Annotated in this window: 58 protein-coding genes and 1 tRNA gene (1 of these 59 only partly in view); 27 read left to right on the top strand and 32 right to left on the bottom strand. The window is 68.5% G+C overall.

The features are described from left to right. The 3 genes from IP78_RS12445 to IP78_RS12435 all read left to right on the top strand — a co-directional run. Nucleotides 1-610 carry the 3' portion of an NAD(P)-dependent alcohol dehydrogenase gene (locus IP78_RS12445; RefSeq protein WP_054111994.1) on the top strand. Its footprint begins 449 nt before the window's first position, so the window shows 610 of its 1059 coding nt (coding positions 450-1059); the start codon falls outside the window, past its left edge; its stop codon occupies nucleotides 608-610. Between the two features lie 98 nt (nucleotides 611-708). Beyond that, the gene (gene phbB / locus IP78_RS12440) at nucleotides 709-1434 is read left to right on the top strand and encodes an acetoacetyl-CoA reductase (RefSeq protein ID WP_054111993.1); all 726 of its coding nucleotides are present in this window, start codon (nucleotides 709-711) and stop codon (nucleotides 1432-1434) included. Nucleotides 1435-1535: 101 nt separating this feature from the next. Next, on the top strand, nucleotides 1536-2282 hold the full coding sequence (locus IP78_RS12435) for a DUF4908 domain-containing protein (protein ID WP_054111992.1): 747 nt from the start codon (nucleotides 1536-1538) through the stop codon (nucleotides 2280-2282). On the opposite strand, the gene IP78_RS12430 is transcribed toward IP78_RS12435, so the two are convergent. Next, a complete protein-coding gene (locus tag IP78_RS12430; RefSeq protein ID WP_054111991.1) occupies nucleotides 2283-3959 on the bottom strand; it encodes a thiamine pyrophosphate-binding protein in 1677 nt (558 codons plus the stop codon). A 105-nt stretch (nucleotides 3960-4064) separates the two neighbouring features. Between IP78_RS12430 and IP78_RS12425 the strand changes: the two genes are divergently transcribed. Then, complete coding sequence (locus IP78_RS12425) at nucleotides 4065-4202, top strand: entericidin A/B family lipoprotein (protein WP_054111990.1); 138 nt, start codon at nucleotides 4065-4067, stop codon at nucleotides 4200-4202. Between the two features lie 129 nt (nucleotides 4203-4331). Then, nucleotides 4332-4706: a YidB family protein gene (locus IP78_RS12420; protein ID WP_054111989.1), complete on the top strand. Its 375-nt coding sequence runs from the start codon at nucleotides 4332-4334 to the stop codon at nucleotides 4704-4706. Here IP78_RS12420 and IP78_RS12415 read toward each other — a convergent pair. Continuing rightward, nucleotides 4703-5503, bottom strand: coding sequence for a potassium channel family protein (locus IP78_RS12415; RefSeq protein WP_054111988.1), 801 nt, complete (start codon nucleotides 5501-5503; stop codon nucleotides 4703-4705). The genes IP78_RS12420 and IP78_RS12415 overlap by 4 nt on opposite strands. 57 nt (nucleotides 5504-5560) lie before the next feature. On the opposite strand from IP78_RS12415, the gene dapF reads away from it, so the two are divergent. Then, nucleotides 5561-6394 (top strand): diaminopimelate epimerase, encoded by an 834-nt coding sequence (dapF, locus tag IP78_RS12410; RefSeq protein ID WP_369814694.1) that lies wholly within the window; start codon nucleotides 5561-5563, stop codon nucleotides 6392-6394. A gap of 4 nt (nucleotides 6395-6398) precedes the next feature. On the opposite strand, the gene purH is transcribed toward dapF, so the two are convergent. After that, on the bottom strand, nucleotides 6399-8003 hold the full coding sequence (gene purH / locus IP78_RS12405) for a bifunctional phosphoribosylaminoimidazolecarboxamide formyltransferase/IMP cyclohydrolase (RefSeq protein ID WP_054111986.1): 1605 nt from the start codon (nucleotides 8001-8003) through the stop codon (nucleotides 6399-6401). Between the two features lie 365 nt (nucleotides 8004-8368). Here purH and IP78_RS12400 point away from each other — a divergent pair, with 365 nt between their 5' ends. Next, nucleotides 8369-8704, top strand: a complete 336-nt coding sequence (locus IP78_RS12400; protein WP_054111985.1) for a DUF2794 domain-containing protein — start codon at nucleotides 8369-8371, stop codon at nucleotides 8702-8704. A 58-nt stretch (nucleotides 8705-8762) separates the two neighbouring features. Here IP78_RS12400 and IP78_RS12395 read toward each other — a convergent pair whose 3' ends face one another. Beyond that, on the bottom strand, nucleotides 8763-9509 hold the full coding sequence (locus IP78_RS12395) for a Bax inhibitor-1/YccA family protein (RefSeq protein WP_054111984.1): 747 nt from the start codon (nucleotides 9507-9509) through the stop codon (nucleotides 8763-8765). A 146-nt stretch (nucleotides 9510-9655) separates the two neighbouring features. On the opposite strand from IP78_RS12395, the gene thpR reads away from it, so the two are divergent. From thpR to IP78_RS12370, 5 genes are all read left to right on the top strand, one after another. Continuing rightward, the gene (gene thpR / locus IP78_RS12390) at nucleotides 9656-10192 is read left to right on the top strand and encodes an RNA 2',3'-cyclic phosphodiesterase (protein ID WP_054111983.1); all 537 of its coding nucleotides are present in this window, start codon (nucleotides 9656-9658) and stop codon (nucleotides 10190-10192) included. Then, nucleotides 10189-10731 (top strand): GNAT family N-acetyltransferase, encoded by a 543-nt coding sequence (locus IP78_RS12385; protein ID WP_054111982.1) that lies wholly within the window; start codon nucleotides 10189-10191, stop codon nucleotides 10729-10731. Before thpR ends, IP78_RS12385 begins: the two co-directional genes overlap by 4 nt. 53 nt (nucleotides 10732-10784) lie before the next feature. Continuing rightward, nucleotides 10785-11309, top strand: a complete 525-nt coding sequence (locus tag IP78_RS12380; protein WP_054111981.1) for a lipocalin family protein — start codon at nucleotides 10785-10787, stop codon at nucleotides 11307-11309. Nucleotides 11310-11477: 168 nt separating this feature from the next. Then, the gene (gene mmcB / locus IP78_RS12375) at nucleotides 11478-11921 is read left to right on the top strand and encodes a DNA repair putative endonuclease MmcB (RefSeq protein WP_054111980.1); all 444 of its coding nucleotides are present in this window, start codon (nucleotides 11478-11480) and stop codon (nucleotides 11919-11921) included. A 73-nt stretch (nucleotides 11922-11994) separates the two neighbouring features. Continuing rightward, nucleotides 11995-14364, top strand: coding sequence for an NADP-dependent malic enzyme (locus IP78_RS12370; protein ID WP_054111979.1), 2370 nt, complete (start codon nucleotides 11995-11997; stop codon nucleotides 14362-14364). Nucleotides 14365-14371: 7 nt separating this feature from the next. On the opposite strand, the gene IP78_RS12365 is transcribed toward IP78_RS12370, so the two are convergent. From IP78_RS12365 to rdgB, 9 genes are all read right to left on the bottom strand, one after another. Next, nucleotides 14372-16087, bottom strand: coding sequence for an MFS transporter (locus tag IP78_RS12365; RefSeq protein ID WP_054111978.1), 1716 nt, complete (start codon nucleotides 16085-16087; stop codon nucleotides 14372-14374). A 32-nt stretch (nucleotides 16088-16119) separates the two neighbouring features. After that, nucleotides 16120-17676, bottom strand: coding sequence for a response regulator (locus IP78_RS12360; protein WP_082385043.1), 1557 nt, complete (start codon nucleotides 17674-17676; stop codon nucleotides 16120-16122). 102 nt (nucleotides 17677-17778) lie between these two features. After that, the gene (locus IP78_RS12355) at nucleotides 17779-19356 is read right to left on the bottom strand and encodes a YifB family Mg chelatase-like AAA ATPase (protein WP_054111977.1); all 1578 of its coding nucleotides are present in this window, start codon (nucleotides 19354-19356) and stop codon (nucleotides 17779-17781) included. A 60-nt stretch (nucleotides 19357-19416) separates the two neighbouring features. Beyond that, complete coding sequence (gene gshB, locus IP78_RS12350; RefSeq protein ID WP_054111976.1) at nucleotides 19417-20367, bottom strand: glutathione synthase; 951 nt, start codon at nucleotides 20365-20367, stop codon at nucleotides 19417-19419. Nucleotides 20368-20462: 95 nt separating this feature from the next. Further along, nucleotides 20463-21278, bottom strand: a complete 816-nt coding sequence (locus tag IP78_RS12345; RefSeq protein ID WP_054111975.1) for a SirB1 family protein — start codon at nucleotides 21276-21278, stop codon at nucleotides 20463-20465. A gap of 42 nt (nucleotides 21279-21320) precedes the next feature. Further along, entirely contained in the window at nucleotides 21321-21728 is a 408-nt protein-coding gene (locus IP78_RS12340) for a YraN family protein (RefSeq protein ID WP_054111974.1), read from the bottom strand. Further along, nucleotides 21725-22600, bottom strand: coding sequence for a 16S rRNA (cytidine(1402)-2'-O)-methyltransferase (gene rsmI / locus IP78_RS12335; protein WP_054111973.1), 876 nt, complete (start codon nucleotides 22598-22600; stop codon nucleotides 21725-21727). Before rsmI ends, IP78_RS12340 begins: the two co-directional genes overlap by 4 nt. Before the next feature lie 43 nt (nucleotides 22601-22643). After that, nucleotides 22644-23798 (bottom strand): radical SAM family heme chaperone HemW, encoded by a 1155-nt coding sequence (gene hemW / locus IP78_RS12330; protein ID WP_054111972.1) that lies wholly within the window; start codon nucleotides 23796-23798, stop codon nucleotides 22644-22646. Next, nucleotides 23788-24393 (bottom strand): RdgB/HAM1 family non-canonical purine NTP pyrophosphatase, encoded by a 606-nt coding sequence (gene rdgB, locus IP78_RS12325; RefSeq protein ID WP_054111971.1) that lies wholly within the window; start codon nucleotides 24391-24393, stop codon nucleotides 23788-23790. Before rdgB ends, hemW begins: the two co-directional genes overlap by 11 nt. Nucleotides 24394-25063: 670 nt before the next feature. Here rdgB and IP78_RS12320 point away from each other — a divergent pair. Genes IP78_RS12320 through IP78_RS12310 form a run of 3 tightly spaced genes read left to right on the top strand, consistent with a single transcriptional unit; the run spans nucleotide 25064 to nucleotide 26433 of the window. Next, nucleotides 25064-25588 (top strand): DUF2975 domain-containing protein, encoded by a 525-nt coding sequence (locus tag IP78_RS12320; protein ID WP_369814693.1) that lies wholly within the window; start codon nucleotides 25064-25066, stop codon nucleotides 25586-25588. A gap of 38 nt (nucleotides 25589-25626) precedes the next feature. Further along, nucleotides 25627-25866, top strand: coding sequence for a helix-turn-helix transcriptional regulator (locus IP78_RS12315; protein ID WP_054111970.1), 240 nt, complete (start codon nucleotides 25627-25629; stop codon nucleotides 25864-25866). 3 nt (nucleotides 25867-25869) lie between these two features. Then, nucleotides 25870-26433 (top strand): Smr/MutS family protein, encoded by a 564-nt coding sequence (locus tag IP78_RS12310; protein WP_054111969.1) that lies wholly within the window; start codon nucleotides 25870-25872, stop codon nucleotides 26431-26433. Here the strand turns inward: IP78_RS12310 and IP78_RS12305 are convergent. Next, on the bottom strand, nucleotides 26414-27424 hold the full coding sequence (locus tag IP78_RS12305) for an adenosine kinase (RefSeq protein ID WP_054111968.1): 1011 nt from the start codon (nucleotides 27422-27424) through the stop codon (nucleotides 26414-26416). The genes IP78_RS12310 and IP78_RS12305 overlap by 20 nt on opposite strands. Nucleotides 27425-27452: 28 nt before the next feature. Here IP78_RS12305 and IP78_RS12300 point away from each other — a divergent pair, with 28 nt between their 5' ends. After that, entirely contained in the window at nucleotides 27453-28376 is a 924-nt protein-coding gene (locus IP78_RS12300; protein WP_231681007.1) for a RimK family alpha-L-glutamate ligase, read from the top strand. Here IP78_RS12300 and nth read toward each other — a convergent pair. Both nth and IP78_RS12290 read right to left on the bottom strand, forming a co-directional pair. Continuing rightward, complete coding sequence (nth, locus tag IP78_RS12295) at nucleotides 28307-29155, bottom strand: endonuclease III (protein ID WP_082385038.1); 849 nt, start codon at nucleotides 29153-29155, stop codon at nucleotides 28307-28309. The genes IP78_RS12300 and nth overlap by 70 nt on opposite strands. Continuing rightward, the gene (locus IP78_RS12290; protein WP_231681006.1) at nucleotides 29152-30399 is read right to left on the bottom strand and encodes an FAD-dependent oxidoreductase; all 1248 of its coding nucleotides are present in this window, start codon (nucleotides 30397-30399) and stop codon (nucleotides 29152-29154) included. The genes nth and IP78_RS12290 overlap by 4 nt, the downstream gene beginning before the upstream one ends. A 136-nt stretch (nucleotides 30400-30535) precedes the next feature. Between IP78_RS12290 and IP78_RS12285 the strand changes: the two genes are divergently transcribed. Further along, nucleotides 30536-31288, top strand: coding sequence for a creatininase family protein (locus tag IP78_RS12285; protein WP_054111966.1), 753 nt, complete (start codon nucleotides 30536-30538; stop codon nucleotides 31286-31288). Between the two features lie 23 nt (nucleotides 31289-31311). After that, entirely contained in the window at nucleotides 31312-31815 is a 504-nt protein-coding gene (locus IP78_RS12280) for a phasin family protein (protein WP_082385035.1), read from the top strand. A gap of 1 nt (nucleotide 31816) precedes the next feature. Here IP78_RS12280 and IP78_RS12275 read toward each other — a convergent pair whose 3' ends face one another. Genes IP78_RS12275 through tsaD form a run of 3 tightly spaced genes read right to left on the bottom strand, consistent with a single transcriptional unit; the run spans nucleotide 31817 to nucleotide 34283 of the window. Next, nucleotides 31817-32194 carry a Rieske (2Fe-2S) protein gene (locus IP78_RS12275; protein ID WP_054111965.1) on the bottom strand — a complete coding sequence of 126 codons (378 nt, stop codon included), beginning with the start codon at nucleotides 32192-32194 and terminating at the stop codon, nucleotides 31817-31819. Further along, a complete protein-coding gene (locus IP78_RS12270; protein WP_054111964.1) occupies nucleotides 32191-33189 on the bottom strand; it encodes an NAD(P)H-dependent glycerol-3-phosphate dehydrogenase in 999 nt (332 codons plus the stop codon). The genes IP78_RS12275 and IP78_RS12270 overlap by 4 nt, the downstream gene beginning before the upstream one ends. Nucleotides 33190-33209: 20 nt before the next feature. Then, nucleotides 33210-34283 carry a tRNA (adenosine(37)-N6)-threonylcarbamoyltransferase complex transferase subunit TsaD gene (gene tsaD / locus IP78_RS12265; RefSeq protein ID WP_054112016.1) on the bottom strand — a complete coding sequence of 358 codons (1074 nt, stop codon included), beginning with the start codon at nucleotides 34281-34283 and terminating at the stop codon, nucleotides 33210-33212. Between the two features lie 107 nt (nucleotides 34284-34390). Here tsaD and hemC point away from each other — a divergent pair, with 107 nt between their 5' ends. The 5 genes from hemC (at nucleotide 34391) to trmB (ending at nucleotide 38243) form a co-directional block, all read left to right on the top strand. Continuing rightward, on the top strand, nucleotides 34391-35323 hold the full coding sequence (hemC, locus tag IP78_RS12260) for a hydroxymethylbilane synthase (protein WP_054111963.1): 933 nt from the start codon (nucleotides 34391-34393) through the stop codon (nucleotides 35321-35323). 10 nt (nucleotides 35324-35333) lie between these two features. Next, a complete protein-coding gene (locus IP78_RS12255) occupies nucleotides 35334-35999 on the top strand; it encodes a uroporphyrinogen-III synthase (protein ID WP_054111962.1) in 666 nt (221 codons plus the stop codon). 42 nt (nucleotides 36000-36041) lie between these two features. Beyond that, nucleotides 36042-36117, top strand: a tRNA-Thr gene (locus IP78_RS12250). A 142-nt stretch (nucleotides 36118-36259) separates the two neighbouring features. After that, complete coding sequence (gene metK / locus IP78_RS12245; RefSeq protein ID WP_054112015.1) at nucleotides 36260-37459, top strand: methionine adenosyltransferase; 1200 nt, start codon at nucleotides 36260-36262, stop codon at nucleotides 37457-37459. Nucleotides 37460-37565: 106 nt separating this feature from the next. Further along, entirely contained in the window at nucleotides 37566-38243 is a 678-nt protein-coding gene (gene trmB / locus IP78_RS12240) for a tRNA (guanosine(46)-N7)-methyltransferase TrmB (protein ID WP_054111961.1), read from the top strand. 77 nt (nucleotides 38244-38320) lie between these two features. On the opposite strand, the gene dapB is transcribed toward trmB, so the two are convergent. The 3 genes from dapB to dnaK form a co-directional block, all read right to left on the bottom strand. Continuing rightward, nucleotides 38321-39070 carry a 4-hydroxy-tetrahydrodipicolinate reductase gene (gene dapB / locus IP78_RS12235; RefSeq protein ID WP_054111960.1) on the bottom strand — a complete coding sequence of 250 codons (750 nt, stop codon included), beginning with the start codon at nucleotides 39068-39070 and terminating at the stop codon, nucleotides 38321-38323. A gap of 28 nt (nucleotides 39071-39098) precedes the next feature. Then, nucleotides 39099-40283, bottom strand: coding sequence for a molecular chaperone DnaJ (gene dnaJ, locus IP78_RS12230; protein ID WP_054111959.1), 1185 nt, complete (start codon nucleotides 40281-40283; stop codon nucleotides 39099-39101). Nucleotides 40284-40535: 252 nt separating this feature from the next. Then, nucleotides 40536-42431 carry a molecular chaperone DnaK gene (gene dnaK, locus IP78_RS12225; RefSeq protein WP_054111958.1) on the bottom strand — a complete coding sequence of 632 codons (1896 nt, stop codon included), beginning with the start codon at nucleotides 42429-42431 and terminating at the stop codon, nucleotides 40536-40538. 308 nt (nucleotides 42432-42739) lie between these two features. Between dnaK and IP78_RS12220 the strand changes: the two genes are divergently transcribed. Both IP78_RS12220 and IP78_RS12215 read left to right on the top strand, forming a co-directional pair. Then, entirely contained in the window at nucleotides 42740-43144 is a 405-nt protein-coding gene (locus IP78_RS12220) for a hypothetical protein (RefSeq protein ID WP_054111957.1), read from the top strand. Between the two features lie 103 nt (nucleotides 43145-43247). Next, complete coding sequence (locus tag IP78_RS12215; protein WP_054111956.1) at nucleotides 43248-43850, top strand: alpha-ketoglutarate-dependent dioxygenase AlkB; 603 nt, start codon at nucleotides 43248-43250, stop codon at nucleotides 43848-43850. Nucleotides 43851-43859: 9 nt separating this feature from the next. On the opposite strand, the gene grpE is transcribed toward IP78_RS12215, so the two are convergent. Genes grpE through IP78_RS12200 form a run of 3 tightly spaced genes read right to left on the bottom strand, consistent with a single transcriptional unit; the run spans nucleotide 43860 to nucleotide 46137 of the window. Then, on the bottom strand, nucleotides 43860-44447 hold the full coding sequence (gene grpE, locus IP78_RS12210; protein ID WP_255350752.1) for a nucleotide exchange factor GrpE: 588 nt from the start codon (nucleotides 44445-44447) through the stop codon (nucleotides 43860-43862). 50 nt (nucleotides 44448-44497) lie between these two features. Beyond that, nucleotides 44498-45568, bottom strand: a complete 1071-nt coding sequence (hrcA, locus tag IP78_RS12205; RefSeq protein WP_054111954.1) for a heat-inducible transcriptional repressor HrcA — start codon at nucleotides 45566-45568, stop codon at nucleotides 44498-44500. After that, nucleotides 45565-46137 carry a GNAT family N-acetyltransferase gene (locus tag IP78_RS12200; protein ID WP_054111953.1) on the bottom strand — a complete coding sequence of 191 codons (573 nt, stop codon included), beginning with the start codon at nucleotides 46135-46137 and terminating at the stop codon, nucleotides 45565-45567. The genes hrcA and IP78_RS12200 overlap by 4 nt, the downstream gene beginning before the upstream one ends. 53 nt (nucleotides 46138-46190) lie before the next feature. On the opposite strand from IP78_RS12200, the gene rph reads away from it, so the two are divergent. Together rph and IP78_RS12190 are read left to right on the top strand one after the other, a co-directional pair. Then, entirely contained in the window at nucleotides 46191-46925 is a 735-nt protein-coding gene (rph, locus tag IP78_RS12195) for a ribonuclease PH (RefSeq protein ID WP_054111952.1), read from the top strand. Nucleotides 46926-46988: 63 nt separating this feature from the next. Then, nucleotides 46989-47372, top strand: coding sequence for a hypothetical protein (locus tag IP78_RS12190; protein ID WP_054111951.1), 384 nt, complete (start codon nucleotides 46989-46991; stop codon nucleotides 47370-47372). A 99-nt stretch (nucleotides 47373-47471) separates the two neighbouring features. Here IP78_RS12190 and pnp read toward each other — a convergent pair whose 3' ends face one another. The 7 genes from pnp to infB all read right to left on the bottom strand — a co-directional run. Beyond that, a complete protein-coding gene (gene pnp, locus IP78_RS12185; protein WP_054111950.1) occupies nucleotides 47472-49715 on the bottom strand; it encodes a polyribonucleotide nucleotidyltransferase in 2244 nt (747 codons plus the stop codon). 251 nt (nucleotides 49716-49966) lie between these two features. Further along, nucleotides 49967-50236: a 30S ribosomal protein S15 gene (gene rpsO, locus IP78_RS12180; RefSeq protein WP_029417594.1), complete on the bottom strand. Its 270-nt coding sequence runs from the start codon at nucleotides 50234-50236 to the stop codon at nucleotides 49967-49969. A 95-nt stretch (nucleotides 50237-50331) separates the two neighbouring features. After that, nucleotides 50332-51264 carry a tRNA pseudouridine(55) synthase TruB gene (truB, locus tag IP78_RS12175; protein ID WP_054111949.1) on the bottom strand — a complete coding sequence of 311 codons (933 nt, stop codon included), beginning with the start codon at nucleotides 51262-51264 and terminating at the stop codon, nucleotides 50332-50334. Then, entirely contained in the window at nucleotides 51264-51713 is a 450-nt protein-coding gene (gene rbfA / locus IP78_RS12170; RefSeq protein ID WP_054111948.1) for a 30S ribosome-binding factor RbfA, read from the bottom strand. The genes truB and rbfA overlap by 1 nt, the downstream gene beginning before the upstream one ends. A 64-nt stretch (nucleotides 51714-51777) precedes the next feature. Next, nucleotides 51778-52446, bottom strand: a complete 669-nt coding sequence (locus IP78_RS12165; protein WP_054111947.1) for a DUF2459 domain-containing protein — start codon at nucleotides 52444-52446, stop codon at nucleotides 51778-51780. 13 nt (nucleotides 52447-52459) lie between these two features. Continuing rightward, entirely contained in the window at nucleotides 52460-52954 is a 495-nt protein-coding gene (locus tag IP78_RS12160) for a hypothetical protein (RefSeq protein ID WP_054111946.1), read from the bottom strand. Between the two features lie 165 nt (nucleotides 52955-53119). Next, nucleotides 53120-55218, bottom strand: a 2099-nt coding sequence (gene infB, locus IP78_RS12155; protein ID WP_054111945.1) for a translation initiation factor IF-2, incomplete at its 5' end; no start/stop codon positions are given.

The following is a 55218-nucleotide window of genomic DNA, read 5'->3' as shown; positions in this document are numbered from 1 at the left end:
CCCGGATTCGATCCCGCTGGAGGCCGCCGCCCCCCTGCTGTGCGCCGGAATCACGACCTATTCGCCGCTGAAGGAATGGAAGATCGGGCCAGGCTCGAAGGTCGCCGTTGTCGGCCTGGGCGGTCTCGGCCATATGGCGGTCAAACAGGCTGCGGCCCTTGGCGCCGAGGTCACGGTGCTGTCGACCTCCGACCGCAAGAAGGCCGACGCCGAGCGGATGGGGGCCAAGCACTTCCTCATCAACTCCGACAAGGCCGCCATGCAGGCGGCGGCGGAAAAGTTCGACCTCATCATCAACACCGTCTCGGCGACCCACGAGATCGCCAGCCACATCCAGCTGCTGGCGCGCGACGGCACCATGGTCATGCTGGGCCTGACCACCGAGGGCCTGCCGGTCTACGCCCTGCCCCTGCTGTGGCGTCGCCGCCGCATCGCGGGCAGCCTGATCGGCGGCATCCGCGAGACCCAGGAGATGCTCGACTTCTGCGCCCAGCACGGCATCGCCTCCGACGTCGAGGTCATCGCCCCGTCGGAGATCAACACGGCCTATGAGCGAATGGGTCGCTCGGACGTCCGCTACCGCTTCGTCCTGGACATGGCGCGGCTCTAAACGCGGAGGGGGAGGGAGACAGCCGCGCCGTCCCCCGCTACACCTTGCCTCGAACAGGCCCCGCGAAAGACGGGACCGTCAGGGACAGGAAACGACACATGGCGCGCGTGGCATTCGTGACCGGGGGCACCCGGGGCATCGGCAAGGCGATCGTTCAGCGTTTGAAGGAAGACGGCATGGCCGTCGCCGCCGGCTATTCGGGCAACACCGAGGCGGCCGAAGCCACGGCCCGCGAGCTCGGCGTCATGGTGGTCAAGGGCAACGTCGGCTCGTTCGAGGACTGCGCCCGCGCCGTGGCCGAGGTCGAGGCCGCGCTCGGCCCCATCGACACCCTGGTCAACAACGCCGGGATCACCCGCGACGGCTTCTTTCACAAGATGAGCCATGACCAGTGGTCCGACGTCATCCGCGTCAACATGGACAGCGTGTTCAACATGACACGGCAGGTGATCAACGGCATGCGGGACCGGGGCTTCGGCCGCATCGTCAACATCTCCTCGATCAACGGCCAGAAGGGCCAGATCGGTCAGGCCAACTATTCCGCCGCCAAGGCCGGCATGATCGGCTTCACCAAGGCCCTGGCCCTTGAAAACGCGCGCAAGGGCGTCACCGTCAACTGCATAGCGCCCGGCTATATCGACACCGAGATGGTGGGGGCCATGGACCAGAAGGTGCTGGATTCGATCATCGCCCAGATCCCCGTCGGTCGCCTCGGCAAGGGCGAGGAGATCGCCGACATGGTGTCGTGGCTGGCCGGCGAGCGTGCTGGATATGTCACAGGGTGCACCCTGTCGCTGAACGGTGGTCAGTATCTGGTCGGCTAGGGAGCCGTCTGCCCAAAATCCGCCCCGCCTCGTGATCATCGCTTCCAGCCATGATTTCAGGGCAGAAGGTCGTGGGGGCGAAAGCGCCACTCCCGACGGCGATGATGTTCGCCGTCGCGGCTTTCGTCTCATTGACTGGCATTGTCGTTCCGACCGCTTCGGAAGCGCAGATACGCAGCAACGCCCAAGCCGAGCAAAGCCTAAACCTTGCGGTTCGCCCGTCGCGGCCGGGCCACCCTCCGTCCGGCCGCTATCAGTCAGAGGGCGGAGAGGCCTTCATCTTCGACGGCACGGGGGCCCTGCCCCTGTTCCGCTTCGAGACCCGTACCGAGACCTGGGTGCTCCGGCCCACTCCAGCCCCTCGCGGTGACGTCATCTATCGCAATGACGCCGGCACCCAAGTGCTACGCTTCGCCCACGGCGGCGGGATGACACTCTACACTGTCCGCAGTCCGAACGGCTCACCGGCCTCCCTCAGTGGCGGCGCGGAGCCTCTTACATTGCCCACGCTCGGCCCCATCCGCCTGTTCAGCCTGATGAACCAGCGGGGTAGCCTGGTCAGTCAGGCGCTGGGCCGCCTCATCGTCATCAACCTGACCGGAGAGGAATCCGAGGCTCTGATGGTCGACGCGCTGGTCGTCACCACCGATGCGGTCATTCGCATGGCACGGTCCCCGACCTTTCGGACCCAGCTGGCCGAGCTTCGCAGCATCACCCTCGTTGAGGGATCACGCGCATCCGTCAGCTTTCAGCGCGGCGATCTCCGGGTCGTCGTCAATCCGAGCCAGAGCCTGGCCGGCCGACCCTCGTCCTCCAGCATCATCCGCGCCGTCGCCGACGCGGAGTGATCAGCCCTTCCGCAGGGCGGTGATGGTCCGGTTCGGCGCGATATCCTCGGCCGAGGTGATCAGATGCACCAGGGCCGGAACCCCGCCCGGCCCCGCCGCCGCCCGCGCCGCCCTCAGGGCCTCCGGGAAATCCTCCGTGCGCTCGCACCGCACGCCGAAGGCCCCGAACGCCTTCGCATAAGCGACGAAGTCCGGATTCTTGAGGTCCGTCGCCACCACCCGGCCGGGATAGTGCCCCTCCTGATGCATGCGAATGGTGCCATAAGTCCCGTTGTCGACCACAACCACCACGACGTTGATGCCGTGCTGGACGGCCGTGGCCAACTCCTGCCCCGTCATCAGGAAGTCCCCGTCCCCAGCGATGCAGACAACCTCCCGATCGGGGTGCAGCGACTTGGCTGCGATCGCCGCCGGATAGCCGTAGCCCATCGCGCCCGATGTCGGCGCCAGCTGGGTCCGGCACGCCCGATGTCGATAGAAGCGGTGCAGCCAGGCGGCGAAGTTGCCCGCCCCGTTGGTCACGATGGCGTCGGCTGGAAGCGCCTCGCCCAGATGCGCCATGCACTGGGCCATATTGACCGCCCCGGTCACCGCCACCGGCGTCGAGAAGGCCTGATAGTGATCATGAGCCGCCCTGGCCTCCTCATGCCAGGTCCGCCCCGGCTCAAGCGTCGCCAACGCCTCGGCGGCCAGGCTGTTGTCGGCACAGGCGCTCATCAGCGTGGGCCACACCCGGCCCAGCTCCTCCGGCCCAGGATGGATGTGGACAAGCCGCCCGGCCGTATGGGCCCGGTCGAACAGGGTGTAGCCCTGCGTGGGGTTCTCCCCCAGCCGCGCGCCCACGGCGATCAGCAGATCGGCGCCCCTGGCCCGCTTCATCAGCTCGGGATTGCACCCAAGGCCCAGATCGCCCGCGTAGTTCGACCGCGCGTTCGACAGGATGTCTTTCCTCCGAAACGACAGCGCCACGGGCAGGCCCAGCCGCTCGGACCAGCCGCCGATGGCCGCCGCGGCCTCATCGGTCCACCCAGACCCACCCAGAACCAGCAGGGGCCGCTCGGCCTTCGCCAGGCGCTCGCCCAGCGCCGCCAGGAAGGCAGGATCCAGTCCGGCCTTCGCAGGCTTCACCGCCCGCACGGGCTCCGGCCCGCCCGGTTCGTGCAGGATGTCCTCAGGCAGGGCGATCACCACCGGACCCATCCGACCCTGCAAGGCGGTCGAGAAGGCCCGCTCGACGATCTCCACCGTCCGCTCCGGGCTCTCGATCTCGGTCGCCCATTTCGCCAGGCCACCGAACACCTCGCGGTAATCGACCTCCTGAAACGCCCCGCGCCCCCGGTCGGCCAGCGCGATCTGCCCGACGAACAGGATCATCGGCGTGGAATCCTGATGCGCCGTATGCACCCCGATGGAGGCGTGGGTCGCGCCCGGCCCGCGGGTGACCATGCAGACGCCCGGTTTGCCCGTCAGCTTGCCGTAAGCCTCGGCCATATTGGCGGCCCCCGCCTCGTGCCGGCAGGTCACCACCTCGATCTCCGGATGGTCCACGAGCGCGTCCAGCACCGCCAGATAGCTCTCGCCAGGCACGCAGAAGACCCGCGTCACTCCGTTGATCGCCAGTGTCTCGACGATGCGGCGTGCGGCGGTTCCGGCGGGCTGTGTGCGGGTTTGGCTCATCACGCGGACCTAGCAGATCGGGGCCTGACTTGGCGATGGACGCGGCGATGGAACCGCCAGGCAAGCGTGGCGTTAGGCAAGCTTCGCCATACGGAGGTTTTCACCATGAAGAAGATCGTCACCCTGTCGCTTATGGCCGCCGCCCTGGCGGTCGCTGCCTGCAACACGGTCGCCGGCGTGGGCCGCGACGTCCAGGCCGCAGGCTCGGCCGTCTCGAGCGCGGCCGAGGACGCCCGGAACTAAATCAGACACCTTGCCCAAGATAAGTCAGAAGCTCGCCGCGCCCCGGCGGGCTTCCTCGCATTCACCCCCTTGCGACATGACAGCGTCACCGTGACGGGTCATTCTTCTTACACGCGCGAGGAGGCGATCATGGGACTCATGGACAGCGTGCTGAACGGCCTGGGCGATCAGGCGGCTGGCGGTCTGGGCGACCTGTTGCAAAGCCAGGGCGGTGTGGCGGGTCTGGCCGAACGCTTCGGCGGGGCGGGTCTCGCCGACACTGTCCAGTCTTGGATCGGCACGGGGGCCAACGCCAACATCAGCCCCGAACAGATCGCCCAGGTCTTGGGCTCCGGCCCCATTGCCGACTTCGCCGCGCGGCTGGGGATATCATCGGAACAGGCCTCCGAGACCCTGGCGGGCCTGCTTCCGGAAGCCATCGACCGCCTCACGCCCGGCGGTCGGCTTCCGGGCGGCGGCGACGGCGGGATCGCCGACCTGATCGGCGGCTTCCTGAGGCGCTAGCGTCCCTCGTCGGGAATGCAAAGGATGTCGCCGCACGCCTTGCAATGGACGGCGTCCGGGTCGTGGACCTGCAGCCCGCACCGCTCGCACGGATACCGGACCTTGTGCGGCCGCAGCAGGGTCTGTCCCAGCCGCACGAACAGCGTCACCCCGGCCAGCATGATGACGATCGACACGATCCGTCCCCACGCTCCCGGCAGGAGGATGTCGCCGTATCCCGTGGTCGTTAGGCTGGTGACCGTGAAATACAGGGCGTCGACCCAGCCCTCCAGCCCCTCGGTCTTGCCCAGGAACGAGGTGTAGACGAAGCCCGTTGCCACGAAGACGAAGGTGACCAGTGCCGTCAGGGCCTTGATGATCTCCTCCACCCGCGTGTCGTCGTAACGCCGTCCGATGGTGCGCCAGAAGAACTCTGAATTGATCAGCGTCCACAGCCGCAGCACCCGCAGGAAGCCCAGGTTGAACAGCCAGGCCGGGAACAGCAGGGTCAGCAGGATGAACAGGTCGACCCAGACAATCGGCTTCTTCAGCCAGTCCTTCGGGTCGGAGTAGCACCATGCGCGCGCCGCCAGATCCGCCGCCAGGATCGCCGCGATCACATAGTCGATCACATAGAAGGCCAGCGGCTGATCCCTCAGCAGCGGCGCGGCGATGAAGAAGGCCACGATCAGCAAATCGACGATCAGGACTCCCAGCCGGAACCGCACAGCCGTCTGCGACCCCCCGTGATACAGCGCCCTCAGCCGTGCCCTCAGCCGCAGGCCGGGTTTGTCTTCGGAAGCGTCTGTGGGAGCCATGACCCGGCATAACGCGCGTCGCTCGCCTTCGGAACCGCCCACGCCTATATGCCGCGCATGAGCGGGCGTCCCTTCGTCAAGATGAACGGCTGCGGCAACGACTTCGTCGTGGTCGACGCGCTCGCGCGCCCTTTCGCGCCCGACGCCGATCAGGTCCGCGCCCTGTCCGACCGCCAGGCCGGCCAGGGCTTCGACCAGCTCATCGTCATCGAGCCGTCATCGAAGGGCGACGCCTTCATGCGCGTCTGGAACGCCGACGGCGGCTCGGTCCAGACCTGCGGCAACGCCCTTCGTTGCGTCGGCTGGATGCTGATGGAGGCCAACGGCTCGGACAGCGTCACGATCGACACGCTCGGAGGCCCGACCATCGCCCGCCGCGCCGGCCCGGACCGCATCACCGTCGACATGGGCCCGCCCCGGCTGGACTGGACCGAGATCCCGCTCGCCGAAGAGATGGACACTCGCGGCATCGAGCTTCAGATCGGCCCCATCGACGATCCGGTGCTGCACACGCCCGGCGCCGTCTCCATGGGCAATCCGCACGTCGTCTTCTTCACCGACCGCCTGGACGACGCCTTCGTCACGGGTTCCGGCTCCCTGATCGAGCACCACCCCCTGTTCCCCGAGGGCGTCAACGTCGGCTTCGCCCACGTGCTCGCTCCGGACCGCATCCGCCTGCGCGTCTGGGAGCGCGGCGCCGGACTGACAAAGGCGTGTGGAACGGGCGCCTGCGCCGCCCTGGTCGCGGCGAGCCGCCGAGGCCTGACGGGCCGCCGGGCCACCGTCGTCGTCGACGGCGGCGAACTCGACATCCACTGGGACGAGGCGACCGGCCACGTCCTCATGACCGGCCCTGTCGAGGTCGAACGAACGGGGATGCTGGCGGGCTAGGGCCTCAGTGCCGGAAGACCCGCAGCCCCGTGAAGGCCATCGCCAGGTTCAGCTCGTCCGCCGCCGCGATGACCTCCTCGTCGCGGATCGAGCCGCCCGGCTGGATGATCGCCGTCGCCCCCGCCTGCGCCGCCTCGATCAGGCCGTCCGCGAAGGGGAAGAAGGCTTCCGACGCGCACGCCGACCCCTGCGCCAGCGAGTGCGCCAGCCCCTTGGCTTCGCCGGCCTCCCGCGCTCGGATCGCGGCGATGCGAGCGCTGTCGCGGCGGTTCATCTGCCCCGCGCCGATGCCCGCCGTCTGGCCGTCCTTGGCGTAGACGATGGCGTTGGACTTGACGTGCTTGGCCACGGTGAAGGCGAACAGCATGTCCTGAACCTCCTGCGGCGTCGGCTGGCGGCGCGTGACGATTTTGAGGTCCGCGGGCGCGATGCGGCTGACGTCCCGCGACTGCACCAGGAAGCCCCCCGCTACCGAGCGGAACACCTCGCCCGCCGCCAGCGGATCGGGCAGGCCGTCGGTCAGCAGCAGACGCAGGTTTTTCTTGGCCGCGAACACAGCCTTCGCTTCGTCGTCCGCGCCGGGCGCGATGACCACCTCGGTGAAGATGTCGGTGATGGCCCGGGCGTCGGCGCCGGTCAGTCCACGGTTGACGGCGATCACCCCACCGAAGGCCGAGACCGCGTCGCACTCGAGCGCGCGGCTGTAGGCGTCGGCCAGATCGCGACCCACCGCCACCCCGCACGGGTTGGCGTGCTTGACGATGACGCAGGCCGGGGCCTCGAACTCGGCCACCAGCTCATAGGCCGCGTCGGCGTCGGCGATGTTGTTGTAGCCCAGTTCCTTGCCCTGCACCTGCTCGGCCCGCGCCACGCCCGGCCGGACCTCGCCCGTGCGATAGAAGGCCCCCGTCTGATGCGGGTTCTCGCCATAGCGCAGCGTCTGGGCCAGCGACCCCGCCACCGACTTCCGCGCCGGCGCCGCGTCCTCGACCTGCCCCGCGAACCAGCCCGACACCGCCGCGTCATAGGCGGCCGTTCGCGCGAACGCCCGCGCCGCCAGCCGCTTCCTCAGCGCCAGCGAGGTCGCGCCTTCCGCCTTCACCGCCTCCACGATCTGCCCGATGGAGTCGGCGTCGACCGCAACGGCGACATAGCCGTGGTTCTTGGCCCCTGAGCGGATCATGGCCGGCCCGCCGATGTCGATGTTCTCGACCGCGCTGGCGAAATCGCCGCCCGCCGCAATCGTTGACTCGAACGGATAGAGGTCGATCCAGACGATATCGATAGGCCCGATGCCGTGGGCCTCCATCGCCGCCCTGTGCTCGGCGGCGTCGCGCACGCCCAGCAGGCCGCCGTGGACGACCGGGTGCAGCGTCTTGACCCGCCCGTCCATCATCTCCGGAAAGCCGGTCAGATCAGCCACGTCCTTCACCGGCAGGCCAAACCCCGCGATGGCCGCCCGCGTCCCGCCGGTCGAGACCAGCTCCACGCCTGCGTCGTGCAGGGCGCGCGCCGCCTCCTCCAGCCCGGTCTTGTCGGACAGGGAGATCAGGGCGCGCACCGGACGGACGGCGTCGGGCGCGGGCGGAAAGGCGGGGGCGGCGGGCATGGGGATCGTCCGGTCGGGAGGGGAGGGCGCGCGGCCCTTAGCATCCCTCACGCCGCTCCGTCACCTGAACCCCGGACAGCAAAACGCCCGCCGTGCCGGGAGGGGGAGGAGGGCAGGGCGGGCGTCTCGCTTTGGAGGAAGCGTCGGCCCGGCGGAGCCCTTCATGGAGACATCCAGGGGGGCTGGGGGGGCTGTTCAGGATCCGGGACGCTTCCGAACTCCGTCAGGCCGACAGTCATCTTGTCGGCTCGCCATCTGTCCGGCGAAAGACGGAAACGGGGCCTTTTCGTGACGTCGTGAACGCCGGTTTGCCGACCCGTCACAGCGGGATGGCGTTCACCGCCGATGCGCCTAGATTGAAGAGGATGAGCCTCGAGACCCTGCCCCCCTCCGGCGCCCCCGCCCAGGTCTTCTTCGACCGGCGCGAGCTGGACCAGATCCTGCGGGTCTACGGCCGGATGGTGGCGCAAGGGGAGTGGCGCGACTACGCCATGCTGGGGGGCAAGGACGCCGCCGAGTTCGCCGTCTTCCGCCGCTCGGGCGACGCCCCGGCCTATCGCATCGAGAAGCGCCCCTCGCTCCAGACCCGCCAGGGCCAGTGGGCCGTCATCGGCGAGGGCGGCCAGATCCTGCGCCGCGGCCGTGAGCTGGCCCAGGTGTTGCGGGTCTTCGACGGCCGGAAGTTCCAGGTGGTCGAATAGACAAAGGGCCCCAGGATCGCTCCCGGGGCCCTCATCACATCAAGCGCTCGCCCGCGCCCTATTCCCGGTTGCCCATGAAGGCCAGCAGGAACTGGAACAGGTTGACGAAGTTGATGAACAGGCTCAGCGCGCCGAAGCCCGTCGCCACGCCCAGCGCGGCCTGGTCTCCGCCCAGAGCGTAGTAGGTCATCTTCAGCCGCTGGGTGTCATAGGCGATCAGACCCGCGAAGATCAGCACGCCCAGGCCCGAGATGATCAGGTAGAAGGTCCCGGACTGCAGGAAGATGTTCACCACCGAGGCGATGATCAGGCCGATCACGCCCATGATCAGGAAGGTGCCCATGCCCGACAGGTCCTTCTTGGTGGTGTAGCCCACCAGCGACAGGCCGCCGAACGCCGCCGCCGTCACGAAGAAGGTCGAGGCCAGGCTGGCGTCCGTGTAGCGCAGGAACAGCAGACCCAGGCCCGCGCCGATCGAGGCAACCACGGCCCAGTACAGCATGTTCACGCCGCGCGCCGTGGGGTTCTTCATGAAGAACATCGATCCGAACAGCAGGACGATGGGCAGGAACTGCACCACCATGCCCAGCACCGTCAGGCCGATGCGGCCGTCCGCCGTCTGGGCGAAGAAGAACTGCTGCACCGCCGGCACATTGCCGACGACGTAGGCCAGCACGCCGGCCACGGCCAGGCCCAGCGCCAGCTTGTTGTAGACGCCCAGCATGAAGCTGCGCAGTCCGGCATCCACGGCCATGTCGGCCGAGGCGGGCGCCGGGGTCGAGTAACCGTTTCTGAAATCGCTCATCGCGAGTGTTTTCTCCATAAGGGCCAGGGCGAAAGCCCCCGGTCCGACTGCGGGAATATCGGTCGTGCGGCGCTTTTACGCAAGGGAACGGACGCCGCAGGGCCGCCCGCCTTCCTTCGCAATCCCGTGAGGGCTAGGACCGTTCCATGCTCTGGCTATTCACCGCGCTCGCCATCCCCTTCGACGTCGCCGAGACCCTGGCGCGCCGCCAGACCGGCCTGCCGGGCGCGCGCTGGCGCACCGCCGAGCAGCTGCACGTCACCCTGGCCTTCTACGGTGAGGTCAATGAGCGCACCGCCGACGATCTCGCCGCCGAGCTGTCCCGCATCCCCGGCGGCGCCTTCGACATCGAACTGAAAGGGGTCGGGGCCTTCGGCGACGCCCATCGCAGCCATGCGATCTGGGCCGGCGTCGAACCGAACGAGCGGCTGACGGTGCTGGCCGGCCGATGCCGTTCCGCCGCCGAGCGCGCGGGCATCCGCATGGAGCCCCGCGTCTACCGGCCTCACGTCACCCTGGCCTATCTGAAGACCCAGACGGACCCCGCCCGCGTCGGCGCCTGGATCACCAACCACAATCTGCTGCACAGCCCGCCGATCCGCGTCGACCGCTTCGGCCTCTATTCCAGTGTCCTGACCGACGACGGCAGCCACTACGACCTCGAACGCGAGTACCCCCTGTGACCGTCGCCCCCGGACCCACGCTCCACACTGAACGCCTCATCCTGCGCCCCACGGCGAGCGAGGACTTTGCGCGCTGGGCCGAATTCATGGCTCACCCCACCTCGCGCTTCGTCGGCGGGCCGCAGCCGGCGGAGGTCGCCTGGCGTGGCTTCATGACCATGGCCGGGGCCTGGGCGCTGTCGGGCGTCGCCATGTTCTCCGTCATCGATCGCCAGACCGGTCTCTGGCTGGGTCGCATCGGCCCGTGGACGCCGCTCGCCTGGCCCGGAACCGAGGTCGGCTGGGGGCTTCATCCTGATGCCCAGGGCCAGGGGTACGGGATCGAGGCCGCGACCGCGGCCATCGACTACGCCTTCGACGTGCTCGGCTGGACCGAGGTCATCCACTGCATCGATCCCGACAACACAGGCTCGCAGAACCTGGCGAGGGCGCTCGGCTCGACCAATCTCGGCCCCGCTGTCCTTCCGCCGCCATTCGAGGCCTTTCCCGTCGACCGCTGGGGCCAGTCGCGCGAAACGTGGCGGGCGCGAAAAGGCTGAGACGCAACCTTGCCCGCGTTCGATCCGTAGCTTTTGGCCAAGGGAGAGACCGCATGATCCGATCCTGGTTCGCCGCCATCACAGCCGCTGTCCTGACCGCCTCGTCCAGCCCGGCCCTCGCCCAAGCGACAGCCGTGGACCTCGACCGTTTCGACGGCCGCTGGTTCGAGATCGCCCGCAACCCAAACGGCATGCAGCGCGACTGCAGCCGCGCCCAGATCGACTTCAACCCCTCGGCTCAGGGCCACTACAGCGTTCTCGTCACCTGCGTCCGCAGATCCGATGGCGACGTGGAGACCCTGCGCGCCAACGCCCGCGTCACCGACCCAGCCACCAACGCCAAGTTCCGGTTCAGCCTGACCGGCCTGCTCAGCTTCGGCGGCCTGGCGTCCCAGCAATACTGGGTCTGGGACCACGCGCCCGACTACAGCTGGGCCATCATGGGCCTGCCGGACAAGTCCAGCTGGTGGATCTGGCACCGCAGCCAGAGCCCCGCCGCTTCGGTCAGGGTCGCCACCGTAGCGCGTGCGAGAGCCCTGGGCTTCGACACCAGCCGCGTGACGCACACGGGCCAGTGAACCTGGGGTCATCGGCCTCAAGACGCGTCCCTCTGCTGAGACCCCCGGATGCCCGGTTGCGGCCAAGGTTCGCGATGCGTCGACGACATGCCACCGACCGCGCCGCTTGAGCTGCGACCCTGCTCGCGCAGCTTGCGCCAGGGAACACAACCGGAACATAGTGGCGCCATGTCCGCCACCGTTCATCTGGAGCTGGTCTTCAGCCGCCCCGAAACCACGCTTTCGGTCACGCGCGGGGCGGCGCGGCTGCTCACCGACATGGGCTATGCGCCCCTGCTCGAAGTTGGTCTGCCCAATGGACGCCGCGCCGACGTCATGGCCTTGGGCAAGAGAGGCGACATTGTCATCGTCGAGGTCAAGTCGGGCGAAGAGGACTACCGCGTCGACCGCAAATGGCCGGACTACGAGCCTTTTTGCGACGCCTTCTTCTTTGCCGTCGCGCCCGAGTTCCCGCAGGCCCTGCTGCCCGCGCACCCCGGCCTGATTGTCGCCGACGGCTTCGGCGGAGCCGTGGTCCGCGACGCGCCATCGATGCCGCTCGCGCCGGCCCGCCGCAAGGCCCTCATGCTCGCCTTCGCCCGTCTTGCGGCGATGAGGACGCTGAAGGGCTAATGCCCATCCGTCTCCGGTTGTCCCTCTCGGCCTGCCCGGCTACGACGGACGAGCCTCCAGCCGAGACGTCTCCATGCCCGACCAGACCGACAAACAGACCTTTTCCGATCAGGAGGCGCTGGATTTCCACCGCTTGCCGAACCCGGGCAAGATCTCCATGGCCCCGATCAAGCCGATGGCGACCCAGCGCGACCTGTCGCTGGCCTATTCGCCCGGCGTCGCCGTTCCGGTGCGGGCCATCGCCGAAGACGCCGACCGGGCCTACGACTATACCGCCAAGGGCAATCTGGTGGCTGTCATCTCCAACGGCACGGCCATCCTCGGACTGGGCGCGCTCGGCCACATGGCGTCCAAGCCCGTGATGGAGGGCAAGGCCGTCCTGTTCAAACGCTTCGCCGACGTCGACAGCTTCGATGTCGAGGTCAAGACCACCGACCCGGCCGAGTTCGTCACCGTGGTCAAGAACATCGGCGACACCTGGGGCGGCATCAATCTGGAGGACATCAAGTCCCCGGAATGCTTCGTGATCGAGAGCGAGCTCCAGGACCTGCTCAACATCCCCGTCTTCCACGACGACCAGCACGGCACCGCCATCATCTCGACCGCCGGCCTGATCAATGCGTGTCACATCACCGGCAAGAAGCTCGAGGACATCAAGGTCGTGCTGGCCGGCGCGGGCGCTGCGGGCCTGTCCTCCATCGGCCTGATGAAGGCCGTGGGCGTCCGGGCCGAAAACACCGTCATCTGCGACCGCGATGGCGTGGTCTACAAGGGCCGCCCGACCGGCATGGACCAGTGGAAGGCGGCCCATGCCACCGACACGCCGCTGCGGACCCTGGCCGAGGCCATGGTCGGCGCCGACGTGGTGCTGGGGCTTTCGGCCAAGGGCGCCATCACCAAGGAGATGGTGGCGTCGATGGCGCCCAATCCCATCATCTTCGCCATGGCCAATCCGGACCCGGAGATCACGCCCGAAGACATCATGAGCGTCCGCACCGACGCCATCATCGCCACGGGCCGGTCGGACTACCCGAACCAGGTCAACAATGTGCTCGGCTTCCCCTACATCTTCCGGGGCGCGCTCGACGTTCGGGCCCGGCGCGTCAATCACGAGATGAAGATCGCCTGCGCCCAGGCCCTGGCCCAGCTGGCCCGCGAGGACGTGCCCGACGAGGTCGCGGTGGCCTATCGCGGCCGAAAGCTGAAGTTCGGCCCCGACTACATCATCCCCACGCCGTTCGATCCGCGCCTGATCTGGTACATCCCGCCCTTCGTCGCCCAGGCGGCGATGGATTCCGGCGTGGCCCGGAAACGCATCGAAGACATGGACGCCTATCGCGCCCAGCTTCGGGAGCGCGTCGACCCCTCCGCCGCCCTGATGCAGAAGATCTCGGCCGCCGTGCGCGCCGCGCCGAACAAGCGGGTCGTCTTCGCCGAAGGCGAGGAGTCCACCGTCATCCGCGCCGCTTGGGCCTTCAAACAGGCCGAGCTGGGCACGCCGATCCTGATCGGCCGCGAGGAGTTGGTGAAGAAGAACGCCGCCGAGGCCGGCCTGAACTTCGACGAGATGGGCATCGAGATCGTCAACGCCCGCGTCTCGGACATGAACGAGGCCTACACCGACTGGCTGTACGAAAAGCTCCAGAGGCGCGGATATCTGCGTCGCGACGTCCAGCGGATGATCAACCAGGACCGCAACTACTTCGCCGCCGCCATGGTCGCGCGCGGTCAGGCCGACGCTGTGGTGACGGGCACGACCCGCAACTTCAACATGGTTCTGAAAGAGGTCCGACGGGTCCTCGACATCAAGGGCGACAGCCTGATCGGCCTGTCGGTCGTGCTGGCCAAGGGCCGCACGATCTTCATCGCCGACACCTCGATCCACGAACTGCCCTCGGCCGAAGAGCTGGCCGACATCGCCATCCAGGCCGCCGCCACGGTCAGGAAGCTCGGCCGCACCCCGCGCGTGGCCTTCCTCAGCTACTCCAGCTTCGGCAATCCGCCCGGCGAGCGGGGCGAGAAGGTCCGCGAGGCCATCCGCATCCTCGACGCCAAGGGCGTGGACTTCGAGTATGAGGGCGAGATGCCGCCCGAGCTGGCCCTGGCCCCCGACCAGCGCGCCAACTACCCCTTCATGCGCCTCAGCCGGGAGGCCAATGTGCTCGTCATGCCGGCGCTCCACTCCGCCGCCATCTCGACCCAGCTGGTCCAGGCTCTGGGCGGGGCGACCGTGATCGGGCCGCTGCTGGTGGGCCTGGAGAAATCCGTCCAGATCGTGTCGTTGGGGGCCTCGGTCTCCGAGATCATCACCGCCGCCACCTTCGCCGCCTATGAGGAAGGCGTCACCGTCGAGTTTGAACCCGAGGACGAGACCGTCGCTCCTCACCCCAGCGCGGCGGCCGAGCGGTCGATGCACACGACGGCGGTCCCGCCGACGGTGTGACGGGCGGTCAGGCGGCGGGCGCTTCGGCTCCCTTGGCTTCGATCTCCTTCTGGCGACGGGCGACGATGAAGGCGAGGACCACCGCGACCGCGCCGATCACGACCGAATAGGCGAAGAAGGCGGCGTAGCCCGCTCCGAGCGAGACCGGCGTGACCTCGGCGATCTCGGCCCCCTTCACCAGCGCGCCTTCTGGCAGATCGGCGAACAGGGGGCGGAAGATCGCCGTGAACCCCCCTGCCTCGGCCATCCGCGCCGAGCCCTCGACGATCCGCCCGGACTGGGAGGCCAGGATCTTGCCGAAGATGGCGTATAGCGAACTGAAGAGGGCGTACTGGGTCGCCGTGAACCCCGCCGACGTCAGGCTGGACATGTAGACGATCAGGGCCGTGCCCGCGACGCCGGTGGCGAAGTTGTCGATGGTGATCGCACCATACAGCGCCGGCATGCTGGCCCCCTGGGTCGCCAGCCAGATGAAGATCAGGTTCGAAAGGGGGCTCGCGAACACTCCGATGACCATCGTCCGGACGATACCCAGCCGGCTGACCAGCCACGCCCCCGCCGCGATGCCCGCCAGCGAGGCCACCACGCCATAGACTTTCCGCACCTCGGCGATCTGGGTCAGACTGAATCCGAGGTCGATGTAGAACGGGTTCATCAGGTTCAGCACGAAGTCGGACAGGCGATACATGCAGATCAGGGCCATGATCAGCAGACCGAATTTCAGGCCGAAGCGGCCGAAGAACTCAGCCAGCGGCTCCCCATAGGCCCGACGCAGATAGACGCTCGGTCGCGTCGGTCGCCCCGGCAGCGGCACACATGCCAGCGCGATCAGCCCAAGCCCCACGACCACCGCCGGAAACTGCACGAAGATACCGGTCTCGCGCGCCTCCCAAATCGCCTTGAAGACCTCGGCGGACTCGGGTGACTGGCCCAGCAACCCGAGGCCCGCGTTGATGAAGGTCGCGTTGGCCGCAAGTCCTGAACCGGCCAGCAGCGCCCCGAGCAGGATGAACGCCAGCCGCCCGGCCCACTCGGCGATCTCCAGCGCGGGCTTGGCCGCTATGTCGTCGGTGAGCCGAACCAAGGGACGCTGGGCCTTCTCACGGGGCGCGAGCACCGTCGCGCCGACCGCGATCAGCATGCACGCCGACATCACCGCATACGAAAAATTCCAGCCAAAGGAGTCCGCGAGCACCAGAGGAAGCGCCCCGGCGACGATCATCGCCACCCGGTATCCCCACTGATAGGCAGCGGCCATCGTTCCATAGAAAGTCTCGTCGACCACCTCGATCCGCCAGGCGTCGATGGCGATGTCCTGGGTCGCTCCACAGAAGCCGACCATGACGGCCAGCAGCGCGACCTGTCCGAGGTTCAGGGCCGGGCTCGATCCCGCGATGGCCCACAGTCCCAGCACGATCAGGACCTGCATGAGCGCCATCCACGAGCGGCGCTGGCCCAGCAGGGGTTCCAGGAACGGCAACTTCACTCGGTCCACGACCGGGGCCCAGACGAACTTCAGCGAATAGGACAGGGTCGCAAGCGCGAACACGCCGATGGTCTGCAGAGACAATTCGGACTGCCGGAGCCATGCCGACAGGGTGTCGAAAATCAGGAAGAAGGGCAGACCCGCGGCCGCACCCAACAGAAGCATCACGAACACGCGGCGATCCCTGAGGGACTTCACGAAGTCCCACGTCGTCAACCGCTTGGCCGTCTCGCTCATGTCGGGCGTCCCTTTCGACGCCCCCTGGCGTCCTATGCGGCGGCGACCTTGGCGCGGAAGTCTCCGGTCGTCCAGCGGGCGAGCGCGGACCGGAGCGCCTCGAGTTCCAGCGGCTTGACCAGATGATCGTTCATGCCGGCCTCCAGGCAGGCCCGCCGGTCCTCCTCGAAGGCGTTGGCGGTCAGGGCGACGATCGGCGTGCGGTCGCCCGACGCCCGAATGGCGCGCGTCGCCTCCGGCCCGTCCATGCCGGGCATGCGCATGTCCATGAACACCAGATCATACCGCGCCCGCTTCAGCGCCTCGACCGCCTCGCGGCCGGTGCCGGCGGTCTCCACCACGCAACCCTCGCGGCGCAGCAGCGTCTTGGCGAGCAGCGCGCCGACCGGATTGTCCTCGGCCAGAAGCACCCGCGTGCCCGCGAAGCGGACCGGCAGAACGCGGTCGTCCTCGGGCGGCAGGACACGCGCGCCGCTCGGGACCGAATCGCCCGCCGTCGCCGCCGCCAGCACGCGCTCGACCAGCGAAGCGCGCCGCAACGGCTTGATCAGATAGCCATGGAACCCAGCCGACCGATACCGCGCGATCAGCTCCCGCTCGCAAGGCTTGAGCAGGATAATGCCGCGCCCCGTCGTCGGCGCTTCCGCCGTCGGCCGTCCGGCCACTCTCGCCTCCGCGTGATCGATCAGGCAGACCGGTGCCGGACCCTCGCTCGCCTCAGCGCCGCTGGCCATCAGCTGGACGCGGGCCGCCTCGGCCACGAAACGATCGGGCGACCGGACCGCCACCGTCATTCCCTCCAGCCCGCGGCGGCGCGGCTTCGTCTCGGCCACCGCCTTGAACGCCGCCTGAAAGCGGAACCGCGAGCCGCCATGCCCGTCAGCGTCCGGCCGGTCGATCACCGTGACCTTGCCCTTCATCGCCTCGGCCAGGCGGCGAACCACCGCCAGCCCAAGACCCGCACCGTCGTAACGCGTCGCGTCGGACACATCGACGTGTCCGAACTCCTCGAAGATGCGCTGACGCGCCGCCGCCGGGATGCCAGGGCCGGTGTCGTCGACGATGAAGGCCAGCATGGGTCTGACGTCCGTGCCGCCCGCCCGCTCCACGGCAATCCTGACCCCGCCCGTCTCGGTGAACTTCACGGCGTTGCCCGCCAGGTTGAACAGCACCTGCCTCAGACGACCCTCATCGGCCAGGATGTCGGGCACGTCGGCGGCGACCGACCAGACGATCTCCAGGCCCTTGTCATGCGCCTTCGGACTCAGCAGTTCGGCTACCCCGCGGACCAGGGTCTCGGGATCGACCGGCGCCAGATCGAACTCCAGCTTGCCGGCTTCCAGCCGAGCATAGTCGAGCAGGTCGTTGACGAGGCCCAGAAGATGCTCCGCCGAGTCCTTGGCAGCCTCGGCATAGGCCCGCTGGGCGCCATCCAGCCGTGTGCGGGTCAGCAGACCCAGCATGCCGATCACGCCGTTCAGCGGCGTCCGCATTTCATGACTCATCAGCCGCAGGAAGGGATCGGCCCCGCCAGAGGTCGCGATCGCCTCGCTCCCCGCCGTTCCGCTCGTCGCCCGCGTCTTGGCCATGCGCAGTCCCCCGATTTGGAGAACACGCTTAACGCGCTCCGGCTTAAGAGCGGTTCAACCCTCAAGGTTTCCAGAGTCTTGCCGCCCGATGGTATCGTTCGGTCACCAGGCTGGAACCCCGGCCCGGCCACCATCTTGCCGTTCAAACTCGGCCTGGGCGCCAACGGTGGAGCGGCGATAGATCAGGGCTTCGGCGATATGGCGGCGCAGCACCCCGGTGGAGCCTTCCAGGTCGGCGATCGTGCGCGCCAAACGAAGCGTCCGGGTCCAGCCGCGCGCCGTCAGTCCCCCGGCTTCGCCGGCGCGCATGAGCAGCGCCCGACCCGCCTCGTCCGGACGAGCGAACCGGTCCAGCGTCTCGCCGGTGGCCCGGGCGTTCAGAGCCTGGAGCGGATCGAATCCCGCCTCTCTCACTCGCTCCTCCTGCATGACGCGGGCGCCAGCCACCCTCGCGGCGGCCTCAGCGGTCCCTTCTGCGGGCGAGGGCAGGGCCATGTCGGCCGCGGTGACGGGCGGCGTCTCGACCGTCAGGTCGATGCGGTCGAACATCGGGCCGGAGATGCGGTTCTGATAGTCCCTCTGGCAGCGCGGAGCCTTGCCGCAGGCCCCCTTGCCCGCCCCGCCGAGTCCGCAGCGGCACGGGTTCATCGCCGCAACCAACTGGAACCGCGCGGGATAACGGACATGGGCGTTGGCGCGCGCGACGACGATCTCGCCGGTCTCCAGCGGCTGGCGCAGGCTGTCCAGCGCCTGGGCCGAGTATTCTGGCAGTTCGTCAAGGAACAGCACGCCATTATGGGCCAGCGACGCCTCGCCCGGCTTGGCCCGCAGGCCACCGCCCGTCAGGGCCGCCATCGACGCCGAGTGGTGGGGGCTGCGGAACGGTCGTTCCCGCGTCAGGGCCCCCCGCTCGATCAGGCCCGCGACCGACCAGACCATGGAGGTCTCCAGCAACTCCTGCGGCGTCAGGGGCGGCAGGAGCCCTGGCAGCCGCTGGGCCATCATCGACTTGCCCGATCCCGGCGGGCCGACGAACAGCAGGTTGTGGCCCCCGGCGGCGGCCACCTCGAGCGCCCGCTTGGCGCTCTCCTGGCCCTTGACCTCGCGCAGGTCCGGCACCGCGGTCCCCGACGTGACCGGCCCGGCGGCGGGCGCCCGCAACACCTGCGTTCCCTTGAAATGATTGATCAGTCCGATCAGGGACCGGGGCGCGAGGATCGACACCTCCCCCGCCCAGGCCGCTTCCGGACCGTTGGCCTCCGGGCAGATCAGGCCCAGGCCCATAGCCGAGGCCGCGACTGCCGCAGGCAGCGTCCCGCCGACCGGCAGGATGCGCCCGTCCAGCCCCAGCTCTCCGACGGCCATCCAACCGTTCAGGGCATCAGGGGGCACAACGCCCAGGGACGCCAGCAGGGCGAGCGCGATCGGCAGGTCGAAGTGGCTGCCCTCCTTGGGCAGGTCGGCGGGGGCGAGGTTGACGATGATCCGCCGGGGCGGCAGGGCCAGGCCGATGCCGGCGAACGCGCCCCGTACCCGCTCCCGGCTTTCGGCCACCGCCTTGTCGGGCAGGCCGACGACGGCGAACACGATCGGGCCGTCATTGCCGACCAGCTGGACCTGGACGTCGACGCGCCGCGCCTCGACCCCCTCGAACGCCACCGTCGCGATGCTCGCCAGCATGGGCGTTCTCCCTTAGCAAAGAGAACAGACCATGAACTTACAGCTTTTGCAAGAGCGGCGTTACGCGCTCGGCGTGCGCTTGGCCTCGATGGCGTCCCACAGGATCGCCGCCGCATCCACGCCGCTGAATTCCTTCAGCTGCACCGCGCCCGTCGGCGAGGTGACGTTGATTTCGGTCAGGTAGTCGCCGATCACGTCGATGCCCACGAACATCAGGCCTCGCGCCTTCAGTTCGGGCCCGATGACGGCGCAGATTTCCCGGTCGCGCTCTGTGATCTCGACCGGCGCGGCGGTGCCGCCGACGCGCAGGTTGGAGCGCACCTGGCCTTCGGCGGGCACGCGGTTGATGGCCCCGACAGGCTCGCCCTCGATCAGGATGATGCGCTTGTCACCCTTGGACACGGCCGGGATGAATTTCTGGATGACCAGGGGATCGCGGCTGGCGGCGGCGTGGATCTCGATCAGGGCCTCCAGATTCGGATCACCCGCCTTCAGGCGCACCACGCCCGAACCCGCCGCGCCGTGCAGGGGCTTGAGCACCACGTCGCCATGCCGCTCGTGGAAGTCGACGAGGGCGACAGGGTCAGCGCTGACCAAGGTCGGGGGCTGGACGCCCTCGAAGCGGGTGGCGAAAAGCTTTTCCGGGGCTGAGCGGACCTCGGCGGGATCGTTGACGACCAGGGTCTGGGGATGGACCGTCTCCAGCAGATAGGTCGCCGTGACATAGGCCATGTCGAACGGCGGGTCCTGACGCATCAGGATGACGTCGACGTCGCGACCGAGGTTCAGCCGGACCTCTTGGCCGAACGTGACATGATCGCCGACCACGGGCCTCAGTGTCACCGGACGGGCCCGACAGAACAGGTCGCCGTCCTCCAGCGCCAGGGTGCGGAAATCATAGACCCAGAGCGCGTGGCCGCGCCTCTGCGCCTCCAGCGCCAGGAAGAAGGTCGTGTCCGAGGCGATGTTGACCCCTTCGATGGGGTCCATCTGGATGGCTGTGCGGAGCATGAGGGTTCTAGGTTTCACGTTTCAGGTTCTAGGGCGGACCGCTGCCGCACAGATGATGTCGTTCTCCCTAGAACGTAGACCCTAGACCCTGAAACCTAATTCAGCCGCATCCTCAGCCGGTCGAAGGCGACCTCGGGCACCGGTGCGGACTCGTCAGAGACGGCACGGGCGCGGGCGAGCGCGTCGATGGCCCCTGTAAGTGCGCCCTGCTTTTCTCGCGCCGCGGCGACGTCGAGCCAAGGTCGGTGATCCTCGGGATCAAGCAGGGCGCGGCGGACCGCTGACCGCTCGGCGGTCTCATAGTCCTCGGCCTTGATGGCCCGGCTGAACAGCACGTTCTGGAGCCGGATCAAGGCCTGGCGATCGCTGACCGGGGCCATCAGCACGTCCAGCCGATCCGCCACATGCGGCGTCAGTCCGGCCCTCAGCGCCCGCCGGGTCAGCTCCGACGGCATGACGACCCGCCCGTGACTGAAGGGATCCAGCGCCACCGGGCCCGCCGGCGTCTCGACCCGCAGCAGGAAGTGATTGGGGAAATCGACGCCCGCCGCTTTCAGCCCTACCCGCCGCGCGGCGTCTAGGTAGAGGACCGCCAGGGCCACCGAAAGGCCGCGCCGACGCTCGGCGATGTCGATGACGTCGGTGTTGGCCGGATCGTCATGGCGCAGGAGATCGCCATTCAGCCGCAGGTCGGCGGCCATGGTCTCGGCCAGGGCATCGTCCGGGCTCTCGGTCTGGATCCGTTCCGACAGGCGTTCAGCCGCCGCGTCCGCGAGACGTCGCACGGCCCCGGCGTCGCGGAAGGGCACGTCGTGCATGGCGCAGGCGATGGCGGCATCCAGCAGCGGAAAGGCGTCATCGTCGCCCTGTCCGGCGACGCTCAGCCGGTCCTCCGCCTCCTCGCGTGTCACGGCGACGCCCCTCCCGACGACCCGTTCCCGATATCCGAGAAACTACAGACCGCGACGATGGCGCGGAAGTTTTCCGGAGACCAGCGTGACCGTGTCCAGGCGGAGACGAAATCCCTTCAGACCGGGTCTTTGCCGCAACAGTCTTTCTCCGGCGAGACGCAATCTCTCGCGTTGATCGGGTGACAGGGCGCTCTCGGCCGCCTCGATGGTTCGCCGTTGCTTGACCTCGACGACGGCGAGAACGCTCGCCTTCTTGGCGAGAATATCGATCTCCGCGCCAGGCGCCTTCAGTCGAAAGCCGAGGATGCGATAGCCCTTGAGCATCAGCCAGGCGGCGGCGATCCACTCCGCCCCATGACCGTCCCTAAAGGCCGCGCCGCCCGCCGCCTGACGCCAGCCCGCCTTGGCGGCGCGTGGCAGACGGGGCCGGGCGACCCTAGGGCGCTTCATCCCCGGCCCTGCAGCTCGAGCGCGCGCCGGTACAGCGACTTTCTGGGCAGGTCCAGCGCGCGTGACACTTCCGAGGCGGCCTCGCCGGGTGCCAGCCGCGTCAAGGCCTCGGTCAGGGCCGCGTCGGCGTCGGCCGCGCTGGCGGTCTCGACCGCGCCCGGTCCGACCACGACCACAATCTCGCCCCTGGGCGCATCGAGCGTCGGCGCGACCGCCAGCTCCGCCAAAGTCCCCCGCACGCAGGTCTCGTAGAGCTTGGTCAGTTCGCGGCACACGGCGGCGGGGCGTGGTCCAAGCACGGCGGCCATATCGGTCAGGCTGGCCCTCAGGCGCGGCCCGCTCTCAAAGAAGACCAGCGTCTGGCTGCCCGCCTTCAGTTCGGTCAGGGTGCCGATCCGTCCCACTGACTTGGGCGGCAAGAAGCCGACGAAAGTCACCCGATCCGCCGGCAGGCCCGACAGCACCAGCGCAGCCAGCAAGCTGGAGGCGCCCGGGATCGGATGGACGGGGAGACCCGCCGCGATCACGGCGCGCGCGACGACGAAGCCAGGGTCCGAAACCATCGGCGTCCCCGCGTCCGAGACCAAGGCGACGACCTCGCCGGCCGCCACCCTCTCGACAGCGATTTCGGCCGCGCGGGCCGAGGCATGGTCGTCGCAGCGTTCCAGCCGCGCCTTGAGGCCATAGGCGGAGAGCAGCTTGGCGGTGACGCGCGTGTCCTCGGCGAGGACGAGATCGGCGGCGGCGAGCACGTCGAGCGCCCGCAATGTCATGTCCCTGAGGTTTCCGATGGGGGTCGAGACCAGATACAGCCCCGACGACACCCGCCGGGGTGGCGGCGCGTTGGGCGGAAACAGGGGGGCCTCGGTCATCGTCGGACCGTGCCAGCGGGGCGACGACGGGGCAAGGCGAGGCTCAGGTCAGGAGTGCCTTCAGAACGGCATCCAGCACAGGGCGGCCCTTGGCGGTCGCGGCAAGACGACCTCCAGCGACCGTCACGAAGCCTTCTTCGAACAGACCCTTCAACGGCCATGTCGCCGGGTCGAGACCGAGCGGCCCAAGAAGTGAAAGGGGTACGCCCTCGCTGGTCCGGAGACCCAGCAGCAGCCGCTCCTCGGCCGCCTCACGCCGGTCCAGTGTTGCGCTTTCGCTCCACGTCGCCCCAGAGGCGACGCCCGCGACATAGTCAGCGATCCTTCTGTGGGCGACGGTCGCGGTCCGGGCTCCGCCGACGGTCACTCGGCCATGCGCGCCCGGGCCGACGCCGATATAGTCGCCGCCCCTCCAGACATGCAGATTGTGAACTGACTGCGCCGCTTCACTCCGGGCGTGGTTGGACACCTCATAGGCTTCGAATCCGGCCGCCTTGAGCGTGGCCTGCGTCGCCTCATAGAGATCGGCGGCGGTATCCTCGCACGGCGGAATCAGAGCCCCTCGCGCGAAGGCGCGGCCGAAGGCGGTCATCGGCTCTAGGGTCAGTTGGTAGGGCGAGACGTGCTCGAAGCCGAGAGCCACGGCCTCTGTGATCGCCGCCCTCCATTGATCGACCGTCTGGCCGGGCAGGGCGTAGATGAGGTCGATGGACAGGCGCTCGAAGACATCGCCAGCCACGGCGATGGCCCGCCGGGCCTCCGCTGCCGAGTGATTGCGGCCGAGGAAGGCGAGATCGCCGTCGTCCAGCGACTGGACCCCCAGCGACACACGATTGACGCCGGCCCCGGCGAGGGCTGCGAAGTGGCCGGCCTCGGCGTCGGTCGGATTGGCCTCCAGCGTGATCTCGACCGGCTCTGCCAAAGGAAACAGCCGCCTCGCCGTCGCGACCACGGCCGCCACATCCTCCGGCCGCATCAGGGACGGGGTGCCGCCGCCAAAGAAGATCGACGCGAGGGGGCGCACGCTTGACTGCGCCGCCTGGGACTCCAGGTCGGTCAGGATCGCCTGGACCAGCGCCGCCTGCTCTTCGCGCCACCCTCGGTCCTTGACGACGTTGAAGTCGCAGTAGGGACAGATGCGGGCGCAATAGGGCCAGTGGACGTAGACGGCGACCCCGTTTGGCCGGTCATCCGTCAATGAGCGCGGCCTTCAGCTTTCGGAAGGCGACGGCGCGGTGACTGAGGCTGTCCTTCAGGGCCGGGTCCATCTCGCCGAAGGTCTGGTGGTGGCCGTCCAGGATGAAGATGGGGTCGTAGCCGAAGCCCCGCTCGCCGCGCGGTGGAAAGGTGAGGCGGCCATCGACGCGGCCTTCGACCACGACACAGGGGCCATTCGGCCAAGCCACGGCCAACGCCGAGGTGAAGAAGGCTGAGCGATCCGTCGCGCCCAGATCCTCCAGCCGTTCCTCGATCTTCCGCATGGCGAGGCCGAAGTCCTTCTCGGGCCCGCCCCACCGCGCGGAGAAGATGCCCGGCGCGCCGTCCAGAGCGACCACAGACAGGCCGGAATCGTCGGCCAGGCAGATCTCGCCCGAGCGATCAGCAGCATGGCGCGCTTTCAGCATGGCGTTGCCGACAAAAGTTGTCTCGGTCTCCGCGGGTTCGGGCAATTTCAGCTCGCCCGCGGTGACCACCTCGTAATGTCCGTCCAGAAGTGCGTGGATTTCGCGAGCCTTCCCGGCGTTGTGAGTGGCCGCGACGATCCGCATCCCCTTGATAAGCTTGAGATTCACGCAAACTCCCGGATCAGAAACATTCCATTGCCGAAGTTTAATATCGTTAAACGATATGTAACGTGCAAGTCGGCCTTGCACGGCCTATCTATGTTCTCACGAACGGAGGCCACAACGTTCCCCGGTTTGATCGAAACGAGCAAATCGAACCCCTGTGGCGAAGAAAGCGGGCAACAAATGACCCGCTCTCAGGATCGAAGGAAAGATACGATGACCACCCTGAACGCCTCGCTGATGCTCGACAAGGTCGGCAGCCTGCTGGTCCAGGTCGCCATGCTGGCCGCTCTGCCTACTGCCCTGATCGCCACCCTGATCCAGGCGTTCTAAGCGTCGCTACTGTTCGCCGCGCGATCGCTCGCTGCTTGAGCGACGGTTTGTGCGGAACCAGAGACATCCAAGATGGCGCAAGTTGCAAGGCTCCGCGAGCCGAGCGATAGCCCCCGAAGCGAGTAAGGCGCTTTTGACCATTGACCAGGAACGCGATCTATAGAGCCGCGTCGGGGTTCGCCGGACCCCGCGCGGCCATCGCGGCCTGATCCCCGGCGAGAGACCGCCGATGACCACCGACCGGCCCCCTTCCGAACGACGAAATGCCGCCCAGGCTCTGCCGCGTCCGCCCCGGATGCCGAGGATCGGCGTCAAGGTACCGTTCCGGACTCCCTTCAGAACCTTGGGACCCGGGTCCGTCTCCAGCCTGCTGAAGATCGCGCTGGACGTGGCCTACGTGCTGCTGATGATCATCACAGCGGTTCTGCTGCTGTTGCTGCTCGCCTCCGTTTTCATTCCCATCGCCAATCTGAACATCACCGTCTCCAACGATGAAGGTGGCCGCCAGCAACCGTTGACGCGGTCCCTTTTGCTGTTCGGCGTGGGGGCCTTGACCGCCTACTTTGGCGGGTTCCTGATGATCCTGCGGAATCTGCGGCTGATCTTTCGCACCCTGACGATCGGCGACCCCTTCCGGCCCGAGAACGTGCGCCGGCTTCGCCAGGTCGGAGTGATCCTCGCTGTCGTGACAGGCGGCGTCTGGGTCGCCCAGGGCATCGTCGCCGCCCGACTCGCCCCCGGCGTGATGGAGCCGCAGGGCTTTGGCGAACTACTGACGCCGATCTTTTCTGTCCTTGTCGTGTTCGTCCTCGCCGAGGTCTTCCGTGAAGGTGCCCGGCTACGCCGGGAAGCGGAGCTGACCATATGAGCCGCGACAACACTCGCAGCCCGGGGAGAGGCTGGTAGATGGCCATCAAGGTGCAACTGGACCGGCTTCTGGTCGAACGGCGCATGTCGCTGACAGAGCTGGCCGATCGCGTCGGCGTGACGGTCGCCAATCTGTCGATCCTGAAGACAGGGAAGGCGCGCGCGGTCCGGTTCACGACGCTCTATGCCCTGTGCCGCGAGCTGGATTGCCAGCCCGGCGACCTGCTGACCTATGAGCCGGGCCCGCCCGAGCCCGACCTCGACGACGAAGAGACCTGAGGCGTGGCCCGCCGCCCGCCGCCCGATCTCAGCGCCGAGGACCGTCGGCTATGGGCCCGCGTGTCCGGCTCGGTCACGCCCGCCCGCGTCCGAAAGGCCTTGCGGATCGCCATGGAGGCACCGGCGGCGGTCGAGGTGAAGCCACCCCAGGCGATCAGGCCTCGACCTCATCCTGGTCCAGCGAAAGCCGGTCCCGGCCCGATCGCCGCCACGCCTCGCCCGACCCCGGCGCATGGCACCCCCGAGGCTCTGGAACCCCGCCGCCAGCGACGCCTGTCGCGCGAACGGGATCCGATCGAGGCGACGATCGACCTGCACGGCTTCAGTCGCTTCGAGGCCGAGGACCAGTTGCGGGCCTTTCTGACGAGCGCCCAGGCGCGCGGCCTGCGCGCCGTTCTGGTCGTCACCGGCCAGGGGCGGCGCGGCGGCGGGATCATCCGCGCCTCGATCCAGGAATGGCTGCAGTCCCACGCCCTTCGGGGCGTGGTGTCCGGCTTCGCTACTGCTCACCGTCGTCACGGCGGCGACGGGGCCTTCTACGTCACCCTCAGGCGGCGTGGAGCCTGAGGCCCTTCTGCTCGGCGAGTTCGTGAAGCGAGGTCATGGGGCGCGGGCCCCAGTGGGCGATCACCTCGGCCGCCGCCAGCGACCCCAGAGCCCCCGCGTCCGCCAGAGACAGGTTGCGCGACAACCCCAGCAGAAAGCCCGCCGCGTACTGGTCGCCGGCACCGGTCGTGTCGACAACGCGGTCCACCGCGAAGGCGGGAACCCGCACGCGCTCCTCACCGCGCAGGATCACAGAGCCATGCTCGCCCCGGGTCACGGCCGCGACCTCGACGATCTGCGACAGCCGCTCAGCCGCCTCGTCGAAGTCGCCCGTCTCGAACAGTGCAAGAAGTTCGACCTCATTGGCCAGAACGATATCGGCCGAAGCCTGGATGAAATCGAGCAGCTCGGCCCGCCAGCGACCGACCACGAAGGCATCCGACAGGGTGATGGCGACCTTGCGGCCCGCCGCGTGGGCGGCCTTCGCCGCCGCCTCGAACGCCGCCCGCGCGGGAGCCGGATCGAACAGATAACCTTCGAGGTAGACGATGGCGCTGTCGCCGATCAGGTCGACATCGATATCGGCGACCGTCAGCTGGTTGGCGGCCCCCAGAAAGGTGGACATGGTGCGTTGGCCGTCCGGCGTGACATTGATGAGGCAGCGGCCTGTCCCCGCTCCGCCTTCCAGCGCAGGCGTGTCGAAATGTACGCCCGCCGCGCGGATGTCATGGGTAAAGACCTCGCCCAGTTGATCCTTCGCGACCTTGCCGAGATAGGCCGCCCGGCCGCCGAAAGAGCCGACGCCGGCCACGGTGTTTCCGGCCGACCCGCCCGATGCCTCGACCCCCGCGGCCATGGCGTCATAAAGCGCCGCGCTCTGGCTCTCGTCGACCAGCGACATTGAACCCGGCATCAGCCCCTGATCAGTCAGGAAGCCGGGATCGCAAGGGGCCAGCACGTCGACGATGGCGTTGCCGACGGCGCAGATGTCATAGGAAGCGGTCTGTGTCATGGCGCGGCCATTAGCGGCCCGACGCCGCATGCGCCAGCCCCGGCTTGTCCGCGTCAACGAACACTATAAGCCCTGCGCCATGATCGAGATCGCCGTCCTGACCCCCGCCGCCGATGATGGGACCTATGGTCCGCACTGGCCTCAGGTGATGGAGCGTCTGGCCGCCGCCCTGTCGATGGCCGACCTGACGGTGAGACCGATGGCGTGGCCGGACCATGTCGAGGACCCTTCGGAACTTGTGGAGTTTCCACTGGTCCTGCCGCTGCTGGCGTGGGGCTATCACCAGCATCACGCCCGGTGGCTTCAGGCTACGCGGGCTTGGGCTGAAGCCGGCGTGCGCATCGCCAATGCCGCTTCCGTCCTCGCCTGGAACTCCGACAAGACCTACCTCGCGAGGTTCGAGCAGCGGGGCGTGGCGGTCCCGCCGACGCGGTGGTCGAGCGGCGTGACGGCCGCCGAGATCGAGGCCGCCTTCGACGGCTTCGGCACCGACACGCTCATCGTCAAACCTACCGTGTCAGGTGGCGCGTGGAAGACGCAGAAGATCACGCGCGGCGCGCGCCTGGTCGACGCACCCGAGGGCTCGGCCATGATCCAGCCCTTCCTGCCGGACCTGGCTACGGCTGGAGAACTCTCGCTGCTCTTCTTCGGCGGGCGCTTGAGCCACGCGGTGCTCAAGACCGCCGCGCCCGGCGATTTCCGCATCCAGTCCCAGTTCGGCGGGCGCTACCGGACCGTGGCCGAGCCGCCGGCCGCCGCCCTCGACCTCGCCGCGCGCGTTCTCGACATCGTTGAGGAAGACCTCCTCTATGCCCGCATCGATATGGTCGAGCACGAAGGGCGCTGGCTGCTGATGGAGGCCGAGCTGATCGAGCCGGACTTCTATCTGTCAGAGGCTCCCGACGCCGGCCGCCTCTTCGCTGAGTCCGCCGCGGCCTTGGTCGTCGGCTGAGCCGCATCGGCACCGAACAGAAAGCCCCGCGACGGACACAGGTCCGAGATGACACAGCCCGCGCAGTTGGGCTTTCGCGCCGTGCAGGTGTAACGGCCGTGCAGGATAAGCCAGTGGTGCGCCTTGGCCAGAAACGGCTCGGGCACCACGGTGTGCAGTTGATCCTCGACCTTGTCGGCGGTCGCCGCATTGGCCAGCCCCAGCCGATGCGAGATGCGAAAGACGTGGGTGTCCACCGCGATCGCCGGCTCGATCCCGAGTTCGTTCAGCACCACGCTGGCGGTCTTGCGGCCCACGCCGGGCAGGGCCTGCAGATCGGCCCGGTTCAATGGCGTCACCCCGCCGTGCCGCTCCAGGATGATGCGGCTCAGCGCGATGACGTTCTTGGCCTTGTTTCGATAGAGGCCAATGGAGGCGATGAAGGGCACCAGCCCCTCCTCGCCCAGCGCCAGCATGGCCTGGGGCGTCGAGGCCACCGCGAACAGCTTGTCGGTGGCCTTGTTCACCGAGACGTCGGTCGCCTGGGCCGAAAGGGCGACAGCGACGACCAGAGTGTAGGGATCCTGGAACCGCAGCTCGGTCTTCGGCTCGGGCATGACGCGGGAAAGCCGCGCGAAGATTTCTTCGACCCGGTCTTCATCCGGCGGCCAGGCGAAGACAGGCACGGGCGCGCCGGTCATGACCGAGCCGGGTTTACGGGCGGGCGGCGCGGTCGATCGCTTGGCGGTGGGCTTGCGGGCCCTCGGCTTGGCGGGAAGGGTGGAGCGAGGCGGCTTCATGCCTCGACCTCGACCGGGCGGGTCTCGAACCCCAGGTGGGCCAGCGCCTCGGTCGCTGCCCGCGCGCCCTCCGTCCAGGCACCGTGCGCCGTGCCGTAGAAGTCCGGCGAGGTCGCCTCGCCTGCGACAAAGATGCGCTCCTCCGCCGGACGTCTCAGACGGGCCCGCGCGCCCGTCGCTGGATCGGCCTGGCCGGGCAGGACATGGGAATAGGCACCCCGCGACCAGGGATCGGCCCCCCACATGGACATCGACACGGGCTCCAGCCGTTTGCGGAAGCTCGAGCCCAGCAGATCCGACAGCTCGCTGGCGGCGAAGTCGAAGAAGGCCACCTCGCCTTCCCCCTCCAGCCCCCAGGCGAGATCCCCGCCGAAATAGCCCTCGATCATCGCCCGACCGAACGGCCGCAGGTGATAGCCGCCGGTCGACGCGGTGTCAGTCCGGCCCCATAGCTGGCCGTCGGGCGGAAACTCCTCGGCCCCTGCGACCGCGATATGGAGCTTGGAAGCGAGGCCCAGCGGCGCGCCGGCCGCCGCCTCGATCAGGTCCGTCAGGGGCGGATCGAACCGTACCCCCTCCGCCGCCAGGACCGACGTCGGCAGGGTCAGGACGCAGGCCCGGGCCTCGATCACGCCCCGCGTTGTCTCGATCTTGAGCGTCGACCCTCGCCGGTCGATGCGCTGAACCGCGCAGTCCATGACCACCGGCAGTCCCTGTCCCAGCCGCTCAATCAGCGCGCCATATCCCTCGACGACCCGCCAATTGACCCCCGTGTCGCGATAGGCAGCGTAATCCAACGTCGAGACCTCGGCGAAACGCGCGCCGTTGAGCGCGCCCGAGATGGCGTCCATCCGCGGATTCCAACGGTCGCCGGGCACGAACAGGTCGGATGCAGGCCGGTCCTCGCCGCGCCGCGCGGCCTCGGCGACTCGTTCATCGAAGGCATCGAAGGCATCGCCGAAGGCCTGCTGCTCGTCGGGCGTCAGGCCAAGGTTGAACGCCTGGGTGCGCCAGGGCGGGCGCGTCTTGTCCAGCGTCAGGCCCAGCGGCTCGACCCGATCCGCCAACGGGTTCTCGTCGGCCGAATGCAGCCAGCCGCAACCGAGATCGAGCCCGTGGCCCTGCCAGCCGATCGTATGCGCGCGACCGCCGATCCGGTCGCGGGCTTCCAGCACGACGACCGAGACGCCCGCCTTCACCAGCGCCCGCGCCGCGGCGATGCCGGCGGCCCCCGCTCCGATCACGGCGACGTCAATGGGGGCGGGGAGGCGATTCACGAGGCGATAGATGCGGTTTCGTCCGCCCGACGCAAGTCGGCATCGACGCCGCAGGGCGGACGGGCGTAGGAAGGCCGCCTGTCACCGACCCCGAGAGTTCCGCATGCTGATCGCCTTCTCCGCCTGGCCCGAGATCGACGCCCGTCTCAAGTCCACGAAGACCGTCGTGGTGCCGATCGGATCGAACGAGCAACATGGCCCCACCGGCCTGCTCGGCACCGACTGGATGTGCCCGGAGATTATCGCCCACGCCGCCGAGAAGGCCGACGACAGCCTGATCGTCGCTCCGACCTTCAATATCGGCATGGCCCAGCACCATCTGGCGTTCGCGGGCACCATCAGCTTGCGACCCTCGACCTTCATGGCGGCGATCACCGACTGGGTCAGCTCGCTCAGCCGCCACGGCTTCGAGCGGATCTATCTCCTGAACGGCCACGGCGGGAATGTCTCGACCATCGAGGCGACGTTCTCTGAGCTCTACGCGGAATGGAGCTGCGCCGAGGAGCCCTGCCCCTACGTGCTGAAGCTCCGAAACTGGTGGGACCTGCCGGGCGTGAACGGCCTGTGCAATTCGATCTTTCCGACCGGCCACGGCATGCACGCCACGCCGTCCGAGATCGCGGTGACGCAGGCCGCCTATCCGGACCGGATCAAGACCGCCGAGTATTCGCCCAAGATCGCGCCCAGCGGCCCGATCCGGGACGCGCTCGATTACCGCGCCCGCTTCCCGGACGGCCGCATCGGCTCCGACCCCGCCCAGGCCAGCCCCGAGAAGGGCCAGCGGATCATCGACGCGGCCGTGACCGCCCTGCTGAAGGACGTGGCCGACTTCTCGGCCGAGGTCTTGCCGGGCTGACGAAACGGGCGCAGGGCTGGGGCATGACGAAGACGACGAAAGTGGGCCGCGCGACGCGCAAGGTGACCGCGACGGCTGAAGGGGCCGCCACCCATGCCGCGAACGGCGCCGACATGATGCGGGCGGCGTCCGAGGTCATCGCCGCGCGCATAACCATCCTCGCCGACGGCCTGGCCGATCCGATGAAGGCCGATATCCGCGAAATGTCGCTGATGGGCACCGAGAAGCTGGAGGCGATGGGGGCGTCCGCCACGGCTTTGGCCGGGGCCATGGGCGACCTGACCGCCCGCGTCTCGGCCTCGGCGATGGAGGAGATGGGTCATGCCGCCAGCGCCGCCTCCGCCATGGCAGCCGCAAAGACCCCGCAGGCCGCCTTGTTGGCTCAGATGTCCTGGGCCATGGGCTGGTGGAGCCGCGCCTCGAGCCAGGCGCTGAGTGTCAACGCCGAACTGCTGAAGGCCCAGTCCGAGGCCCTGAAACCCATCCACGCCGCTGCGACGGCAAATGCCCGGCGTTTGAGGAAATAGCCTAGGCCGTCCGGATCAGCCCGCCCTCGGCCTTCACCGGCCACGGCGTCAGCTTTCCACCCGCGCAAGGGCCGCCCACGCAGGCACCGGTCAAGGGCTCGAACACCGCCCCGTGCCAGCCGCACAAGATCTGACTTCCGTCCGGGGTCAGGTAGCGGTCCAGCTCCACCGCGATGGAAAATCCCGCATGGGGACAGCGATCGAGCCATCCCGCTATCTCGCCGTCCTGGCGCACGACAAAACCGTGGAAATAGGCCTCGCCGATCTGGAGCACGAAGCCGCGCGCGCCGGGCTCGGCGATGTCGTCCAGCGCGCACAGCGCAACGCCGGGCGGCGTGGTCCAGACGCGCTTGCGCTCGGTCGGGGCGGACCCGCTCATCCCTGCTCGGACTTCAGCGGGCGAGACAGGAGCGCTTCGATCAGGCCGTCGACGGTGGTTTCGCCGGCCAGCAGCGCGGCCACACCCTCGCAAATCGGCATCTCCACTCCGGCCCGAGCCGCGAGTTCGCGCATGGCCGGCGCACTCTCATAGCCCTCGGCGATCGAGCGCTTGCCTGCCAACGCCTGCTCTACCGTCTGGCCCTGACCGAGCGCGAGGCCAAGGCTCATGTTCCGGGATTGTGGGCTGGAACAGGTCAGGACGAGGTCGCCGAGGCCGCACAGACCCGCGACCGTCTGCGGCTCAGCGCCCAGCGCCACACCCAACCGCGTCATTTCGGCGAAGCCTCGCGTGATGAGGGCTGCGTGAGCGCTGCGGCCCAGCCCGCGACCCTCGGACAAGCCACAGGCGATGGCGAGCACATTTTTTACCGCACCTCCCACCTCGGCACCGATCAGATCGGTCGCCAGATAGGGCCGGAACCCCGGCGCCGACAGCGTCCCCATGAGCTCTTCGCCCAGCGCTGCATCCTCGCAGGCCAGAGTCACGGCAGTCGGCAATCCCCGAGACACGTCGGCGGCGAAACTGGGGCCCGAGAGGACGGCGGCCGGCGCGGCAGGGATCGTCTCGGCCAGCACCTGGGTCATGAGCTTCAGCGACCCGCGCTCGATACCCTTGGAGCACAGCAGGATGGGCGCATCGGCCCGGGCATGGGGCGCGAACGCCGTCAGGGTCGCTCGCATGAACTGGGCCGGCGACACGGCCAGGATCAGGTCGCAGTCCGACAGGTCCGCGAAGTCCGGCGTGACCGAGATGCCCGGCTCCAGCTCCACACCCGGCAGGAAGGCCTCGTTGACGCGACGGGCTCGGATGCTCTCGACCACTTCGGGCTCGCGGGCCTGAAGCACCGTCTCCAGACCGGCCCGCGCGCAGACCTGGGCAAGGGCCGTGCCCCAGGCGCCCGCGCCGATCACCCCCGCCTTGCGAAATTCCATCGTTGATTCCTGATGCGGGCTCAGGCCTTGGCCCCCTTGCGCCCCGTCGGATGCACAGGGTCGGCGATCGCACGGGCTTCGTCCAGCGGCCAACGCGGCCGGGCCGGCGCATCTATGTCCGAGACCAGCCCCAGCCTGAGCCGCTCAGCACCGGCCAGCGCGATCATGGCGGCGTTGTCAGTGCAGTACGCCATCGGCGGGGCCACAAAGCTGAACCCGCGCCGGGCCGCCGCTTCTTCCAGCACCCGACGCACGGTCCTGTTGGCCGCGACCCCGCCGGCGACGACGAAGGTCCTGGCGACGTGCCGCTCGGCATAATCCGCCATGGCCCGATCCGACCGCTCGGCCAGCTGGCGTGCGATGGCGTTCTGGACCGCATCGGCCAGGTCGGCGCGGTCCTGCTCTGTCTCCAGCGTCTGGGCGATCCGCGAGGCCGCTGTCTTCAGCCCTGAGAAGGAAAAGTCGCAATCCTTGCGACCCAGCAGCGCCCTCGGCAGGTCGAAACGCGACCCATCGCCTTTCGCCGCCAACCGCTCCAGCGCCGGACCGCCTGGGTAACCTAGCCCCATGGCCTTGGCGATCTTGTCGAAGGCCTCGCCCGCAGCATCGTCGATGGTGGTGCCCAGCCGGCTCATATCGCCGATACCGCGCACCTCCAGCAGCTGGCAGTGCCCGCCCGAGACCAGCAGCAGCAGGAAGGGATAGTCGACCCGCGCGCCCAGCCGCGCCGAGACGGCATGGCCCTCCAGATGGTTGACCGCCACGAACGGCAGGCTCCGCGCCAGAGCAACGGCCTTGCCGAAGCCCAGGCCGACCATGACCCCGCCGACAAGCCCCGGCCCGGCGGTCGCGCCGACGCCATCCAGGTCGCCATAGCCCAGTCCGGCCTCGGACATGGCGCGGGCGGCGACGCCTTCGATCATCTCGACGTGGCTACGCGCCGCGATCTCGGGGACCACGCCGCCATAGGCCTGATGGTCGTCGATCTGGCTGTGGATGATCGAGGACAGCACCTCCGCTCCACCCTGTGGCGACAACCGCACGACCGAGGCCGCGGTCTCGTCGCAGCTCGTCTCTATGCCGAGGATGGTCAGAGGCTGATCCGAAAACGCCTTCCCGGCGGCGGCTTCGCTGCTAAGGTCATCGAAGTTCTGCACCGGCGTCAGGTAACGACCCGGTCCCCCTGACGCAACGGACCCGAATGCCCACCATCCGTATCGGCACCCGCCGCTCCGCCCTCGCCCTGGCCCAATCCGGCATGATGCAGCGGGCCATCGCCGCCGCCATGAGCCTGCCCCTCGAGGAGGTCGTGCTGGTCGAGATCGTCACCACCGGCGACCAGATCCAGGATCGCCGCTTGATGGAGGTCGGCGGCAAGGCCCTGTTCACCAAGGAGATCGAGGAGGCCCTGCTGGACGGTCGCGTCGACATCGCGGTGCATTCGATGAAGGACGTCCCCGCCGAGCAGCCGCCGGGCCTGACCATCGCCGCCATCCCCGAGCGCGAGGACGCGCGCGACGCCTTCATAAGCCGCGACTTCGACACGCTGGAGGCTCTGCCGCACGGCGGTCGTCTCGGCACCGCCTCCCTGCGGCGTCAGGCCCAGGCCCTGACCCTTCGCCCCGACCTGAAGATCGAGATGCTGAGGGGCAATATCGACACCCGGTTGCGTCGCGCGGCCGAGGGCGACTTCGACGCCATCCTGCTGGCCGCGTCCGGCCTGAACCGGCTGGGGCGGGCCGAATCTGTTCGGGGTTATCTGTCGCTCGACGCCTTCCTGCCCGCGCCGGGACAGGGGGCGCTCGCGCTCCAGACCCGCGAGGGCGACACCGATCACGACTGGGTCCGGGCGCTGGACGACCGCGACACCCGGCTCGCCGTCGCCGCCGAGCGCGGGGCCATGACGGCGCTGGAAGGCTCGTGCCGTACGGCCGTCGGTGCCCACGCCACGGTCGCGGGCCAGACCCTGACCCTGACCACCGAGATGCTGGCCCCCGACGGTTCCGCCCGCTGGCGTCGCTCGGGCCAGATCGACCTGACTGGCACGGACGCCGAGGACCGCGCCCGGGCGCTGGGGCTGGAGCTGGGTCAGCAGGTCCACGCGGCGGCGGGAGACCAGAGGGTCGCCGTTTGATCGCCAGGCCATGAAGGTCTGGATCACCCGCGCCCGCCCCGGCGCCGAGGCCACCGCCACCCGGCTGACCGGGCTGGGCTATAGGCCGGTGATCGCCCCCCTGCTGGAAGTGCGCCCCCTGCGGACTGCGGTCGACCTGACCGGCATCGACGCCCTCGTCTTCACCAGCATGAACGCGGTCGCCGTCTTCACGGGCCTGAGCCCGGCACGCGACCGCCCGGTCTTCGCCGTCGGCGACGCCACCGCCGGCGCGGCGATGGAGGCAGGTTTCGTCTCCGTCCGCTCCGCCGATGGTGACCTTTCGGCCCTCGCGGCCGTGATCCGCGAGGAGGCCAAGGGCCTTGCCCTCCTGCACCCCGCCGCCGCGCAACCCGCCGGAGACCTTTCGGTCCTGGTGGGCGAAGTGGCGCATGTCCAGACCCTTTGCGTCTATGAAACGGTCGAGACCATCGCGCGCCCGCCGGAGGGATGGGACGCTGTTCTCATCCACAGTCCCCGCGCCGGCAGGGTCCTGGCAGATCTCGCACCCGACGCTATGGGCCGGCTGGCCTGCGCCATCTCCGAAGCCGCCGCCGCGCCTCTGTCTCAGCTGCCCTTCAGGGAGGTCCGCGTCGCCGCCGCCCCCACCGAGGACGCCCTGCTCGCGGCCCTTGGCAAGCCGGGGCCTGCCGTATAAAGAGCCGCTTCCGTCGCCGGGCACATTGCGCCCCGCTGGCAGGCCGCTTTAGCTCAGCTGGTAGAGCATCGCATTCGTAATGCGGGGGTCAGGTGTTCGAGTCACCTAAGCGGCACCATTTCATACAGCCAATCCGAACCAGGCGACCCGACGCCGCCGCCGTTCACGCGCCTGCGTGAAGCCTCACTTGATCGCATAAAGATATCTTTATATGTCTGCGCGCTGTGACGCGCGTCCGCGCGAGCCATCGGAGCCAGACCTTGTCCCGTTCGTCCTTCCTCTTCACCTCGGAAAGCGTGTCCGAGGGCCATCCCGACAAGGTCGCGGACCGCATCTCCGACACCGTCGTCGATCTGTTCCTGGCCAAGGATCCCTATGCGCGGGTGGCGTGCGAGACACTGACGACCACGAACCTGGTGGTGCTGGCGGGCGAAATCCGCGGTCAGGGCATCTGGAACTCCGAGAAGGACACCTGGGAGCCGGGCATCGAGGCCGAGATCGAGGCGGCGGTGCGCGCGGCCGTGAAGGACATCGGCTACGAGCAGGACCAGTTTCACTGGAACACGTTTGAGTTCATCAACCGCCTGCATGGCCAGTCGGCCGACATCGCGGTCGGCGTGGACGCCTCTGGTAACAAGGACGAGGGCGCGGGGGATCAGGGCATCATGTTCGGCTATGCCTCGAACGAGACGCCCGAGCTGATGCCGGCGACGCTGCAGTACAGCCACAACATCCTCAAGCGCCTCGCCGAGGTGCGTCACGCCGGCGGCACCCTTCTGGAGCCGGACGCCAAGAGCCAGGTCACCATCCAGTACGAGGACGGAAAGCCGGTCCGCGCCACGTCGATCGTGCTGTCGACCCAGCACGCCAAGGGCAAAGCTGCTGAGGTCGCCGCCTTCGTCAAGCCCTACATCCTGGAGGTCCTGCCCGAAGGCTTCACCGACGAGAACACCGTCTGGCACATCAATCCGACCGGCATCTTCGAGATCGGCGGGCCGGACGGCGACACCGGGCTGACGGGCCGCAAGATCATCGTCGACACCTACGGCGGGGCCTCGCCCCACGGCGGCGGAGCCTTCTCGGGCAAGGATCCGACCAAGGTGGACCGTTCGGCGGCCTATGCTTGTCGCTACCTGGCCAAGAACGTGGTGGCGGCCGGTCTGGCGGATCGTTGCACCATCCAGATCAGCTACGCCATCGGCGTGGCCAAGCCCCAGTCGATCCATATCGACCTGCATGGCACCGGCAAGAACGGCGCGACAGAGGCCAAGCTGGAAGCCGGCATCCTGGACCTGATCGGGGGGGCCACCCCCCGCGCCATCCGCGAGCACCTGGGCCTGAACAAGCCGATCTATGCCCGCACGGCCGCCTATGGCCACTTTGGCCGCGAGCCGGACGCCGACGGCGGCTTCGGCTGGGAGAAGATCGATCTGGTGGATCAGCTGAAGGCGCTGGTCTGAAGGTTCTAGGTTATAGGGTCTAGGGACTAGGGTTTTGCAGGCCACCTTTTGGCCGGGCTCATGGCCACGCCCCTAGAACCTAGCCCCTAGAACCTCGAACCTTCTGATGCCCCACCCCCCCCTCCGATCCTTCGGCCGCATCAAGTCGCGGCCGATCAAGCCGCGTCAGGCGGCGCTGTTCGACACCCTGATGCCAACGGTGCGCCTGCCCGTTCCGACCGAGGGCCGGATCGACGCCGCGGCCCTGATGCCCGGCGCAGCAGAGGTCTGGCTGGAGATCGGCTTCGGCGGCGGCGAGCATCTGGCGGCGCAGGCGGCGCGCCATCCGCAGGCTCTGATGATCGGCTGCGAGCCGTTCCTGAACGGCGTGGCCTCGGCGCTCAGGCATGTCGAGGAAGGCGACCTCAAGAACGTGCGGCTGCATGACGACGACGCCCGGGCCGTGGTCGCGGCCCTGCCCGACGCCAGTCTGGACCGGGTCATGATCCTGTTCCCGGACCCCTGGCACAAGGCGCGGCACAACAAGCGTCGCCTGATCCAGCCGGAATTCGCGACCGAGCTGGCGCGGGTGCTGAAGCCCGGTGGGCGCCTGCGGTTCGTCACGGACTGGAAGGACTACGCCGGCTGGGCGCTGGAGCGGCTGATCGCGACGCCGGGGCTGGTCTGGTTGGCGGATGAGAAGGCAGACTGGACGGTGGCTCCAGAGGACCATGTCGTCACCCGCTACGAGGAAAAGCGGCTGGGCGACACCGATCCGATCTTCCTGGAGTTCGAACGGCGGTAGGACCGAACGGCAAATCGCGCTCAAGCAGCGAGGCTCCGCGAGCCGAGCGTTAGCGCGTCGCGAAGCGACACAGGCATCTAGGCCTGCCGGAAGCCGAGGACGTCCTGCATGTCATAGAGTCCCGGACGGCGGTTCCGGACCCAGGCGGCTGCAGCCACGGCGCCACGGGCGAAGAGGCTGCGGTCGATGGCGGAGTGGCTGAGCGTGACGACTTCGTCTTCTGAGGCGAAGAGCACGGTGTGCTCGCCGACGATCCCGCCCGCGCGGATGGAGGAGAAGCCGATCTTACCGGTTTGTCGCGCCTCACCGACGCCATCGTAGGGAGCCGTGCGCAGCGCCGACAGGTCATGGCCCCGGCCGGAAGCGGCGGCCTCGCCCAGCATCAGGGCGGTGCCGGAGGGGGCGTCGACCTTCTTGCGGTGATGGGCCTCGGTGATCTCGATGTCCCAGTCCCGCGCATCGAGCCTCTGGGCGGCGTGCTCGACCAGGCCGATCAGGATGTTGACACCCAGCGAGAAGTTGCCGCTGCGGACAATGGCGATGCGTTCGGCGGCTTTCAGGATATCCGCGTCCTGCTCGGGCGAGAAACCGGTCGAGCCGATGACGAGAGCGGGACCGCCGCGCTCGGCGCAGGCCTGCGCGAGGGCCACAGAGGCCTCGGCCGTCGAAAAATCGATGACCACGTCGCACAGCGAAAGGTCAGGCGTCTCGCCCCAGTCGAAGCGGGCAGCGACCATGACGTCGCCGCGCGCGTCCAGAACCTGGCTGACGGCCCGACCCATGCGACCGCGCGCGCCCGAGATGCCGACGTGGAAGATGTCGCTCAAGTCCGAGGCCCCCCGGCCCTGCTGGCCCTCACTGGGCGCTTTCACGGCGGGGCTCGTCGGCCCCCAGGATGTCGGCCCAGAATCGCTTGGCCTTGCCGGCGAAGGAGGAGTTTCGAGGGCTCTGGTCCTCGCCGAAGGAGGCGGCCAGTTCTTGCATCAGCTCCTTCTGGCGCGGCGTCAGGTCGGTCGGGGTCTCGACGAACAGCTCGACCACCAGATCGCCGCGCTGGCGGCCATTCAGGTGGGGCATGCCCTTGCCACGGATGCGGACCGTCTTGCCGGTCTGGGCACCGGCCGGGACGCTGACCGGGGCCTTGCACTGACCGTCACAGGCCTCGGACACGAGGCAGGGGGCCTCGATCTCGCCGCCCAGGGCGGCGACGGTCATGGGCACGGGGACGGTGACGAGCAGATCCAGGTTGTCCCGTTCGAACAGGTCGTGGGGCTGGACCGACAGGAAGACATAAAGGTCACCGCGCGGCCCGCCGCGTTGGCCGGCGTCGCCCTCGCCCGACAGGCGGATGCGCGAGCCGTCGTCGACGCCCGCCGGCACCTTCAAGGCGAGCTTCCGGTTCTTTCTGACCTGGCCGTGGCCGTGACAGGTGGTGCAGACATCGGCCTGGGCCAGACGCTGTCCGGCCCCGCCACAGGACGGACAGGTCCGCTCCATCTGGAAGAAGCCGTTGGCCTGGCGGATGCGGCCCGCGCCGTTGCAGGTGCCGCAGGTCGAGGGCTTGGCCCCCGGCTTGGCGCCCGACCCCGTGCAGGTCTCGCACGTGACCGTGGTAGGCACAGCGATCTCGACCTCGGCACCCTGATAGGCCTGCTCGAGGGTGATCTCGAGGTCGAAGCGCAGGTCAGAGCCGCGACGCGGGCCCGTCGACTGGCGCCGCCCGCCGAAGACGTCTCCGAAGGCGTCGCCGAAAACCTGGGCGAAGATGTCGTTGACGTCGTGAAAGCCCTGCTGGCCGCCGAATCCGCCGCCCTGTCCGTTGACACCCGCGTGGCCAAAGCGGTCGTAGGCGGCGCGCTTCTGATCGTCGGACAGGACCGAATAGGCCTCCGAGATCTCCTTGAACCTGGCCATGGATTCTTCGGAGCCGCCGTTGCGGTCCGGATGATGCTCCATCGCCAGCTTGCGATAGGCGGATTTCAGGCCAGCGGCATCGACCCCCCGGTCGACCCCCAGCACATCATAGTAATCCCGCGCCATGCGCCGATGTCCTTAATGCCCAACCCCTGACGATCCGTTGCCGCCTGTGACGGGCGACTGCCGGATGGCCGACGCCCGAGACATGGGCGTTGGGGCAGATGATGCAAGTTGATCCTCCCACGGAGCGCAGCGAACGGGGGAGGGGGACCGCGAAGCGGTGGAGGGGGCAACCACGCATACCGCGTCTGGGGCCGCCCACTCCACCAGCCTCCGGCTGATCCCCCTCCCCCGCTGCGCGGGGGAGGATTGTCGTTACGCGCTCTTCTTCTGGTCTTCGTCCGAGACTTCCTCGAACTCGGCGTCGACCACGCCGTCGTCGGCCGGGGCGTCGTTGGAGCCGCCGGATTGGGCCGCGTACATGGCCTCGCCCAGCTTCATCGAGGCCTGGACCAGGGTGTTGGTCTTGGCCCGGATATCCTCCGGATCGGTCCCGTCACGGGCGGCCTTGAGCTCGGCCAGGCCGGTCTCGATGGCGGTCTTTTCGGCCTCGCCGACCTTTTCGCCGTGTTCGGCCAGAGCCTTCTCGGTCGAGTGGATCAGGCTGTCGGCCGCGTTCTGGGCCTCGACCAGGTCCTTCTTGGCCTTGTCGGCCGCGGCATTGGCCTCGGCTTCCTTGACCATCTTCTCGATGTCGGCGTCCGACAGGCCGCCGTTGGCCTGGATGCGGATTGACTGTTCCTTGTTGGTCGCCTTGTCCTTGGCCGAGACGTTGACGATGCCGTTGGCGTCGATGTCGAAGGCGACCTCGATCTGGGGCAGGCCGCGCGGTGCCGGCGGAATGCCCATCAGGTCGAACTGGCCGAGCAGCTTGTTGTCGGCCGCCATCGGACGCTCGCCCTGGAAGACGCGGATCGTCACAGCCGACTGGTTGTCGTCGGCGGTCGAGAAGACCTGGGACTTCTTGGTCGGGATGGTCGTGTTGCGCTCGATCAGGGGGGTGAAGACGCCGCCGAGCGTTTCGATGCCGAGCGTGAGCGGGGTCACGTCCAGCAGCAGCACGTCTTTGACGTCGCCCTGCAGCACGCCGGCCTGGACCGCGGCGCCCAGCGCCACGACCTCATCGGGGTTCACGCCCTTGTGCGGCTCCTTGCCGAAGAAGGCCTTCACGGCCTCCTGCACCTTGGGCATGCGGGTCATGCCGCCGACCAGAACGACCTCGTCGATGTCCGAGGCCTTGAGACCCGCGTCCTTCAACGCCTTCTGGCAGGGCTCGATGGTGCGCTGGACCAGATCATCGACCAGGGCCTCCAGCTTGGCGCGCGACAGCTTGATGTTCAGGTGCAGCGGGCCCGACGCGTTCATGGTGATGAACGGCAGATTGACCTCATACTGGGTCGTGGAGCTGAGCTCCTTCTTGGCCTTCTCGGCTTCCTCGCGCAGACGCTGGAGCGCCAGCTTGTCGTTCCTCAGATCGACGCCCTGCTCCTTCTTGAACTCGTCGGCCAGATAGTCGGCCAGACGGACGTCGAAGTCCTCGCCGCCCAGGAAGGTGTCGCCGTTGGTCGATTTCACCTCGAACACGCCGTCGCCGATCTCCAGGATCGAGACGTCGAAGGTGCCGCCGCCGAGATCATAGACCGCGATCTTCTGGCCGTCGTTCTTCTCAAGGCCGTAGGCGAGGGCGGCGGCGGTCGGCTCGTTGATGATGCGCAGGACTTCCAGCCCCGCGATCTTGCCCGCGTCCTTGGTCGCCTGACGCTGGCTGTCGTTGAAGTAGGCCGGCACCGTGATGACGGCCTGGGTGACCTTCTCGCCCAGATAGGCCTCGGCGGCCTCCTTCATCTTCATCAGGGTGTAGGCGCTGATCTGCTGGGGCGAGTAGTCCTTGCCGTGGGCGCGCACCCAGGCGTCGCCGTTCGGGCCCTTGACGATCTCATAGGGCACCATGCCCTTGTCCTTCGCCACGATCGGATCGTCGAAGTTGCGGCCGATCAGGCGCTTGATGGCGAAGAAGGTGTTGGCCGGGTTGGTCACCGCCTGGCGCTTGGCCGGCTGGCCGACCAGGGTCTCGCCGCTTTCCTGAATAGCGACGACCGACGGGGTCGTGCGGTTGCCCTCGGCGTTCTCGATGACCTTGGGGTTCTTGCCGTCCATCACGGCGACGCACGAGTTGGTGGTGCCGAGGTCGATACCGATGATCTTGGCCATGAGCCTGTCTTTTCTCCGTCTGGCGGGCGATGCGGCGGCCTTATCGTAAAGCGCCGCGCGTGACCGCCCCCGTTTTGTTTGCGCCGGGACCGCGAGGGCGCGGCGACCGGCAGGTTGGGTTCGATTATCCGGGAAACCCCACGATCAGCGGGGTCTTCCGGGCTGTGCGGCATATGGGAAAGTCCCGATCCGCCGCAAGGGCTTGGCGTCGAATCAGGCCCGGTCAGGAGCGGTCAGTGGCGATCCGGGCGGCCCTGGGGCACAATATCCCCGTCTGCGATCCGTCCGGCCGCGAAGGTTGCCCTGTCATGTCCCTGATTTCGCGCCGTTTCCTGAGCCTGGCTCTGGCGTTCTCCCTCCTTGGGGCGGGATGGGCCGGGGCGACTTCCAGTCCAGCGGACCCCAAGGCAGCTCCCGGGACGATCACGCGTATCGCCGCGATGCAATCGCGCGATGCCAACAACAGGAACGTCAGGGTCCACAACCAGACCGGTCTGGCGATCGTTGCCCTGCAGGCGTCCTCCGGCTCGGGCTGGACGGGCAATCTGCTGGGTTCGAGCGGTCTGGCGGCCGGCCGCAGCGTCGTGGTGGCCATAGACGACGGCACGGGGGCCTGCCGCTATGCGGTGCGCGCCCGTTTCGACACCGGCGAAACGCTGGAGCGCGGCGGGATCAACAGCTGCCAGATCGCGGACTATTACTTCACGAGGTAGGCCCGGCTAGCGCTCGCGACGCGGTCACTCGCTACTTGAGCCGGATGACGCAGGTCGGGGTCGCGCTATCGCCCGCGACGCGGTCGCTCGCTACTTGAGCCGGATGACTCCCTTTCCTGATCTGCCGGGATTTCTGTACTGGCCGGGCCGCCTCGACGCCGCCGCCCAGGCCACGCTGCTCGCCGACGTGGAGGCGGCGATGATCGATGCCCCGCCGTATCGACCGGTCACGCCGGGCGGTCGCCCATTCTCGGTGCGGATGACCAACCTCGGGTCATGGGGTTGGGTATCCGATCGCGCCGGATATCGCTACCAGCCGACCCACCCGGAAAACGCGCGACCATGGCCGCCGATGCCCACGTCGCTTCTGGCCTTATGGGCAGAGGTGACCGGTGCGCCGCCGCCGGACGCCTGTCTGGTGAACCACTACGACCCTGACGCCCGGATGGGGCTGCATCAGGACCGGGACGAGGCCGACCTGACCCAGCCGGTGCTGTCGATCTCGCTCGGCGACACCGCCGTGTTCCGCATAGGCCCGGCCGACGGCGGATCCACCCGCACTCTGAAACTGGCGTCGGGCGATGTCTGCGCCCTGACCGGACCGGCGCGGCTGGCGCGCCACGGGATCGACCGCATCCTCGGCGGATCATCGTCGCTGATCCCTGGCGGGGGCCGGATCAATCTGACGCTCAGGCGCGCGGCCTGAACGGGCGGGTCAGGCCTTGCCGTCGAAGGCCGCGCCGTTGGCACCCGCCGCCGCGCCATAGGGGTTCTGGCTCTGCGCCCGAGGGCCCGATCCCTTGGCGGCGACCACGACCATGGCCGGCCGGACGGTCCGGCCGAACAGCTCATAGCCCGCCTGCATGGTCTGGATGACCGTTCCGCCGGGCACCTCGGTCGAGGGCTGTTCCATCATGGCCTGATGCAGGTGGGGATCGAAGGCCTCTCCCAGCCCCGGCGCCACGCGCTTCAGCCCGTTGGCCTCGAAGGCCTGAAGCAGAGACTTCTGCGTCAGCTCCAGCCCGGTGATCAGCCCGGCCGCCTGGCTGTCGGCGTCCTTCGGCGCGGCCTGAAGCGCGCGCTCCAGATTGTCGGCCACGCCCAGCAGGTCCCTGGCGAAACGCTGGATGGCGTAGGCGCGGGCGTCGTTCATCTGGGTCTCGGCGCGCCGGCGGGTGTTGTCGGCGTCGGCGGCGGCGCGCAGGGCGCGGTCCTTCCACTGGTCGCGCTCGGCGATCAGGGCGTCTACCGTCGACAGGTCGTCGCCGCCCTGTCCGTCCAGCGCGGCCTCGGCCTGGGCCAGGGCCTCGTCCAGCGCGGAGGGCTCGGTCGCGTCGGGATTGTGCGTATCGGTCACGTCTCTTGTCCGTCCAGGATGCGCCCCAGCACCCGGGCGGTGTAGTCCACCAACGGGATGATGCGGGCATAGTTCAGTCGCGCGGGTCCGATCACGCCGATGGCGCCCAGAACCCGCTGGCGGCCCGTCATATAGGGCGCCGCGACGACAGCGGAACCCGAAAGCGAAAACAGCCGCGTCTCCGCCCCGATGAAGATGCGCACCCCTTGCGCCGTCGTGACCCCGTCGAGCAGGCCGATCAGCTGCTCCTTCTGCTCCAGATCGTCGAACAGGACCCGCACCCGCTCCAGATCCTCGACCGCGCCGGCGTCCGCGAGCAGATTGGCCCGGCCGCGCACGATCAGGGAGCGGTCGCGGTCGCCCCCGCCGGACCAGGCGGCCAGCCCCTCCTCGACCAGACGGGCGGCGGCGGCGTCCAGTTCCTTGCGGGCCGCGTCCAGTTCGCCGCGCATCTCCTGACGGGCCTCCGACAGCGGGCGCCCTTTCAGCCGGGCGTTCAGGAAGTTCGACGCCTCCTGCAGGGTCGACGGCGTGACCCCGGCCGCCAGCGTCATCAGCCGGTTCTCGACCGTGCCGTCGTCGGCGACCAGCACAGCCAGCGCCTGGCCCGAGCCGAGCGCCACGAACTCCACATGCTTGACGCCGGCGTCCCGCACCGGGCTGGCGACGATGCCGGCCCCGCCCGCCAGGCCGCTGAGCAGGGCCGAGGCCTCGTTCAACGCCTCGTCGAAGCCGCGCCCGCGCCCGGCCAGACGCGCGTCGATCTCGCGCCGCTCGTCGGCCCCGATGTCGCCGATCTCCAGCAGGCCGTCCACGAACAGGCGCAGACCCGCGTGCGTGGGGATGCGTCCCGCCGAGGTGTGGGGCGCGGCCAGCAGCCCGGCCAGCGTCAGGTCCTGCATGGTGTTGCGGATCGAGGCGGGCGACAGGGCCACGCCGCCGCGAGAAACCGTGCGCGAACCGACGGGTTCGCCCGTTTCCAGATAGGTCTCGACAATGCTGCGGAAGATGTCGCGGGCCCGCTGGTCCAGCGCGGGCAGGCCGGGCGAGGGATTGAGGAAGGTCATGCGCGCGCCTCCCAAACAGCACGGGTCAGACGGTGCACGAGACAGTCGTCCTCATCGAACATCCGCCGGCCCTCGGGGACGAAGCCCAGCCTCTGGTAGAAGCGGATGGCGGCGGTGTTGGACGCGAGCGGATCGATGACGATGGCCTCCACGCCCGGCTCGGCGAAGCACCGGTCGATCATCTGGGTCATCATGGATGTGCCGACCCCGCGACCCAACCATTCGGCCGGTCCGATCCAGATGTCGATGGCCCTCAAATTGGGCTCGATCTCGCCCCAGTAGTGGCTGGGCTCGGTATGGGGATCGCAGACGGCCATGACGCCGACCGGTTGGCCCTCGACCTCGGCGATGACGTAGGTGAGTTCATAGGCGGAGTTGGTCAGCTCGTCGGTCCAGTCGATGCCGTCGAAAGCGACCTCGGCCAAGGGATCATCGCTCGAACAGGCGATGACGTGCGGTTCCAGGTCCCAGGCGGCCAGGGTGGCGGCGTCGGCGACGGTCGCGGGTCTCAGGGTCACCGCCGACGCTGCGGGCGGGCTCGCCTGACGTTCGGGGGCATACAGGCTCATGGTTTCAGGATAAGCGGTGCGGCCCGTTCCGCAACGCCCTCGAGACCCCGATCATGCGACCCTCCGACCGCACCCCCGACCAGCTCCGCGCCGTGACGCTGGAGACCGGAGTCAACCGCTACGCCGAGGGCTCATGCCTGGTCTCGTTCGGCCACACCAAGGTGCTGGTCACAGCTTCCGTCGAGGAGAATGTGCCCGGCTGGATGCGCGGCAAGGGCTCGGGCTGGGTCACGGCCGAATACGGCATGCTGCCCCGCGCCACCCACACGCGCGGCCGGCGCGAAGCCGCCGCCGGCAAGCAGTCGGGCCGGACGCAGGAGATCCAGCGCCTGATCGGCCGCAGCTTGCGCGCCGTCATCGACCTGAAGGCGCTCGGCGAGCGTCAGGTGCTGGTGGACTGCGACGTGATCCAGGCCGACGGCGGCACCCGCACGGCCTCCATCACCGGGGCCTGGGTCGCGGTGGCCTCGGCCTTGGGATACCTGAAGACCGAGGGCGTGCTGAAGGTCGATCCGGTGCTGGACCAGGTCGCGGCCATCTCGTGCGGCGTCTTCGCCGACACGCCGGTGCTGGACCTCGACTACGAGGAGGACAGCCAGGCCGAGGCCGACGGCAACTTCGTCCTGACGGGCTCCGGCTCCATTGTGGAAATTCAGGCGACCGGCGAGAAGCGCGGCTTCTCCCGCCCCGAGTTCGACCGCCTGTTCGAGCTGGCGGAGCTGGGCTGTGGCCACCTGTTCACGCTCCAGCGCGAGGCCGTCGAGGCCGCACTCGCCCAACGGGCGTAGGCGGCTAGGCATCCAGGCCGAAGCGAGGCATCGTCCGGGTCCCGACCGCCCGGAGAGCTAGCCATGCCTCGCGTTCGCCTGTCCCTCGCCCTGATTGCCGCCCTGTCGCTCGCCGCCTGCGGCTCCGAGCCCGCCGAGCCGACCGAGGCCCCGGCGACGGAAGCCGCCCCCGTCGCCGCGCCGCCCGCCATGATGCCCGACGACGCCCCGCCCCAGGAGGAAGCGCCCGGCGAGGTCGAGACGGCCTCCGCGACGCCCGCCAACTGCCGCGAGGAGATCGGCGAGGCCGCCTCCGCCCGGCTGGTCGCCCGCTGCATCGCCGTCAGCCCGGCGACCCGGCCGCCGTGCAATGCGTTGAACGCCTGCGAGATGATCCAGGGCGAGATCGACCGGTCGTGCGCTCAGTATGGCGAGAGCGAGCAGAAACCGACGGAGTGCGCGGCGTAGGCTGACGTGCTCTCTCCCTCCCCCGCTGGGGGAGGGAGAAAAGCAAAGGCCCCGCTGTTTCCAGCGAGGCCTTCTTCATCTCAGCGATGACTCGGGAACTTAGTCCCGGCGACGCCGGCCACGATCGCCGCCGCCACGACCGCCGCCGTCGCCGTCGCGCTTGGGACGGCCGCCGGTGTCTTCCGACAGGGGGGGCTCGCCGCGTTCGGCGCGCTCGGCGTTGATCTTGTCGGTGATGTCCTCGCCGGTCGCCTGATCGACCACCTTCATCGACAGCTTGGTCTTGCCGCGATCGTCGAAGCCCAGGAACTTGACCTTGACCTCCTGGCCTTCGGACAGGACGTCGGCCGGGTTGGCGACGCGTTCCAGGCTGATCTGGCTGACGTGCACCAGGCCGTCCTTGGCCCCGAAGAAGTTCACGAAGGCGCCGAAGTCGACGACCTTCACGACCTTGCCGGAGTAGATCATGCCGGGCTCGGGCTCGGACACGATGGAACTGATCCAGTTCTTGGCGGCGTCGATCTTCTCCTGCTCGGAGGCGGCGATCTTCACCGAGCCGTCGTCCTCGATGTTGATCTTGGCGCCGGTCTTTTCGACGATCTCGCGGATGATCTTGCCGCCCGTGCCGATGATGTCGCGGATCTTGTCGACCGGGACCTTGATGGTCTCGATCTTGGGCGCGAACTCACCCAGCTCGGTGCGGGCGCCGTCGATGGCCTTGTCCATCTCGTCGAGGATGTGCAGGCGGCCGGCCGACGCCTGGGCGATGGCCTTTCGCATGATCTCCTCGGTGATGCCGGCGACCTTGATGTCCATCTGCAGCGAGGTGATGCCGTCACGGGTGCCGGCGACCTTGAAGTCCATGTCGCCGAGGTGATCCTCGTCGCCCAGGATGTCCGACAGGATGGCGAACTCGCCCGACGGCTCCAGGATCAGGCCCATGGCGATGCCCGAGACCGGCTTCTTCAGCGGCACACCGGCGTCCATCAGGGCCAGCGACGATCCGCAGACCGTGGCCATGGAGGACGAGCCGTTCGACTCGGTGATCTCCGACACCAGGCGGATGGTGTAGGGGAACTCGTCATGGCTGGGCAGCATCGGACGGATTGCCCGCCAGGCCAGCTTGCCGTGACCGATTTCCCGACGCCCCGCACCGCCCATCCGGCCGGTCTCGCCGACCGAATAGGGAGGGAAGTTGTAGTGCAGGAGGAACTTCTCCTTGTACGTCCCGGTCAGGGCGTCGATGTACTGCTCGTCGTCGCCGGTGCCGAGCGTGGCGACCACGATGGCCTGGGTTTCACCCCGGGTGAACAGGGCCGAACCGTGGGTGCGCGGGAAGACGCCGACTTCCGAGACGATCGGACGGACCTTGTCGAGCGCGCGGCCGTCGACGCGGTGGCCGTTCTCGATGATGTCGCGACGCAGGACCTCGGCCTCGCACTCCTTGAAGGCGGCGCCGAACTTGGCCGGCTCGACGCCGTCCGGGTTCTCGTCGGTCTTCACCAGGGCCTCGGCGGCCTTCTTCTTGGCGGCGCCGACGGCGTTGTGACGCTCGTGCTTGGTGACGTGGGTGTAGGCGGCCTTGATGTCCTCGCCGACCAGTTTCTTGATCGCGGCGACGACGTCGGAGTGGTCCTCGGCCTGGAAGTCGAAGGGCTCCTTGGCGGCGTGCTCGGCCAGTTCGATGATGGCCTCGATCACCGGCTGCATGCCGCGATGGGCGAACATCAGGGCGTCCAGGAAGGTGTCTTCCGACAGTTCTTTGGCCTCGGATTCGACCATCATCAGGGCGTCGGCGGTGCCGGCGACGACCAGATCCAGATCCGACTCGGTCAGCTGGTCGATGGTCGGGTTCAGCACCAGCTCGCCGTTGATGTAGCCGACGCGGGCGCCCGCGATCGGGCCCATGAAGGGCACGCCCGAGAGGGTCAGGGCGGCGGAGGTCGCGACCATGGCGACGACGTCGGGGTCGTTCTCCAGGTCGTGCTGCAGCACGGTGACGACGACCTGGGTCTCGTTCTTGAAGCCCTTGACGAACAGGGGGCGGATCGGACGGTCGATCAGGCGGCTGACCAGGGTTTCCTTCTCGGTCGGACGGCCTTCACGCTTGAAGTAGCCGCCCGGGATCTTGCCCGCGGCGAAGGTCTTTTCCTGATAGTTCACGGTCAGGGGGAAGAAATCCATGCCGGGCTTGGGCGCGCGGCCATACACGACGGTGGCCAGGACCACGGTCTCGCCATAGGTGGCCAGAACCGCGCCATCGGCCTGGCGGGCGATGCGGCCCGTCTCCAGGGTCAGGGGCCGGCCGGCCCAGTCGATCGTCTTGCGTTTGATGTCGAACATAGTCGTTTCGTCTTTCGTGCCCCGCGCGGCGGATTCCGGGCGGGCGTCCCGTCAGGGGGTGGAGCGTCGGGCCTTTCTCGTCCTTCGATCCGTGGACCGGCCGCCCCATGGCGATCGGTCCGGGTGTGATGAGGACTGCTGTGGAGCCCTCGCGTCTTGCACCTTTTCACCGGCGGCGCACCGGTCTTCATATGCGGAAAAAGGCGCGGGCGTGAACCCGCGCCTCGTGATCTGTTCCGCGCAGCCCGCGCTTAGCGGCGCAGGCCCAGCTTGGCGACGAGGGCGCCGTAGCGATCCTTGTCGGTCTTGGCCAGGTGGTCGAGAAGGCGACGACGCTGCGAGACCAGCTTGAGCAGGCCCCGGCGGCTGTGGTTGTCCTTCTTGTGGGTCTTGAAGTGCTCGGTCAGGTTGGCGATGCGTTCCGACAGGATCGCGACCTGGACCTCGGCCGAGCCGGTGTCGCCCGACGAGCGAGCATTGTCCGCAATGACCTCGGCCTTGCGTTCAGCAGTGATCGACATCCGTAGCTTCCTTTCTTGTGGGCTACCGCTCGACGCGCGGCGTCTCGCTGCTTGAGCCCGGGGAAGTGTCCCTTCGGTCCCTTGGGAGGGGTGCGTCAGGACAGGTTGAAAACGCGGTCGGGTTCGAGCCGGCCGGCCCGCAACTGACAGAGTGCGACCAAGGTCTGGCCCTGAAAGGTGGAAACGGTGCGAGACCCGCCAGAAAGGCGGCTCTTCAGGGTTTCGACCTGTCGGGGGAGCAGAACGATCGGCCGTCCCTGCCGAAGCGAGAAGGCGTCCTGGTCCGTCACGGCCAGCTCCGGGATGTCGTCCAGGGCGGTCGAGACGGGCAGCAAGCCCTCAAAGGCGGCGTCCCTATGCACCAGATCGGTCAGGAAATCCAGCGACACGGCGTTTTCGGTCGAGAACGGCCCCACCCGCTCGCGCCGCAGCGCCGAAACATGCCCCTCGGCGCCCAGCGCCAGAGCCAGGTCGCGGGCCAGGGAGCGGACATAAACGCCCTTGCCGGTGCGGATGGTGATCTCGACGTGGTCGGCGTCCGGCGCGTCAGTGACGGCGGCCTCGTGGATGACGACGCGACGGCTCTCCAGCTCGAAGTCGGCACCGTCCCGGGCCAGGTCATAGGCCCGCTGGCCGTCGACCTTGATGGCCGAGAAGCGCGGCGGAGTCTGGTCGATCTCGCCGACGAAGGCCGGCAGCGCGGCCCGGACCGCCTCGACGGAGGGCCGGACGTGGGAGCGGGCGACGATTTCGCCCTCGCGGTCCACGCTGTCGGTCGAAACGCCCCAGTTGATGGTGAAGCGATAGACCTTCTGGGCGTCCATCAGGAACGGCACGGTCTTGGTCGCTTCGCCCAGCGCAATGGGCAGGATGCCCGTCGCCAGGGGATCGAGCGTGCCGGCATGGCCCGCCTTCTGCGCGTCGAACAGGCGGCGCACCTTCGTCACGGCCTCGGTCGAGCCCATCTCCAGCGGCTTGTCGAGACAGACCCAGCCGTGGACGGGATTGCCCTTCTTCCTGCGGCTCATCAGGCGTCGTCGTCTGCGTCGCGGCGTTCCAGATCGGCGCGGACGCGGGGGTCGTCGAACAGGCGGTCGATGCGGCTGGCGGCGTCGAAGCTTTCGTCGTGGCGAAAGCGCAGGTCGGGCGTGAACTTCATGTCGATGTGCCGGCCCAGCTGGCCGCGCAGGAACTTCGCGTGGGCGTTCAGCGCCTTGATGATCGCGTCCTCGTGACCCGCCGTCTCGGCCGCGTCGACGCCGGCGCCCAGCGGTTCGACGAAGCAGGTCGCGTGCTTGAGGTCGGGGCTGAGACGCACCTCGGTCACGGTGATGGAGACGCCGCGCAGGGCCTCGTCGTGGATTTCCTCCTCGCGCAGTACATCGACCAGGGCGTGACGGATCAGTTCGCCGGCGCGCAGCTGGCGTTGGGAGGGGCCTGCGGGGCCGGAAGCGTTTCGGGTGTGTTGCTTGCCCATTTCGGGTCTCCGTGTTCCGCTCGCCGGGGATCGGACCCGGCTCGAAAAGCGAAAGGCGGGCGGTCTAGGCCCCTTGGGCCGCCCTGTCCACCGTGGCGACGACCTCCCCGGCCGTGACGGCGCGCATGGGGCGGATATCCAGACCGGCAGCGTTCAGTACCCGCGCCGTCCAGCTGTTGCAGAGGTAGCCGATCCAGAAGTGCTCGTGGCTGGCGAAGAAGTGCGCGCCCGCGCCCGGACGGGCCGTCGACAGCCGGGCGCGGCCGTCCTGAAGCGCGAGCGACTCTTCCACCCGGCCAGTCATGGCCGCGAAGGCGGCGGGAGACAGGCTCAGCGTCCGCACCTTCTCCGCGGGAAGGCCGCGCACGGGATCGCCCGCGTGCGGGTCCAGCATCACCACCGACGGATTGGCGGGCCGGAAGAAGGCGCGCACGCCGTCCAGCAGGCGGCCCTCCATCGGCGAGGTGTCGGTGAAGAACTTGGCGTCGCCCCAGCCGATCAGGATCCAGTCCCCCGCGCCGACCGACCGCGACGCCTCGGCCAGAGGACCACCTCGCGCCTCCAGCGCCGAGCGCGGCACGGCCAGGTCGGTATGGAAGCCGTTGTTCAGGATGTGGACCACGACCGGCGACCCTTCGCCCAACGCGACCTCGGCGCCCTGCCGCGTCCAGGTCCAGAGCCCGGCGATCAGGCCCAGCAGGCTTGCGATGACGACGCCCCCCAGTCTCATCATCTTGGCCCGCGCATCAGGGCGTCTCGCCGACCGGCGCGCGCGGCGGGGCGCTCCATTCGCCGCGATAGAGGTAGGACAGGGTCACGCAGTGGCGATAGACGCCATCGGGCCAACGGCCGACGCCGTGCATGGCCATCGGCCGGCCGGCCCGCACGCGGCCGAGCACCAGGAAGGTGTTGTCCGCTCCGGGGCACAAGGCACGCGCCAGGCCACGTCCGTCGCCTTCCAGCGGGATGGTGTAGACCGTGGCTTCCGAAACGCCTTCCGGCAGCACGCGCCGCGCCTCGTCCGGGCCGCCCCGCGCGATGGCGGCCGATCCCCGCGCGCTGGTCGACAGGATGCGGCGCACGGATATGGCTCCGAAAAGGCCGCGCTCGACCTCCAGCGTCACGCCACGCGTCAGGGCCCGCGTCACCCGGTCCGCCGGATCGAAGGCCAGCAGGCGCGTATCCGCCACGGCCGGTCCCGCGAGGACAAGTAGGAAGAGACTGACGATCAGGCGACGCATACCCGCACTGATACCGCGATCCGTGGCGGAAGGGAGGCCAAGACCACAGGGCAATACGGCGCTCAAGCAGCGAGCGACCGCGTCGCGAGCGGTAGCGCCACGACAGGCGCTCAAGCAGCGAGGCTCCGCGAGCCGAGCGTTAGCGCCCGGCGCGCAGCGCCAAGCTTACAGGCTCCGCTTCACTTCCTCGACGGTGAAGCACTCGATGTAGTCGCCGACCTTGATGTCCTGGAAGCCCTGGAAGTGCATGCCGCACTCCTGGCCCGACGGGACCTCGTTGACCTCGTCCTTGAAGCGCTTGAGCGTGGCGAGCGTGCCCAGCTCCAGCACCACCACGTCCTCGCGGATGATGCGGACCTTGGCACCCTTGCGCACGACGCCTTCGGTGACGCGGCACCCGGCGATCTTGCCGGTCTTGGAGATGTCGAAGACCTGCAGCACCTGGGCGTTGCCCAGGAAGGTCTCGCGCTGGAGCGGTGCCAGCATGCCCGAGAGCACGCCCTTCATGTCGTCCAGCAGGTCGTAGATGATCGCGTAGTAGCGGATCTCCACGCCCTCGCGGTCGGCGAGGTCGCGGGCCTGTTTCGACGCGCGGACATTGAAGCCCAGGATCGGCGCCCCCGCCGACTTGGCCAGCTGGACGTCCGATTCCGTGATGCCCCCGGCGCCGGAATAGACGACGCGGGCGCGGACCTCGTCGTTGCCCATCTTCTCCAGTGAGCCCGAGATGGCCTCGCCCGAGCCCTGGACGTCGGACTTGATAACGACCGGCAGCTCCGAGATCTTCTTGGAGCCCAGCTTGGACATCATGTCGACCAGCGACACCTGATTGATGCCGCCCGTGGCCTTCTCGCGCTTCTGGCGGGCGCGGAACTCGGTCAGCTCGCGGGCGCGGGCCTCGCTGTCCACGGTGGCGAAGACGTCGCCGGGCGAGGGCGCCTCGTCCAGACCCAGGATCTCGACCGGGACCGAAGGTCCGGCGTCCTTGAGCTGTTCGTTGCGCTCGTTCAGCAGGGCGCGGACCTTGCCCCAGGAGGAGCCGGCCACGACGATGTCGCCGCGCTTCAGGGTACCGCGCTTGACCAGCACGGTAGCGACCGGGCCACGGCCCTTGTCCAGCTTGGCCTCGATGACCACGCCCTCGGCCGAGCGTTCGGGGTCCGCCTTCAGGTCCATGACCTCGGCCTGCAGCAGGATGGCCTCGATCAGACCGTCCAGGTTGGTCCGCGCCTTGGCCGAGACCTCGACGATCTGGGTGTCACCGCCGAGCGCCTCGCCGATGATCTCGTACTGCAGCAGTTCGTTGACGACCTTCTGCGGATCGGCCTCCGGCTTGTCGATCTTGTTGACCGCCACGATGATCGGAGCCCCCGCCGCCTTGGCGTGCGAGATCGACTCGATCGTCTGGGGCATGACACCGTCGTCGGCCGCGACCACCAGCACCACGATGTCGGTGACGTTGGCGCCGCGCGTCCGCATGGCGGAAAACGCCGCGTGGCCCGGCGTGTCGAGGAAGGTGACCGCCTCGCCGTTCGCCGTGCGCACCTGATAGGCACCGATGTGCTGGGTGATGCCGCCGGCCTCGCCCGCCGCCACGTCGGTGGTGCGCAGCGCGTCGAGCAGCGAGGTCTTGCCGTGGTCGACGTGGCCCATGATGGCCACGACCGGCGCGCGCGGCGTGGTCGCCTCGTCGTCGACGGCGTCGGACAGGAAGCCCTCTTCGACGTCGCTTTCCGACACGCGCTTGACCGTCATGCCGTATTCGTCGGCCACCAGTTCGGCGGTGTCGGTGTCGATGACGTCGTTGATCTTCATCATCAGGCCCTGCTTCATCAGGAACTTGATGATGTCGACGCCGCGCACGGCCATCCGGTTGGACAGCTCCTGCACAGTGATGACGTCAGGGATGACGACCTCGCGCGGACGGTTGGGCGCATCGGTCGAGCCACCCTTGCGCTTTTCCTTCTCGCGTTCACGAGCGCGACGGACCGATGCGAGCGAGCGCATGCGCTCGGCGGCGTCCTCGTCTCCTCCGGCCACGGCCTGGATGGTCAGGCGGCCTTCGCGGCGCTTGGGCTCGCCACGCGTGCGGCTGACGGCCTTGCCGGCGTCCGAGAAACGCTTGTCGCGATCGTCCTCGGGCTTGGCGGGACGGCCGAAGCCGGCGCCGGGCGCGCGGCTGGGACGCAGCACGTTGGGCTCGGCCGGAGGCGCGTTCGGGGCCGGACGGCCGCCGGGACCCGTGCGGGGACCGCCGGGGCGCG

Origin of the sequence: Brevundimonas sp. AAP58, assembly GCF_001295975.1 — a bacterium.
Lineage (GTDB): Bacteria > Pseudomonadota > Alphaproteobacteria > Caulobacterales > Caulobacteraceae > Brevundimonas.
Note: the sequence above shows the minus strand (reverse complement) of the source record. Positions and strands in the feature narration are given on the sequence as shown.

Excerpts from the sequence above, each read along its gene's own strand:
- IP78_RS12370 (WP_054111979.1), top strand. The coding sequence starts at position 11,995 with ATGCCCGACCAGACCGACAAACAGACCTTTTCCGATCAGGAGGCGCTG.
- truB (WP_054111949.1), bottom strand. The coding sequence starts at position 51,264 with ATGAGCCGCAGGAAGAAGGGCAATCCCGTCCACGGCTGGGTCTGTCTC.
- gshB (WP_054111976.1), bottom strand. The coding sequence starts at position 20,367 with ATGCTCCGCACAGCCATCCAGATGGACCCCATCGAAGGGGTCAACATC.
- IP78_RS12190 (WP_054111951.1), top strand. The coding sequence starts at position 46,989 with ATGCCTCGCGTTCGCCTGTCCCTCGCCCTGATTGCCGCCCTGTCGCTC.
- dnaK (WP_054111958.1), bottom strand. The coding sequence starts at position 42,431 with ATGGCCAAGATCATCGGTATCGACCTCGGCACCACCAACTCGTGCGTC.
- IP78_RS12160 (WP_054111946.1), bottom strand. The coding sequence starts at position 52,954 with ATGCGTCGCCTGATCGTCAGTCTCTTCCTACTTGTCCTCGCGGGACCG.
- phbB (WP_054111993.1), top strand. The coding sequence starts at position 709 with ATGGCGCGCGTGGCATTCGTGACCGGGGGCACCCGGGGCATCGGCAAG.
- IP78_RS12340 (WP_054111974.1), bottom strand. The coding sequence starts at position 21,728 with ATGAAGCGCCCTAGGGTCGCCCGGCCCCGTCTGCCACGCGCCGCCAAG.
- rph (WP_054111952.1), top strand. The coding sequence starts at position 46,191 with ATGCGACCCTCCGACCGCACCCCCGACCAGCTCCGCGCCGTGACGCTG.
- IP78_RS12215 (WP_054111956.1), top strand. The coding sequence starts at position 43,248 with ATGACTCCCTTTCCTGATCTGCCGGGATTTCTGTACTGGCCGGGCCGC.
- purH (WP_054111986.1), bottom strand. The coding sequence starts at position 8,003 with ATGCCCGCCGCCCCCGCCTTTCCGCCCGCGCCCGACGCCGTCCGTCCG.
- IP78_RS12305 (WP_054111968.1), bottom strand. The coding sequence starts at position 27,424 with ATGACACAGACCGCTTCCTATGACATCTGCGCCGTCGGCAACGCCATC.
- pnp (WP_054111950.1), bottom strand. The coding sequence starts at position 49,715 with ATGTTCGACATCAAACGCAAGACGATCGACTGGGCCGGCCGGCCCCTG.
- IP78_RS12255 (WP_054111962.1), top strand. The coding sequence starts at position 35,334 with ATGAAGGTCTGGATCACCCGCGCCCGCCCCGGCGCCGAGGCCACCGCC.
- IP78_RS12300 (WP_231681007.1), top strand. The coding sequence starts at position 27,453 with ATGCGCCAGCCCCGGCTTGTCCGCGTCAACGAACACTATAAGCCCTGC.
- IP78_RS12200 (WP_054111953.1), bottom strand. The coding sequence starts at position 46,137 with ATGAGCCTGTATGCCCCCGAACGTCAGGCGAGCCCGCCCGCAGCGTCG.
- hrcA (WP_054111954.1), bottom strand. The coding sequence starts at position 45,568 with ATGACCTTCCTCAATCCCTCGCCCGGCCTGCCCGCGCTGGACCAGCGG.
- IP78_RS12360 (WP_082385043.1), bottom strand. The coding sequence starts at position 17,676 with ATGGCCAAGACGCGGGCGACGAGCGGAACGGCGGGGAGCGAGGCGATC.
- dnaJ (WP_054111959.1), bottom strand. The coding sequence starts at position 40,283 with ATGGCGCGGGATTACTATGATGTGCTGGGGGTCGACCGGGGGGTCGAT.
- IP78_RS12425 (WP_054111990.1), top strand. The coding sequence starts at position 4,065 with ATGAAGAAGATCGTCACCCTGTCGCTTATGGCCGCCGCCCTGGCGGTC.
- thpR (WP_054111983.1), top strand. The coding sequence starts at position 9,656 with ATGCTCTGGCTATTCACCGCGCTCGCCATCCCCTTCGACGTCGCCGAG.
- IP78_RS12420 (WP_054111989.1), top strand. The coding sequence starts at position 4,332 with ATGGGACTCATGGACAGCGTGCTGAACGGCCTGGGCGATCAGGCGGCT.
- dapF (WP_369814694.1), top strand. The coding sequence starts at position 5,561 with ATGAGCGGGCGTCCCTTCGTCAAGATGAACGGCTGCGGCAACGACTTC.
- IP78_RS12220 (WP_054111957.1), top strand. The coding sequence starts at position 42,740 with ATGTCCCTGATTTCGCGCCGTTTCCTGAGCCTGGCTCTGGCGTTCTCC.
- IP78_RS12415 (WP_054111988.1), bottom strand. The coding sequence starts at position 5,503 with ATGGCTCCCACAGACGCTTCCGAAGACAAACCCGGCCTGCGGCTGAGG.
- hemC (WP_054111963.1), top strand. The coding sequence starts at position 34,391 with ATGCCCACCATCCGTATCGGCACCCGCCGCTCCGCCCTCGCCCTGGCC.
- rbfA (WP_054111948.1), bottom strand. The coding sequence starts at position 51,713 with ATGGGCAAGCAACACACCCGAAACGCTTCCGGCCCCGCAGGCCCCTCC.
- IP78_RS12380 (WP_054111981.1), top strand. The coding sequence starts at position 10,785 with ATGATCCGATCCTGGTTCGCCGCCATCACAGCCGCTGTCCTGACCGCC.
- IP78_RS12315 (WP_054111970.1), top strand. The coding sequence starts at position 25,627 with ATGGCCATCAAGGTGCAACTGGACCGGCTTCTGGTCGAACGGCGCATG.
- IP78_RS12165 (WP_054111947.1), bottom strand. The coding sequence starts at position 52,446 with ATGATGAGACTGGGGGGCGTCGTCATCGCAAGCCTGCTGGGCCTGATC.
- IP78_RS12270 (WP_054111964.1), bottom strand. The coding sequence starts at position 33,189 with ATGGAATTTCGCAAGGCGGGGGTGATCGGCGCGGGCGCCTGGGGCACG.
- IP78_RS12275 (WP_054111965.1), bottom strand. The coding sequence starts at position 32,194 with ATGAGCGGGTCCGCCCCGACCGAGCGCAAGCGCGTCTGGACCACGCCG.
- IP78_RS12435 (WP_054111992.1), top strand. The coding sequence starts at position 1,536 with ATGATGTTCGCCGTCGCGGCTTTCGTCTCATTGACTGGCATTGTCGTT.
- IP78_RS12285 (WP_054111966.1), top strand. The coding sequence starts at position 30,536 with ATGCTGATCGCCTTCTCCGCCTGGCCCGAGATCGACGCCCGTCTCAAG.
- rpsO (WP_029417594.1), bottom strand. The coding sequence starts at position 50,236 with ATGTCGATCACTGCTGAACGCAAGGCCGAGGTCATTGCGGACAATGCT.
- IP78_RS12280 (WP_082385035.1), top strand. The coding sequence starts at position 31,312 with ATGACGAAGACGACGAAAGTGGGCCGCGCGACGCGCAAGGTGACCGCG.
- IP78_RS12355 (WP_054111977.1), bottom strand. The coding sequence starts at position 19,356 with ATGCTGGCGAGCATCGCGACGGTGGCGTTCGAGGGGGTCGAGGCGCGG.
- IP78_RS12430 (WP_054111991.1), bottom strand. The coding sequence starts at position 3,959 with ATGAGCCAAACCCGCACACAGCCCGCCGGAACCGCCGCACGCCGCATC.
- trmB (WP_054111961.1), top strand. The coding sequence starts at position 37,566 with ATGCCCCACCCCCCCCTCCGATCCTTCGGCCGCATCAAGTCGCGGCCG.
- IP78_RS12365 (WP_054111978.1), bottom strand. The coding sequence starts at position 16,087 with ATGAGCGAGACGGCCAAGCGGTTGACGACGTGGGACTTCGTGAAGTCC.
- mmcB (WP_054111980.1), top strand. The coding sequence starts at position 11,478 with ATGTCCGCCACCGTTCATCTGGAGCTGGTCTTCAGCCGCCCCGAAACC.
- rsmI (WP_054111973.1), bottom strand. The coding sequence starts at position 22,600 with ATGACCGAGGCCCCCCTGTTTCCGCCCAACGCGCCGCCACCCCGGCGG.
- nth (WP_082385038.1), bottom strand. The coding sequence starts at position 29,155 with ATGAAGCCGCCTCGCTCCACCCTTCCCGCCAAGCCGAGGGCCCGCAAG.
- IP78_RS12400 (WP_054111985.1), top strand. The coding sequence starts at position 8,369 with ATGAGCCTCGAGACCCTGCCCCCCTCCGGCGCCCCCGCCCAGGTCTTC.
- IP78_RS12395 (WP_054111984.1), bottom strand. The coding sequence starts at position 9,509 with ATGAGCGATTTCAGAAACGGTTACTCGACCCCGGCGCCCGCCTCGGCC.